Source organism: Pseudomonas sp. 8BK, from assembly GCF_902506475.1.
GTDB lineage: Bacteria > Pseudomonadota > Gammaproteobacteria > Pseudomonadales > Pseudomonadaceae > Aquipseudomonas > Aquipseudomonas anguilliseptica.
This window is the reverse complement of the sequence record NZ_LR733252.1, coordinates 3749953-3797704: the sequence shown is the minus strand read 5'-3', so window position 1 is coordinate 3797704 and position 47752 is coordinate 3749953. Positions and strand designations below refer to the sequence as shown.

General features: G+C 60.1%; 38 protein-coding genes and 1 pseudogene (1 of these 39 cut by a window edge). 32 read left to right on the top strand and 7 right to left on the bottom strand.

The annotated features are described in order from the left end of the window. Positions 1-1679: single-stranded-DNA-specific exonuclease RecJ (recJ, locus tag ACIN8IBEIGE_RS17695; protein WP_160015801.1), on the top strand; the 1679-nt coding region annotated here is incomplete at its 5' end. Positions 1680-1684: 5 nt separating this feature from the next. On the opposite strand, the gene ACIN8IBEIGE_RS17690 is transcribed toward recJ, so the two are convergent. Beyond that, on the bottom strand, positions 1685-2356 hold the full coding sequence (locus tag ACIN8IBEIGE_RS17690; RefSeq protein ID WP_160015800.1) for a transglutaminase-like cysteine peptidase: 672 nt from the start codon (positions 2354-2356) through the stop codon (positions 1685-1687). 351 nt (positions 2357-2707) lie between these two features. Here ACIN8IBEIGE_RS17690 and ACIN8IBEIGE_RS17685 point away from each other — a divergent pair, with 351 nt between their 5' ends. Both ACIN8IBEIGE_RS17685 and ACIN8IBEIGE_RS17680 read left to right on the top strand, forming a co-directional pair. Next, positions 2708-3445 (top strand): tellurite resistance TerB family protein, encoded by a 738-nt coding sequence (locus ACIN8IBEIGE_RS17685; protein ID WP_160016425.1) that lies wholly within the window; start codon positions 2708-2710, stop codon positions 3443-3445. Between the two features lie 91 nt (positions 3446-3536). Beyond that, a complete protein-coding gene (locus ACIN8IBEIGE_RS17680; protein ID WP_160015799.1) occupies positions 3537-4331 on the top strand; it encodes a hypothetical protein in 795 nt (264 codons plus the stop codon). Between the two features lie 3 nt (positions 4332-4334). Here the strand turns inward: ACIN8IBEIGE_RS17680 and ACIN8IBEIGE_RS17675 are convergent, their stop codons facing one another. Beyond that, on the bottom strand, positions 4335-5975 hold the full coding sequence (locus tag ACIN8IBEIGE_RS17675) for a diguanylate cyclase domain-containing protein (RefSeq protein ID WP_160015798.1): 1641 nt from the start codon (positions 5973-5975) through the stop codon (positions 4335-4337). 241 nt (positions 5976-6216) lie between these two features. On the opposite strand from ACIN8IBEIGE_RS17675, the gene ACIN8IBEIGE_RS17670 reads away from it, so the two are divergent. From ACIN8IBEIGE_RS17670 to ACIN8IBEIGE_RS17605, 14 genes are all read left to right on the top strand, one after another. Further along, positions 6217-7851: a methyl-accepting chemotaxis protein gene (locus ACIN8IBEIGE_RS17670; RefSeq protein WP_160015797.1), complete on the top strand. Its 1635-nt coding sequence runs from the start codon at positions 6217-6219 to the stop codon at positions 7849-7851. 2 nt (positions 7852-7853) lie between these two features. Then, positions 7854-8357 carry a chemotaxis protein CheW gene (locus tag ACIN8IBEIGE_RS17665; RefSeq protein ID WP_160015796.1) on the top strand — a complete coding sequence of 168 codons (504 nt, stop codon included), beginning with the start codon at positions 7854-7856 and terminating at the stop codon, positions 8355-8357. Continuing rightward, a complete protein-coding gene (locus tag ACIN8IBEIGE_RS17660; protein WP_160015795.1) occupies positions 8354-9607 on the top strand; it encodes a CheR family methyltransferase in 1254 nt (417 codons plus the stop codon). Before ACIN8IBEIGE_RS17665 ends, ACIN8IBEIGE_RS17660 begins: the two co-directional genes overlap by 4 nt. Beyond that, on the top strand, positions 9597-10265 hold the full coding sequence (locus ACIN8IBEIGE_RS17655; protein ID WP_160015794.1) for a chemotaxis protein CheW: 669 nt from the start codon (positions 9597-9599) through the stop codon (positions 10263-10265). Before ACIN8IBEIGE_RS17660 ends, ACIN8IBEIGE_RS17655 begins: the two co-directional genes overlap by 11 nt. Next, complete coding sequence (locus ACIN8IBEIGE_RS17650) at positions 10262-12517, top strand: hybrid sensor histidine kinase/response regulator (RefSeq protein ID WP_160015793.1); 2256 nt, start codon at positions 10262-10264, stop codon at positions 12515-12517. The genes ACIN8IBEIGE_RS17655 and ACIN8IBEIGE_RS17650 overlap by 4 nt, the downstream gene beginning before the upstream one ends. Continuing rightward, the gene (locus tag ACIN8IBEIGE_RS17645) at positions 12514-13518 is read left to right on the top strand and encodes a chemotaxis response regulator protein-glutamate methylesterase (protein WP_160015792.1); all 1005 of its coding nucleotides are present in this window, start codon (positions 12514-12516) and stop codon (positions 13516-13518) included. The genes ACIN8IBEIGE_RS17650 and ACIN8IBEIGE_RS17645 overlap by 4 nt, the downstream gene beginning before the upstream one ends. 76 nt (positions 13519-13594) lie before the next feature. Continuing rightward, positions 13595-14617, top strand: a complete 1023-nt coding sequence (locus ACIN8IBEIGE_RS17640) for a diguanylate cyclase (protein ID WP_256665219.1) — start codon at positions 13595-13597, stop codon at positions 14615-14617. Between the two features lie 209 nt (positions 14618-14826). After that, positions 14827-15922, top strand: a protein-coding gene (gene prfB / locus ACIN8IBEIGE_RS17635; RefSeq protein ID WP_108486710.1) for a peptide chain release factor 2 whose coding sequence is annotated in 2 segments (ribosomal slippage) — positions 14827-14898 and positions 14900-15922 — 1095 coding nt in all. Because the reading frame shifts where the segments join, the coding sequence is not laid out codon by codon here. A 77-nt stretch (positions 15923-15999) separates the two neighbouring features. Further along, complete coding sequence (gene lysS, locus ACIN8IBEIGE_RS17630; RefSeq protein WP_160015791.1) at positions 16000-17502, top strand: lysine--tRNA ligase; 1503 nt, start codon at positions 16000-16002, stop codon at positions 17500-17502. A 127-nt stretch (positions 17503-17629) separates the two neighbouring features. After that, a complete protein-coding gene (locus tag ACIN8IBEIGE_RS17625) occupies positions 17630-18343 on the top strand; it encodes a TetR/AcrR family transcriptional regulator (RefSeq protein ID WP_090387928.1) in 714 nt (237 codons plus the stop codon). Positions 18344-18373: 30 nt separating this feature from the next. Then, positions 18374-18925, top strand: coding sequence for a hypothetical protein (locus ACIN8IBEIGE_RS17620; RefSeq protein ID WP_160015790.1), 552 nt, complete (start codon positions 18374-18376; stop codon positions 18923-18925). A 17-nt stretch (positions 18926-18942) separates the two neighbouring features. Further along, positions 18943-20238, top strand: coding sequence for a flavohemoglobin expression-modulating QEGLA motif protein (locus ACIN8IBEIGE_RS17615; RefSeq protein ID WP_178124373.1), 1296 nt, complete (start codon positions 18943-18945; stop codon positions 20236-20238). Positions 20239-20442: 204 nt separating this feature from the next. Further along, positions 20443-21189: a TIGR00266 family protein gene (locus ACIN8IBEIGE_RS17610; protein WP_160015789.1), complete on the top strand. Its 747-nt coding sequence runs from the start codon at positions 20443-20445 to the stop codon at positions 21187-21189. Positions 21190-21281: 92 nt separating this feature from the next. Beyond that, positions 21282-21587 (top strand): hypothetical protein, encoded by a 306-nt coding sequence (locus ACIN8IBEIGE_RS17605; RefSeq protein WP_160015788.1) that lies wholly within the window; start codon positions 21282-21284, stop codon positions 21585-21587. Between the two features lie 2 nt (positions 21588-21589). Here the strand turns inward: ACIN8IBEIGE_RS17605 and ACIN8IBEIGE_RS17600 are convergent, their stop codons facing one another. Further along, positions 21590-21931: a pilin assembly protein gene (locus ACIN8IBEIGE_RS17600; RefSeq protein WP_160015787.1), complete on the bottom strand. Its 342-nt coding sequence runs from the start codon at positions 21929-21931 to the stop codon at positions 21590-21592. A 159-nt stretch (positions 21932-22090) separates the two neighbouring features. On the opposite strand from ACIN8IBEIGE_RS17600, the gene ppc reads away from it, so the two are divergent. The 6 genes from ppc to ACIN8IBEIGE_RS17570 all read left to right on the top strand — a co-directional run bounded on the left by ppc (position 22091) and on the right by ACIN8IBEIGE_RS17570 (position 28783). After that, positions 22091-24727: a phosphoenolpyruvate carboxylase gene (ppc, locus tag ACIN8IBEIGE_RS17595; RefSeq protein WP_160015786.1), complete on the top strand. Its 2637-nt coding sequence runs from the start codon at positions 22091-22093 to the stop codon at positions 24725-24727. Between the two features lie 245 nt (positions 24728-24972). After that, complete coding sequence (adk, locus tag ACIN8IBEIGE_RS17590; protein WP_160015785.1) at positions 24973-25620, top strand: adenylate kinase; 648 nt, start codon at positions 24973-24975, stop codon at positions 25618-25620. A 194-nt stretch (positions 25621-25814) separates the two neighbouring features. Next, positions 25815-26600: a 5'-nucleotidase, lipoprotein e(P4) family gene (locus ACIN8IBEIGE_RS17585; RefSeq protein WP_160015784.1), complete on the top strand. Its 786-nt coding sequence runs from the start codon at positions 25815-25817 to the stop codon at positions 26598-26600. Between the two features lie 162 nt (positions 26601-26762). Continuing rightward, positions 26763-27443: a tRNA (adenosine(37)-N6)-threonylcarbamoyltransferase complex dimerization subunit type 1 TsaB gene (tsaB, locus tag ACIN8IBEIGE_RS17580; RefSeq protein ID WP_160015783.1), complete on the top strand. Its 681-nt coding sequence runs from the start codon at positions 26763-26765 to the stop codon at positions 27441-27443. A gap of 134 nt (positions 27444-27577) precedes the next feature. Beyond that, positions 27578-27919, top strand: coding sequence for a hypothetical protein (locus ACIN8IBEIGE_RS17575; protein ID WP_090387935.1), 342 nt, complete (start codon positions 27578-27580; stop codon positions 27917-27919). Positions 27920-27922: 3 nt separating this feature from the next. Beyond that, on the top strand, positions 27923-28783 hold the full coding sequence (locus ACIN8IBEIGE_RS17570; RefSeq protein ID WP_160015782.1) for a DUF72 domain-containing protein: 861 nt from the start codon (positions 27923-27925) through the stop codon (positions 28781-28783). A 32-nt stretch (positions 28784-28815) separates the two neighbouring features. Here ACIN8IBEIGE_RS17570 and ACIN8IBEIGE_RS17565 read toward each other — a convergent pair whose 3' ends face one another. Continuing rightward, positions 28816-29580: a hypothetical protein gene (locus ACIN8IBEIGE_RS17565; protein WP_256665218.1), complete on the bottom strand. Its 765-nt coding sequence runs from the start codon at positions 29578-29580 to the stop codon at positions 28816-28818. A gap of 106 nt (positions 29581-29686) precedes the next feature. Between ACIN8IBEIGE_RS17565 and ACIN8IBEIGE_RS17560 the strand changes: the two genes are divergently transcribed. Beyond that, positions 29687-30475 (top strand): class I SAM-dependent methyltransferase, encoded by a 789-nt coding sequence (locus ACIN8IBEIGE_RS17560; protein ID WP_160015781.1) that lies wholly within the window; start codon positions 29687-29689, stop codon positions 30473-30475. A gap of 109 nt (positions 30476-30584) precedes the next feature. Here ACIN8IBEIGE_RS17560 and ACIN8IBEIGE_RS17555 read toward each other — a convergent pair whose 3' ends face one another. Further along, on the bottom strand, positions 30585-31232 hold the full coding sequence (locus ACIN8IBEIGE_RS17555) for a TetR/AcrR family transcriptional regulator (RefSeq protein ID WP_160015780.1): 648 nt from the start codon (positions 31230-31232) through the stop codon (positions 30585-30587). Positions 31233-31323: 91 nt separating this feature from the next. Here ACIN8IBEIGE_RS17555 and ACIN8IBEIGE_RS17550 point away from each other — a divergent pair, with 91 nt between their 5' ends. The 4 genes from ACIN8IBEIGE_RS17550 (at position 31324) to ACIN8IBEIGE_RS17535 (ending at position 39828) form a co-directional block, all read left to right on the top strand. Further along, on the top strand, positions 31324-32445 hold the full coding sequence (locus ACIN8IBEIGE_RS17550; RefSeq protein WP_160015779.1) for an efflux RND transporter periplasmic adaptor subunit: 1122 nt from the start codon (positions 31324-31326) through the stop codon (positions 32443-32445). A gap of 5 nt (positions 32446-32450) precedes the next feature. Further along, a complete protein-coding gene (locus ACIN8IBEIGE_RS17545; RefSeq protein ID WP_160015778.1) occupies positions 32451-35531 on the top strand; it encodes an efflux RND transporter permease subunit in 3081 nt (1026 codons plus the stop codon). 242 nt (positions 35532-35773) lie between these two features. Further along, positions 35774-37633 carry a DUF3857 domain-containing transglutaminase family protein gene (locus ACIN8IBEIGE_RS17540; RefSeq protein ID WP_160015777.1) on the top strand — a complete coding sequence of 620 codons (1860 nt, stop codon included), beginning with the start codon at positions 35774-35776 and terminating at the stop codon, positions 37631-37633. A gap of 755 nt (positions 37634-38388) precedes the next feature. After that, on the top strand, positions 38389-39828 hold the full coding sequence (locus tag ACIN8IBEIGE_RS17535) for a sodium:solute symporter family protein (protein WP_160015776.1): 1440 nt from the start codon (positions 38389-38391) through the stop codon (positions 39826-39828). A gap of 211 nt (positions 39829-40039) precedes the next feature. On the opposite strand, the gene ACIN8IBEIGE_RS17530 is transcribed toward ACIN8IBEIGE_RS17535, so the two are convergent. Together ACIN8IBEIGE_RS17530 and ACIN8IBEIGE_RS17525 are read right to left on the bottom strand one after the other, a co-directional pair. Further along, positions 40040-41181, bottom strand: a protein-coding gene (locus tag ACIN8IBEIGE_RS17530) for an IS3 family transposase (protein ID WP_160015775.1) whose coding sequence is annotated in 2 segments (ribosomal slippage) — positions 40040-40932 and positions 40932-41181 — 1143 coding nt in all. Because the reading frame shifts where the segments join, the coding sequence is not laid out codon by codon here. Between the two features lie 171 nt (positions 41182-41352). Continuing rightward, on the bottom strand, positions 41353-42030 hold the full coding sequence (locus ACIN8IBEIGE_RS17525; RefSeq protein ID WP_090387943.1) for a DUF4197 domain-containing protein: 678 nt from the start codon (positions 42028-42030) through the stop codon (positions 41353-41355). Positions 42031-42378: 348 nt separating this feature from the next. Here ACIN8IBEIGE_RS17525 and ACIN8IBEIGE_RS17520 point away from each other — a divergent pair, with 348 nt between their 5' ends. The 4 genes and pseudogenes from ACIN8IBEIGE_RS17520 to ACIN8IBEIGE_RS17510 form a co-directional block, all read left to right on the top strand. Then, entirely contained in the window at positions 42379-44952 is a 2574-nt protein-coding gene (locus tag ACIN8IBEIGE_RS17520) for an EAL domain-containing protein (RefSeq protein ID WP_160015774.1), read from the top strand. A 188-nt stretch (positions 44953-45140) separates the two neighbouring features. Further along, positions 45141-46028, top strand: a pseudogene (locus ACIN8IBEIGE_RS21275) (cache domain-containing protein); the annotation flags it as partial. Further along, positions 46017-47147: a methyl-accepting chemotaxis protein gene (locus tag ACIN8IBEIGE_RS21270; protein ID WP_372240024.1), complete on the top strand. Its 1131-nt coding sequence runs from the start codon at positions 46017-46019 to the stop codon at positions 47145-47147. The pseudogene ACIN8IBEIGE_RS21275 and the gene ACIN8IBEIGE_RS21270, both read left to right, overlap by 12 nt. A 262-nt stretch (positions 47148-47409) precedes the next feature. Then, a protein-coding gene (locus tag ACIN8IBEIGE_RS17510; RefSeq protein ID WP_160015772.1) for an HDOD domain-containing protein crosses the window boundary here: on the top strand, positions 47410-47752 show its 5' portion. The gene runs 782 nt beyond the window's last position; the window shows 343 of its 1125 coding nt (coding positions 1-343); its start codon is at positions 47410-47412; its stop codon lies beyond the right edge, outside the window.

Here is a 47752-nt window from a genome sequence, read left to right as displayed (position 1 = left end):
TGCCTGATCTAGGCGCTCTGCCACCGTTGCTGACCCGCCTGTACGCTGCCCGCGGCGTGCAGTCCGCTGCCGAGCTGGATAAGGGCCTGGCGCGGTTGATTCCGTATCAGCAGCTCAAGGGTATGGACGCGGCGGTCGATTTGCTGGTGTTGGGGTTGCAACAAGGTCAGCGCATGCTGATCGTCGGTGACTTTGATGCCGATGGTGCCACTGCCAGTACGGTCGGTGTGCTGGGGCTGCGCATGCTCGGCGCGGCCCATGTTGATTACCTGGTGCCCAATCGTTTCGAGTACGGCTATGGCCTGACTCCGGAAATCGTCGCGGTGGCGCTTGAACGCGAGCCTCAGCTGTTGATCACTGTGGATAACGGTATTTCCAGCGTTGAGGGTGTAGCGGCGGCCAAGGCCACTGGCTTGACCGTGCTGGTCACCGATCACCATTTACCCGGTGCCGAATTGCCGGCGGCGGATGCCATCGTCAATCCCAATCAGCCAGGTTGCGAGTTCCCCAGCAAAGCATTGGCCGGGGTTGGGGTGATGTTCTATGTGCTGCTGGCCCTACGTGCGCGGCTGCGGGAAATGGGCTGGTTTACTGTGCGGCGTCCGGAGCCGAACCTGGGTGAGCTGCTTGATCTGGTGGCCCTGGGCAGCGTGGCCGACGTGGTGCCGCTGGATGCCAACAACCGCATTCTGGTGCATCAGGGCCTGGCGCGGATTCGTGCGGGGCGGGCACGACCGGGGTTGCGCGCAATTCTTGAGGTGGCGGGGCGTGATCATCGGCGCATTACCTCCACCGACCTGGGTTTTATCCTTGGTCCACGGCTGAATGCGGCGGGGCGCCTGGATGATATGGCGTTGGGCATCGAATGCCTGCTCTGTGAAGACGAGGCGCTGGCCCGCGATATGGCGGTTCAGCTGGATCAGCTCAATCAGGACCGCAAGGCCATCGAACAGGGTATGCAGCGCGAGGCCCTGGCCCAGCTCAAGGATCTGCCGCTGGAAGATATGCCCTTTGGTCTGTGTCTATTCGAGCCAGACTGGCACCAGGGCGTAATCGGCATCCTCGCCTCGCGGATGAAAGAGCGTTATCACCGTCCGACCATTGCCTTTGCCGATGCTGGCGATGGCGTGCTGAAAGGATCGGCGCGTTCGGTGCCGGGTTTTCATATCCGTGATGCGTTGGATGCGGTCGCCGCCAAACACCCTGAGCTGATCAGCAAGTTTGGTGGACATGCCATGGCGGCGGGGCTGTCACTGCCACAGGCGAATTTTGCCGCCTTTGCCGCCGCCTTTGATGCTGAGGTGCGCCGCCAGCTGTGTGAGGACGATCTGACCGGCCGCTTGTTGTCTGATGGCGCCCTGTCCATTGAAGAGTTCCATCTGCCCTTGGCCAAGGAGCTGCGCAATGCCGGGCCCTGGGGGCAGCATTTCCCCGAGCCGCTGTTTCATGGCGTATTTCAGCTGGTGCAGCAGCGCGTGGTCGGCGAGCGGCATCTGAAAGTGGTGCTGAAAAGCGAATGTGGCAGCGTGCAGCTCGATGGCATCGCTTTTGGTGTGGACCGCGAAATCTGGCCGAACCCGACTGTGCGCTGGGTCGAGCTGGCCTACAAGCTGGACGTCAATGAGTACCGTGGGCAGGAAAGTGTGCAGCTGCTGATCGCCCATATCAGCCCGCGCTGATTGGGCTAGCCCTGCGGTGCGGCCGCGGCTGAGCCATCGGCCAGCGCTCGTTCGCTTAACTCATTCCAGCGCGCGAGAAACTGCGGTGGCTGGCTGACGTGCTGCGGTGACTTGGCCAGAAATACACCGTGGTTATTGAAGGAATACACCGGCAACAGATCATCACGCTCACTGGCTGGGCGGATGCGCGGGTCAAGGTTGTCGAGAATCAGCGGTTGCTCGCTGGTGCTGGGGTAATAGGCCAGCACCATATGCGCCTGATTCTGCTTGAGCGCCTTGACGAAGGTCAGGCGCAGCTTCTCACTCGGCACACCCATACGTACCAGGCTGAAGTATTTGGCGATGGCGAAATCTTCGCAGTCACCTTTGCCCAAGCTGAGTGTCTGTGCCGGTGTGGCCCAATAGTCATCGGAGCCCCAGGCCTGTTGGTCGCTGACAAAACTCACCGAACGGTTGATAAAGTGGTTGACCCGCTCCAGCTGGGCGCGCTCGTTATCGCTGGCTGAGTTGTCGAGCAGGTTGAGCCAGCTGGCCAGGCGTGTATCACTGAGCGCCGCCGCCAGGGCACTGTGCTGAGTGCTCGGTGCATCGGCCACCAGCACTGGGCTGAATAGCCAGCAACTGGCAAGCAGGCTGCGCAGCAAGCGGTGAACGTAGCGGTTGGCGCGTGGTGGCATGGCGCGAAGTCTCCGGCGTCGGCTCTTGATAGCCTTTTGCCGTTGTTGAGGTTTGTGTGCCCGCCATCCTTGGAGGGCACCCTGCGGGCCGTCGCTGCGCGACGTTAAAAATTGCGCCCGGTAATTTTTTGTAGCGCCATCCTATCGGCGTCAAATATAGAACGACTATTGTCAGAATGTGATGGTGACCACTCTTTGACATATTTGCAGGCGGATAACCGACGAATAGCCGGTTTCCCTGGCTTTCACGTCCGTTGGCAATCTTTCGAAGCACTCTGACGTTAGGTGGCGAGAAACCTCCGTCTCTAGAATCAGTCTGTGTTTGCACAACTTTTTTAGGGAGAGCGCTTGATGATTACCCGTGGCTTGCTTGATCAGTTGTTGAAATCCGGCCAGGACCTGATGCAGCAGAAGTCCGCAGGCGGCTCGACCGGTGGCTTAGGTGGGGCTCTGTTCGGTTTGCTTGGCGGCGCCGACAAGGGTGGCCATGGCGGTGATCTGGGTACGCTGCTCAAAGGGGCGGGTGGTGGCGCGCTGGCCGCCGGTGCGCTGGGCATGCTGCTGGGCAACAAGAGTGCACGCAAGATGGGTAGCAAGGCGCTGACCTATGGTGGCCTGGCCGCGCTCGGCGTGGTTGCCTACAAGGCTTACAACAACTGGCAGGCGCAGCAGGCCAATGCGCCGCAGGGTGAGCCACAAACCCTGGATCGTTTGCCGGCACCGCAGGCCGAGCTGCACAGTCAGGCAATTCTCAAGGCACTGGTCGGCGCGGCCAAAGCCGATGGCCATGTCGATGCCCGCGAGCGGCAGTTGATCGAAGGCGAGCTGGTCAAACTCACCAGTGACGCCGAATTGCAGCATTGGCTGCAGGCCGAATTGAACAAGCCGCTGGACCCCGCCGAAATTGCCCGCGCGGCCAGTACGCCGGAAATGGCCGCAGAAATGTACATCGCCAGCGTACTGATGGTCGATGAAGAGCACTTTATGGAGCGCGCCTATCTGGAAGAGCTGGCTCGCCAGCTCAAGCTCGATCCGGCGCTAAAGGCCGAGCTTGAGGCTCAGGTGCGTCAGGAGCTGGTGGCCGGCTAATACCGCGTAGCGGCCATTTGCCAAGGGTTGTGGCCGCTAACCGGCGGCCTCCCTATAATTGGCGCTTTTCCTCGCTATGGATGGATGTCCGATGCGCCGTACCTATACCAATTGTCTACTGAGTCTGGCGCTGGTTCTTTTCAGCGCAATCGCGCATTCCGCGCCTGATGTGGCGCTGACTCAAGTGCAGCTGGCGCAGGTACAGGTGTTTCGCGCCAGTACCGATCTGTTTATCCATCGCGGTGAAGGTGGACATGCCGAGCTGGCGGCCAAGGTGCAGGCCGACCTGAGCAAGCTGCGCGAAAGCCTGGCGACCTTGCAGGCGCAGCCGCTGACCGATTCGGCGCGCTTGGCGATGGAGCAGTTGCAGTCACCCTTGGCGACCTTTACCGCGTTGGTCGAGCAAACCCTGGCCTATAACCCCAGTGAGCCGGACCTGCCGTGGGAGTTCAACTTCCAGTACAGCAAGGCTCAGCGCGAGTTGGTGGCGGCTTTGGAGGCACTAGAGCAGCAACTGCTGAAAGGCCAGGCGCAGCCATTGTCTGCGGCGGATCTGCGTTTGCAAAGCCTGCCGGCCAAGGTGCAATACCTGGCGGCGCGCTATACCGCGCGGGCTTATGTTGGTGATATCGAGACCCTGCCCGAGCAACAGCAGCATTACCTGAATCAGGATATCGACGTGCTGGCCAAGCAGGTCGATGCCGAGCTCGCCACCCTGGCGACTGAGTTGACCGGCGAGCAGCAACAGCGTTTGCAGCGGGCGCAGACGCGCTGGAAATTTATCTACTCGCGCCTGGTCGGCTACAACGACAACCTGGTGCCGCTGGTGGTCGAGCGGCATGCGGCCGAAATGGCGGACCAGTTGCTGCGCCTACGGGCTAAATAAGCCTCATTGCTTATAGTAGGCTGAGTGGAACACTGCGCAGTTCTTGCCGGCATGCTTCGCCCGGTACAGGGCCTGGTCGGCCAGTTCCAGTGCTTCGGCCAGGTTGCTGCTGTCCAGCGGCCATAGTGCACCGCCGATGCTGCAGCCAACCACAACCTGATTGTTGCCCAGATCGACCGGCGCACTTAGCGCCGCAAGGGTGCGTTCGGCCACCAGTTGTGCCTGCCCCAGGGCTTCACCGCTGGGCACTTGGAGCACCATCAGGAACTCGTCACCACCCAGGCGTGCGACCAGATCGCCATCACGCAGGCAGCTGCGCAGGCGTACTGCGACTTCACGTAGCAGCTGATCGCCTGCTGCATGGCCGAACTGGTCGTTGATCGGCTTGAAGCCATCCAGATCCAGGTAGAACAACGCCAGGCAATTGCTATTGGTCTGGCTGCGTTGCTGCGCGCGTGGCAAGTAGCTTTCCAGGGCGACTCGATTGGGCAGGCCGGTGAGCGCGTCGTGGTGAGCAAGGTTTTCCATGACGCCGAGGGCGTTTTGCTGGTGAGTCAGGCTTTCCACCAGATGGCGAATCGAATTGCTGAGTATCTCGATCTCGCGGGTGCTTTTCAGCTCGGGAATCACGCTGATTTCACCCGCGCTAAGGCGATCCGCCGCTTCGGCAATCTGCCGCAAGGGGCGGGTGAAGTAGCCAGTTACCAGCCAGCCGAGCAGCGCGAACAATACTGCAAGGCCGCTACCCCACAGCAGGATATAGCGCGTTGTTTCGCGCGCCGGGGCGTAGGCTTCATCCAGTGGCTGGCGGGCGATCACCGTCCAGCCCAAGCCTTTGTAGTCCATATGGCCCTGGCTTAGCGCCAGGCCTGTCAGGTACTGCTTGCCGTCCGGCCATTCCTGCACGGCCCAGAGGTCCTGGCGTTGCGCCACTTCGTTGAGGGCAGGCAGGTGCAGGCGCTGGCCGATCATTTCCTTGGGGGCCAGAAGGATCGTGCGGTCCTGGCCAATCACGAAAAACTCGATATTACGGCGCTTCTGGATTGGTTCAAGGATGGCCAGGCGTACTTCATCGGCCCATGACCAGGACAGGTGCGAAGCCAGCACGCCCACCAGACTGCCATCCGCGGCAAACACCGGCAGGCTGATATCGACGAATTTCATCGCCTCACCGCTTGGGTTGGGCAGCAGCTTGGCCAGCAGCACGGCCTCATGTACGTCGCCGATAAACACGGTTTTCTGCGCTTCCATGAAAACCGGGCGCTGGGCGATGCTGGCACCTTCCAACACACCATCGCTGGAGGCCAGCACCGTGCCCTTGGCGTCGGTAAAGCCGATCCAGGCGATGCTGGGGAACTCGCTCTGCAGGCGGTCGAGCAATACGCGAACCTCGACGATATCGTCCGGCTGGCGCAGTGCGCGCAGTTTGCCGATTACCTGGAGCATGGCGGCGCGGCTCTGCATGTCGCGGTCCAGGCGATCAACCATCATAAAGGAGACTTCGGCGAGATCCCGGCCGACCTCTTCGCGGATGCGCTGGCTGGCATCATGGCCAATCAGGCTGCCGAGCAGCCAACTTAGGCCTGCGACCAGCACTGCAATCAGCAGGGCAAAACGGCTACGTAGGCTGTGCGGTCTACCCATACTGACGCAACTCCGCAGGCGGTTTAGGTGTATCAAGCTAATTGAGGGCTGGTGTAAATAAGGTTTGAGCGTTCAGCGGGCAGTCTAGCTCAGCTGTACTGGGCTTGGTCAGAGTAGGGATGGCTCTGTGGCCTATGGTATTTCAGAGCTTGCTGCTGGCTGACGCAAACTCTAGAGTCCGAATAACTGCGCGCAATCGCGGTCTGGTTGGCTGGGTGCGTTTAATCGAGTGGGGAATACTGTGAAGAACTGGACTGTCCGGCAACGCATCATCGCGAGCTTTTCTGTTGTGGTGATTATCCTTTTGCTGCTTTCCACAACCGCCTATTACCGTTTGGCAACGGTCGAACAGGCGGCGGTTAATGTGCGCAAGTCGGCGGCTCCTGGTATGCAATTGGCCGGGCAGATGCGCTTGGCCTGGGCGGATCACCTGATGGAAAGTCAGCGTTTATTGATGGTTGGTCAGGATGATGACGCTAGGCGCAACTTGAGTCCGGAGGAAAGTAAGGTTTTTGCCGAGTTGATTCAGCAGCTAGACACAACGTGGGCGGCCTACCAAGAGACCAACAGCTCCGAACGCAGTCGGTTGGAGTCGCAAGAGTTCTTAAGCAAGCGTGATCAGTACCTGGCGCTACATGGCCAACTGCTTGCACTGCTTGCGGATGGTCGCGATGTTGATGCCCGCCGCTTGGTGCGCGAAGAGTTACTACCAACTTGGCTAGAGGCGCGCAAAGTACTGACTCAGTTGTTCGAGTTAAATCAGCACACGGCTAATCAAGCTGTGGAGCAGATTGTCACAGATGCCGGGTTGACCAAGTTGAGCCTGGTGCTGGCTATTTTGATTGTTCTGGTGGTGGCGGCACTGAGCGCGGTGATTTTGCAGCGCACCATCAGTCAACCTATTGCTGTGATCGTGGAAACCTTCAAGGTACTTGGTTCAGGCGACCTTTCTGCGCGCCTTGCTATGGGGCGGCGCGATGAGTTCAACGCCATCGAAGAAGGCTTCAATAGTATGGCTGATGAGCTGAAGAGTCTGGTGGCTCAGGCGCAGCGTTCGGCCGTGCAGATGACCACCTCAATCACCGAAATCGCTGCAACCTCCCGTCAGCAGCAGGCTACTGCTACCGAAACGGCAGCCACTACTACGGAGATCGGCGCCACCTCGCGTGAAATTGCGGCCACCTCGCGCGATCTGGTACGCACCATGAACGAGGTTTCTGGCACTGCCGAGCAAACCTCGGTGTTGGCCGGTTCTGGTCAGTTGGGCTTGGCCCGCATGGAGGATGTGATGCGCCATGTGGTGGGTGCTGCCGACGTCGTAAATGCCAAGCTGGCGGTCCTCAATGAGAAAGCGGGCAATATCAATCATGTGGTGACCACCATCGTCAAAGTGGCGGATCAGACCAACTTGCTGTCCCTGAATGCGGCCATTGAAGCCGAGAAGGCAGGTGAGTATGGCCGTGGTTTTTCCGTGGTTGCTACTCAGGTGCGGCGCCTGGCCGATCAAACGGCTGTGGCCACCTATGACATCGAACAGATGGTGCGCGAGATTCAGTCTGCAGTGTCGGCGGGGGTCATGGGGATGGACAAGTTCTCCGAAGAGGTGCGCCGGGGTAATAGCGAGATGACCCAGGTGGGTGATCAGCTGTCGCAGATCATTCATCAGGTGCAGGCACTGGCGCCACGGGTGCAGATGATGGACGAGGGTATGCAAGCCCAGGCGACCGGTGCCGAACAGATCAATCAGGCGCTGGTGCAATTGAGTGAAGCTAGCGGCCAGACGGTTGATTCGCTGCGCCAAGCCGGTGCTGCCATTGACGAATTGAACCAGGTGGCCGGTAGCCTGCGCAGCGGCGTCAGCCGATTCAAGGTCTGAGTATGCACACCCCGAGTGCCGGCCAAACGTACGCCAAGCGTGAGGCGGGTGAGTTGTATTTGTTATTCAGTCTGGACCAGGACCGTTACGCATTAAGTGTGCACGAGGTGGTCGAGGTGTTGCCGTTGCGCCGTCTGAAGGCGTTCCCGCAGGCACCTTCTTGGGTCGCTGGCGGCTTTGAGTATCGTGGGGCACTGGTGCCGGTGATTGATCTGTTGGTCCGCGCCTGTGCTCGACCTGCAGCGACGTTGACCAGTACCCGGCTGGTGCTGGTGCAGTACCAGCCGGCCAATCGTGTGCTGGGTCTGATCCTGGAAAAGGCCACCGATACCTTGCGCCTGTCTAGCAGTGCCTTTGCTGACTCGGCGTTGCACGCCGGCGAGGCGCAGTACCTGGGAGGGGTGCAACGTAGTGCACAGGGGCTGGTGCAGCGCATCGAAGTTGCCGGTTTGCTGCCTGCGGACGTGCGTGCGCTGCTGTTTCCTGAACCGGGCGGGACGCCATGATTCGCCAGATAGAGCACCTGCTGAAGCAACTGATCGGCCTGGAGGCGGAGTCGGTTGGTCGACTGGTGATTGAGCGGGCCGTTCGTCAGCGCATGCAGGCACTAGAGCTTGCTGCTGAAGATGACTATTGGAAGCAGTTGGAGCGTTCGAGTGGCGAGCAACAGGCGTTGGTCGAGGCGGTAGTGGTGCCGGAAACCTGGTTTTTCCGCTACCCGGAGTCGTTTGTGACCTTGGTCGAGTTGGCGCTCAAGCGCAAGGCTGCGCTGGCTGGCAGTCGTGCGCTGCGCGTCCTCAGTTTGCCGTGCTCCAGTGGTGAGGAGCCTTATTCGATAGTGATGGCGCTGCTGGATGCGGGTTTTGCGCCTGCTGCATTCCAGGTTGATGCGTTGGATGTCAGTGCTCGGGTGGTGGAGTTGGCACGCTTGGGGCATTACGGACGCAATTCATTTCGTGGACAAGAGCTGGGCTTTCGCGAGCGCTATTTCGAGGTGACGGACAGCGGTTTCCAGCTACAGCAGCGGGTGCGCGACCGAGTCCAACTGCGTTGCGGCAACCTATTGGACAGTAATGTGCTGGGCGGTGAAGCGCCGTTTGATTTTGTCTTCTGCCGCAACCTGCTGATCTATTTTGATCGCCCAACGCAGAATGCGGTACTGGATGGGCTGCAACGCCTGCTGCACGCCGATGGCACCTTCTTCGTCGGTCCAGCCGAGGCAAGCTTGCTGACTCAGCGCGGCATGCAGGCGTTGGGTGCACCGCTGACGTTTGCTTTTAAGCGTGCGGTTGTGGCACCAGTGGTAACGGCACACGGGCGCGTGGTGGTGCCAGAGCCTGTTCGGTCGATGCGGCCAGAGCCACAGCCGCTGCGCGCGCTGCCGGCCGTGGCTCTGGCACCGCCGGCACCTGCAGTGCGGCTCGACGATGCGGCCAGTGCGCTGGCCAGAGTCGTTGAACTAGCCGATGCCGGGCGCAGTGAGGAGGCGCTACAGGAGTGTGAGCGTTATCTGCTTGAGCACGGCCCTAGTGCCGATGCCTTTTATTGGTTGGCCTTGCTCAATGACATGGCCGATCAGGGTGACAGTGCACAGGCTTACTACCGCAAGGCGCTTTACCTTGAACCCGAGCATGTTGAAAGCCTGGTGCATCTGGCGACGCTGCTGGCGGCGCGCGGTGACCATGAGGGTGCCAAGCGGTTGCAGCTGCGGGTAAGTCGCGCGAACCCTACTGGAATGAAACGCGATGAGCGATGAGCTGACGCTTGTGGGCGGCGGGGCCGCTATCGATGATTGCTGGAACCGTATCGGGGTGCAGGGCGATAAAAGCTGTGAGCGTCTGCGTGAGCATGTGCATTGTCGCAATTGTGAGGTGTATGCGGCGGCCGCGACACGCTTGCTTGAGCGTTATACGTCGTTACATGACGACGTCGAGTTGGTTGTCCAAGAGCAGGCCGTTGCGTGTTGCTCACTGTTGGTGTTCCGCATTGCTGAAGAGTGGCTGGCGATTGCTACGCGTAGCCTAGACGAGGTGGTGGCGCTGATGCCGATTCATTCATTGCCTCACCAGCGTTCTCGCAGCCTGTTAGGTGTGGCTAATGTGCGCGGCACCTTAGTGGCTTGTCTATCGCTTGGCGAACTCCTAGGTATTACTGTCGGTGGAGTACCGCCTACCCAGCAGCGGGTCATCCCGCGCATGCTGATTCTTACTGGGCAAGGCGGGCCTGTGGTCGTACCCGTGGATGAGGTGGACGGTATTCACGCCATTCCACTGCACAGTGTGCTGCCGGCGGTGCGTGATGGTGGCCTGGCGGTTAGTCAGTTTGCCAGTGGTGTCGTGCAATGGCAGGGGCGCAGCCTGACCCGGCTGGATGACGAGCTGTTGCGCCAGGCCATAGGTAGGAGTCTCGCATGACGCCTGATCAGATGAGGGATGCTTCGCTGCTAGAGCTCTACCGTCTGGAGGCGGATGCCCAGGCGCAGCTACTGGATGCCGGCTTGCTGATCTTGGAGCGTGAGCCTTGCCATGCCGGGCAGTTGGAGGCCTGTATGCGGGCGGCGCATTCGCTCAAGGGCGCTGCGCGTATTGTCGGATTGGATGACGGGGTGAAAGTCGCGCATGCCATGGAGGACTTGCTGGTTGCCGCCCAGGAAGGCTTGCTGCGCTTAGTGCCCGAACAGATTGACGGGTTGCTGCAGGGCACCGATCTATTGCGCCGGGTTGGCGCACCAGTGGTGGCCGATGCACCCTCGGTCGAGCGGGTTGAACAGCTGGTGAGCTTGTTGCAGTCCCAGTTGGCAGCTGCTGTGCCGACTTTGGGTCGTGCGACTGCAGCAGAAGAACCTGCTGTACCGGCTGAGGTTGTGCCTGAGTTCGTATCTGCGGATGAGCCGCTTGAAGAACCGCATGATGATGGTCGCAACCGGGTATTACGCGTTTCGGCCGAGCATCTTGATCACTTGCTGGATATGTCGGGCAAAGCACTAGTTGAGTTTCAGCGTATCCAGCCGTTGGCCGACGCTCTGCAGCGACTTAAACGTCAACAGACATCGGTGCGTCGCACTCTGGATGGCTTGCGCGATATCACCTTGAACAGCTCGTTGGAGCCACAGGCGTTGGCGCTGCTGGAGGAATCCAGGGCGCAGATGACTGAGTGCCAGCAGCTGTTGCAAGAGCACTTTGAGGCCTTTGATGAGTTTGCCTGGGAGGGGGGGCTGCGCAGCCGCTCGCTTTACGATGCGGCACTGTCCTCGCGTATGCGTCCGCTGGCAGATGTTCTGGTGGGTCGCGCACGGATGGTGCGCGACTTGGGGCGCACGCTCGGTAAGCAAGTACGTCTGGATATCGAAGGGGAGGCCACCCAAGTCGACCGTGATGTGCTTGAACGTCTCGATGCACCCTTGACCCACCTTCTGCGTAATGCGATCGACCATGGCATCGAACCGCCTGAGCTACGTGCCCGCAAGGGTAAGACGCCGGAAGGGCGTTTGTTGCTGCGTGCGCGACATCGTGCCGGCATGTTGCTGCTGGAATTAAGTGATGACGGTGCCGGCGTGGATGTCGAGCGCCTGCGCGAAGTGGTGGTAGCACGCAAGTTTGCCAGTACTGAGACGGCTGCCAAGCTGGCGGAGGAAGAGCTGCTGGCGTTTCTGTTTTTGCCGGGCTTCAGTCTGCGTGAACAGGTAACCGAGACCTCGGGGCGCGGTGTGGGCCTCGATGCGGTGCAGCATGAGCTACGGCAGTTGCGCGGCAGCGTGCGCCTGGAACATCGGCGTGGCGAAGGCAGCACCTTTATCCTGCAAGTGCCGCTGACGCTGTCCGTGGTGCGCAGCCTAGTGGTGGAAGTGGCTGGCGAGGCCTATGCCTTCCCCTTGGCGCATATCGAGCACATGGTGCGAGTCAGTCCGGAGGATGTCGTGCAGCTGGAAGGGCGCCAGCACTTTTGGCACGGTGACCGCCATGTCAGCTTGATCTCCGCCAGTCAATTGTTGCAACGCCCTGAGGGCCGTACCGAAGACGCTGGCATCCCGCTGGTGTTGATTCGCGAGCGCGACAACCTCTACGGCGTTGCCGTGGAGCGTTTTATCGGCGAGCGAACGCTGGTGGTTATGCCGCTGGACCCGCGCTTGGGCAAAATTCGTGACGTGGCCGCCGGCGCCTTGCTGGATGACGGCACACCGGTGCTGATTCTAGATGTTGAGGATTTGTTCAGCTCGATTGCCAAACTCTTGGGCAGTGGTCACCTCGACCGAGTTGATCGACGCCGTCAGGGCGCTCGTGAGGCCGCTCGCAAGCGGGTGTTGGTAGTCGATGACTCGCTGACGGTGCGTGAGCTTGAGCGCAAGTTGCTGCTCACTCGTGGTTATGACGTAGTGGTCGCAGTGGATGGCATGGACGGATGGAATGCGCTGCGTGCAGAACACTTCGATTTGCTGATTACCGATATCGACATGCCGCGAATGGACGGTATTGAGCTGGTCACGCTGGTACGGCGTGACAGTCGTCTGCGCAGCTTGCCGGTGATGGTGGTGTCTTACAAAGACCGGGAAGAAGATCGCCGGCGAGGCTTGGATGCTGGTGCGGATTATTACCTGGCCAAGGCCAGCTTCCATGACGAAGCCCTGCTTGATGCGGTGCTGGTACTGATAGGTGAGGCGCAGGGATGAGAATCGGTATCGTCAACGATATGCCGTTGGCCGTGGAGGCGCTGCGTCGTGCGCTGGCGCGGGCCCCCGAGCACCAAGTGGTCTGGGTCGCGGGCAGTGGCACAGAGGCCGTAAAGCTCTGTCGAGTGGACACTCCGGATCTACTTTTGATGGATCTTCTGATGCCGGAAATGGATGGCGTTGAGGCCACCCGGCAGATCATGGCCAGCACGCCCTGCGCGATCCTGATCGTCACTTCGGACGTTGACCGCCATGTCAGCCGTGTGTTCGAAGCCATGGGGCATGGTGCCCTGGATGTCGTTGCCACCCCCGTGCTAGGCGCAGCAGCGCTGCCGGATGCGGCAGCGCTGCTGCGCAAGATCCGTAACCTGGGCTTGCTGTTCGAGCAGAACACCACGCGTAAAACGCGTGAGCCTATCCAGCGCGCCACTAACAGCTGTCGCCAGCCGTTGGTGGCGATAGGTGCGTCGGCGGGCGGTCCGGCTGCTTTGGTTGAGCTACTCAAGCAACTACCCTCTGGTTTTCCGGCTGCCATCGTATTGGTGCAACATGTGGATGAGGCATTCGCCACTGGCATGGCGCAATGGTTGACAGGTGAGTCGCACCTGCCGGTGCGCTTGGCGCGCCCGGGTGATGTGCCGCAGTCTGGAAGTGTGTTGTTGGCGGGTAGTAATGATCATTTGATTCTGCAGCGTAATGGTGAGCTGGCCTATAGCTCTGAGCCCAGTGCACATATTTACCGGCCGTCGATTGATGTGTTTTTTGACAGTGTGGCGGCCAATTGGGCGGGGGACTCCATCGGCGTGCTACTGACGGGCATGGGGCGCGATGGTGCCCAGGGGCTCCTCAGTATGCGTCGGCGTGGTTTTATGACCATCGCCCAGGATCAGGCCAGCTGCGCGGTGTATGGCATGCCCAAGGCGGCAGCACAGCTTGGTGCTGCATCAGAAATATTACCCCTAGCCGATATCGGTCGGCGCTTGGTGGCGTTGTTTGACTAATGACGGAGATGGCTAAGTGCTATTGGATGTTGCAGGGGCTATAACTATAGAGGGCGCTAAGCCTGGAGTAATTGGTATGCAGAGTTTTCCTCATCTCAACGATGCTCATGAGGATGCATCGACATCTGCACCATTGATGGTTTTGTTGGTCGACGATCAGGCGATGATCGGTGAAGCTGTGCGTCGGGCTTTGGCGCCTGAGGTGAACATAAGCTTTCATTTTTGCTCGGACCCTTTGCAGGCGGTGAGTCTGGCTGAGCAGATAAAACCCACGGTTATTTTGCAAGATCTGGTTATGCCAGGCGTGGATGGGCTTGAATTGTTGACTCAGTATCGAGCGCGCCACGCGTTGCAGGACGTGCCGATTATCGTGCTGTCGACCAAGGAAGACCCCAAGGTCAAAAGCGCGGCGTTCACCCTGGGTGCCAACGATTACCTGGTTAAACTCCCCGATGTTATTGAGCTGGTAGCGCGTATTCGTTATCACTCACGTTCTTATATGGCCCTGCAGCAGCGCGATGATGCCTTTCGCGCGTTGCGTGAAAGTCAGCAGCAACTGCTGGAGGCCAATCTAGTACTGCAGCGCTTGATGAGATCAGACGGGCTAACGGGGCTGGCCAATCGAAGACACTTTGATGATTGTCTGAACAGTGAGTGGGCACGTGCGCTACGTGAACAGAGCGAACTGTCGCTGCTGATGATCGATGTTGATCACTTCAAGGCCTTTAATGATCGTTTTGGCCATGTGGAAGGGGACGAAACCTTGCGCAAGGTCGCGGCGTGCATGAATGAAATGTGCAGTCGATCTTCGGATTTGGCAGCGCGTTATGGCGGTGAGGAGTTCGCCATGATCCTGCCGGGCACCACACGCGGCGGGGCACGCTTGTTTGCGGAGAAGGTCCGGCTCTCTGTGCAAGCCTTGGCAATTCCCCATGAGAAGCCCGTGCAGGGGTCCATCGTCAGTATCAGCATGGGCGTTGCCACGCTCACTCCGCGGGTAGACATGGCGCCGACCGACCTGGTCGAGCTGGCTGATCGGGGCTTATACCTGGCCAAGCAGAATGGGCGTAACCAAGTGTGTCTTGTTGCTCCGGATTGAGGCGCGGCGCAGCGTTTTAACTGATTGTTGGCCGTCTGGAGGTGTTCGCCATGGGCTGCCAGCAGGGTATCGACTGGGGTATACTCGCCGGCTTTTCTGAAACTTCGGGGCCAGGGTCAGGTTGCCGAGCTCGATCATATGCCGTGAGGTTGCTGATCGGGCTGCACTGGGCCGCTGTACACCTCAATCGCCTGCGAGTGCTGAACACCATGGAAATCAACCCGATCCTTAATAGCATCAAGGACCTGTCCGAGCGCACCCAGACTATTCGGGGGTATCTTTGACTACGATCACAAGCATGATCGCCTGGTCGAAGTAAACCGCGAACTCGAAGACCCGAACGTCTGGAACAAGCCCGAATACGCCCAGAGCCTGGGCCGTGAGCGCGCCACGCTGGCGCAGATAGTCGAAACCATCGACGATCTGACCGGCAGCCTGGCCGATTCGCGCGACCTGCTCGATATGGCCGTCGAAGAAGACGATCAGGGTGCGGTCGACGACGTCGCTGCTGAAATCGAACGCCTGCGCGAAATTCTCGAGAAGTTGGAATTCCGCCGCATGTTCAGCCACGAGATGGATCCGAACAACTGCTACCTGGACATCCAGGCCGGCTCCGGCGGTACAGAAGCGCAAGATTGGGCCAATATCCTGCTGCGCATGTACCTGCGCTGGGCTGACAAGCGCGGTTTCAGCGCCGAGATCGTCGAGTTGTCCGAAGGTGAAGTCGCCGGCATCAAGGGCGCCACTGTGCATATAAAAGGCGAATACGCCTTTGGTTGGCTGCGTACCGAAATCGGCGTGCACCGCCTGGTGCGCAAGAGCCCGTTCGACTCAGGCGCCCGTCGCCACACCTCGTTCTCGGCGGTGTTCGTGTCGCCCGAGATCGACGACAAGGTCGAGATCGAGATCAACCCGTCCGACTTGCGTATCGACACCTACCGCTCCTCCGGCGCCGGTGGTCAGCACGTCAACACCACCGACTCGGCTGTACGTATCACCCACGTACCGACCAACACCGTGGTGGCGTGCCAGAACGAGCGCTCGCAGCACGCCAACAAGGACACCGCCATGAAAATGCTGCGGGCCAAGTTGTACGAGCTGGAAATGATGAAGCGCAACGCTGCGTCTCAGGCCCTGGAAGACTCCAAGTCGGATATCGGCTGGGGTCATCAGATTCGCTCCTACGTGCTTGATGACTCGCGCATCAAGGATCTGCGTACTGGCGTCGAACGCAGCGATTGCCAGAAGGTGCTCGATGGCGACCTCGACCAGTACCTCGAGGCCAGCCTGAAGCAGGGCCTTTGATCCGTTCCCGCCGGAGTGAGCTCGGCTCGCTCCGGCCAGTAACCCCTTTGACTTAGATGCCAGGCAGATAGACGACCATGAGCGACCAACAACTCGACCAGAACGAACTGCAACAGGACGAAAACAAGCTGATTGCCCAGCGCAAGGAAAAGCTTGCTGCCATCCGTGAGCAGGGCAATGCCTTCCCCAACGACTTCCGCCGCGACAACTACTGCGCCGACCTGCAGAAACAGTACGCCGAGAAGACCAAGGAAGAGCTGGCCGAGGCTGCCATTCCGGTCAAGGTGGCCGGGCGCATCATGCTCAACCGTGGCTCGTTCATGGTGATTCAGGACATGACCGGACGCATCCAGGTCTACGTCAACCGCAAGACCCTGTCCGAAGAAACCCTGGCCGCGGTGAAAACCTGGGACATGGGCGACATCATCTCCGCCGAAGGCACCCTGGCTCGTTCCGGCAAGGGCGACCTGTACGTGGAAATGACCGAAGTGCGCCTGCTGACCAAATCGCTGCGCCCGCTGCCGGACAAGCACCACGGCCTGAGCGACACCGAGCAGCGCTACCGCCAGCGCTATGTCGACCTGATCGTCAACGAAGATGTGCGCCAGACTTTCCGCGTGCGTTCCCAGGTGATCGCGCACATCCGCAGCTTCCTGATGAAGCGCGACTTCCTCGAAGTCGAAACGCCGATGCTGCAGACCATTCCTGGCGGCGCCGCAGCCAAGCCGTTCGAGACCCACCACAACGCCCTGGATATGCAGATGTTCCTGCGTATCGCCCCGGAGCTGTACCTCAAGCGGCTTGTTGTTGGCGGGTTTGAAAAAGTGTTCGAGATCAACCGCAACTTCCGTAACGAAGGTGTTTCGACTCGGCACAATCCCGAGTTCACCATGCTCGAGTTCTACCAGGCCTACGCCGACTACGAAGACAACATGGACCTGACCGAGGAGCTGTTCCGCGAGTTGGCCCAGCTGATTCTGGGGACTACCGACGTGCCCTATGGCGACAAGGTGTTCCACTTCGGCGAGCCGTTCGTGCGCCTGTCGGTGTTCGACTCGATCCTCAAGTACAACCCGGAAATCACCGCTGCTGATCTCAACGACATCGAGCGAGCTCGTGAGATCGCCAAGAAGGCCGGCGCCAAGGTGCTCGGCTTCGAAGGCCTGGGCAAGCTGCAGGTGATGATTTTCGAGGAGCTGGTCGAGCACAAGCTGGAGCAGCCGCACTTTATTACCCGCTACCCGTTCGAAGTCTCGCCGCTGGCCCGTCGTAGCGACGACGATCCGAGCGTCACCGACCGCTTCGAACTGTTTATCGGCGGCCGCGAAATCGCCAACGCCTACTCCGAGCTCAACGACGCCGAAGACCAGGCCGCGCGCTTTATGCAGCAGGTGGCCGACAAGGACGCTGGCGACGACGAGGCCATGCACTTCGACGCCGACTTCGTCCGCGCCCTGGAATACGGCATGCCGCCGACCGCCGGTGAGGGTATTGGTATCGACCGTCTGGTGATGCTGCTGACCAATTCACCGTCGATTCGCGACGTGATCCTGTTCCCGCACATGCGCCCGCAGGCCTGATGTTGCTAAGCCGCCTCCGGGCGGCTTTTTATTACCTGACTTTTTATTGCCTGCAGATGGATTATTTTTGCGATTTACTGACTAAGTCATTAGTAATCTTGAATAAACGACAGAGGATCGTCCTGCTGTGACAGCCAAGCCCGCCCAAGAAAGCGCCACCCTGGTGGCCAACGCCGTCGCTGAGAGCGTGCAGTACCACGGCCGCAAAGCCAGCCGACAGGGCAGTGAACAGCGCCGCCAGGCCATTCTCGATGCCGCCATGCGCATTATCGTGCGTGAAGGCGTGCGTGCCGTCCGCCATCGTGCGGTGGCTGCAGAAGCCGAAGTACCTCTCTCGGCGACTACTTATTACTTCAAAGACATCAACGACCTGATCACCGATACCTTCGCTCAGTTCGTTGAGCGCAGCGCGGCGCACATGGGCCAGTTCTGGAGCAGTACCGAAGGACTGCTGCGTGAGCAGGTTAGCCGCCTGGATGGCAGCGCCGAGGCGCGTCGGCGTCTGGCCAATGAGATTGCCCGGTTAGCCGTGGAATATGTGCGCCAGCAGTTGCTGACTCGTCGTGAACACCTGCTGGCCGAGCAGGCCTTTCAGCAGGAGGCTTTGCTTAACCCGCGCCTGCACGGGCTGTTGCGCGCCCATCGGCAGATTCTGCTGCAAGGCGTGACGCACTTCTTCGAGGTGCTGGGTTCGCAGCAGGCGGAGCAGGATGCCAAGCTCTTGACGGCGATTATTGTGCGCATGGAGTATCAGGGCCTGCTCGATGGTGTCGATCATCTGGACAGTGAAGAGATGTTGGCCATGCTTAAACGTTATATGCATCTGGTGCTGGGGCTATAGCCCACTAAATCCGTTCACAAGGAGAGCTGAATGAAAGCCTGGCGCGCGCTGCTTGCCGTGTCCTTCCTGCTGCTTGGTGGCTGTCTGGTGACCTTCAAGGACCCGATTCCCGCCAATGAAGCTGCCCCGATTCCCTTGCTCGGCGAGTGGTCGCGCAAGAACGAGTGGGGCGAGCAGCTGTATCTGCAGATCACCCGTGCCGGCTCCAACGTCTATAAGGCGCGGGCTTATGTCGACAGCCTGGATAACCTCGACAGCGTTGAAGAATACGGCTTTACCGTGGCCCACCATGGCCGTCGCTGGTACCTTTCGGCCGGCCTGCCGAAAAGCCTGGGGGCAAACTTCGCCATCGCTGGCTTCGAGCTGACCACCAACAATGAATTGGTGATCTACAACCTGGATGTCGACCGGGTCCTTCAGGAGCTGGAGCAGGGCGCGTTGCAGGGTGAGGTGATTGATGGCGCTGAAGGCGATGGCGTGCTGATCAGCAGTCCGCTGGAGCAGGTGTTCAGCTACCTCGACGATCAGGCCAATTCGGATGTATTTATCGAGGTCGCGCGTTATCAGCGGGCGGGCGACTAGTGAGTGATGGGGAACGCATGAACAGTCACACCGGGTTGGACGATTATCAGTTGATCGTGCGCGCGCTGTCCGACCGTCTGGTCGAGGCGCAGACGCCGATTCGCGTGCTGGACGCGGTGAAATGGGATGACTCGATCCGCAGCGAGTTTCTCAAGCATAAAGGCAAGAAGCTGCCCGCCGTCGACCATGCCTACTACGCCAACCGGCCGCTGCCCTTTGATGCGTCGGCAAAGAAGCTGGAGTTCCAGAATATCGAGCGTGACATCACCCGCCAGCTCGGCCAGTTCAACCCGGTGGGCAAGATCATGCGGCGCATGTGCCGCGAGTACCGCATGGTCATTCGCATGCTTGAGGCACGTGGCACCGAGGACTTTGGTCTGATCAGCCAGGAACTCTATGGCGCGGCTTCCGACGCCTTCCATGCCGGCGACCCGACTCTGGCCGACCTGGGCCTGATGTTTTCCGACTTCCTCAATAACATCGACAAGCGCGGTGACCTCAAGGACGAAGCCAAGACCCTGACCGCCAAAGAGGCCGTCAACCTGCTGCAGCACCGTCTGAACAAGGTGTTTGGTGAGGAGGAGAGTACCATTCGGGTGTTTGAGTCCGACGGTATTCTCGCCGATGCGGCCGCTGGTGCCGATTACATCAAGATCCGCGCCGATGCGATGTTCAATGAGCGCGATGTAAAAGCCCTGGAAGTGCATGAAGGCCTGGTGCATGTGGCCACCACCCTGAATGGCTTAAGTCAGCCGGTCTGCACCTTTCTGGCCAAGGGCCCGCCCTCGTCCACGGTGACCCAGGAAGGCTTGGCGATTTTGATGGAAGTGATCACCTTCGCCTCTTACCCAACCCGTCTACGCAAGCTGACCAATCGCACCCGTGCCATCCATATGGCCGAAGAGGGTGCGGATTTCCTGCAGGTCTTCGATTTCTACCGTGAACAAGGCTTCAGTCAGGAAGACAGCTACAGCAACGCCAACCGCGTGTTCCGGGGCTCTACCCCCAACGGCCTGCCTTTCACCAAGGATCTGTCCTATTTGAAAGGCTTCATCATGATTTACAACTACATCCAGCTGGCCGTGCGCAAAGGCAAGCTGGAGCAGATTCCGCTGTTGTTCTGCGGCAAGACCACCCTGGAAGACATGCGCACCCTACGCCAGTTGGTGGATGAAGGGCAGGTTGTTGCACCCAAGTACCTGCCGCCGCAGTTCAGTGACCTCAATTCGCTGTCGGCCTGGATGTGCTTCTCCAATTTTTTGAACCACCTAAGCCTTGATCGGATCGAAGCCGACTACGCCAATATCCTCTGAAAGCTGCTGCGCTCGATCATGCGGCGTTGAGGATGAGGCCGGAAATGCTCATTTACAGCAGTAAGCTCCGCTTTCCGGCCTCATCTTCGCCTTGCCTGCTCTTCGCTCGCGACACTTTCATCCAGTGCGGTCAGGTCGTTTTGCAGCTCGGATGACATCCGGGGAGCCTTCACCGAATCCTTGTCTAATTGCCAGGAACCCTGCATGCCCAGCCATCAACTCGACTACGAAATCCTTGGCGCCTCTGCGCAGAGCGTGGAGGTCATTCTCGATCCGGGCGAAACGGTGATCGCCGAAGCCGGTGTAATGAATTACATGACCGACGGCATTCGCTTTGAAACACGCCTGGGCGATGGTGCGGCCACGGGCGTGCTGGGCAAACTGTGGGGCATGGGCAAGCGCATGCTCACGGGTGAGTCGCTGTTTATGACGCACTTCTCAAATGCCGGTAAAGCTCCGGCGCGCGTGGCCTTTGCTGCGCCGTACCCCGGCACCGTGGTGCCGATTCAGCTGGCCGAGCATGGCGGCACGCTGATCTGCCAGAAAGACGCCTTTCTCTGCGCTGCCTACGGCACGGCTGTCGGTATCAGCTTTAACAAACGTCTGGGGGCCGGGTTCTTCGGCGGCGAGGGTTTTATTCTGCAGAAGCTCGAAGGTGACGGCCTGGCCTTTGTGCATGCTGGCGGCACGGTGATTCGCAAGGAGTTGAACAACGAAACTCTGCGCCTGGACACCGGCTGCCTGGTGGCCTTTACCAGCGGTATCGACTACGACATCGCCTTGGCCGGCGGCCTGAAAAGCATGCTGTTTGGCGGCGAGGGCATCCTCCTCGCGACCCTCAAGGGCACTGGTACGGTGTGGGTGCAGAGTCTGCCGTTCTCGCGCCTGGCCGAGCGCATCTATGAAGCGACCTTCAAGGCCCGCGAGGAAGTGCGCGCGGGCGGTAAATGATGCGGCAATCTGGGCCTTTGCAGGCGTGAATGTTTGCTGCAAGCTGCGCCGCCTGTGCTTAGCCCGCTAACTGAAAAAACCGAGAGCCTGTTATGAGTGAAGTAAACCCCATCCCGCTGATCCTTACCGGTATTGGCAGCATCTGCGCCACGGTGGCTGTGCTCGGTTATTACGGCTATCTGCATATCGCCAAGCCGGAAGATGCCTTGCTGCTGTCCGAGTTCACCATGCTCAAGACGGTGCCGGGTGAGGACTATAAGGTCTCGCTCAAACCTGCCAGCCAGGTCGCCCAGTGCATCGATGGCGTGCTGGTGCTGTTTGATCTGGAGCAGAAGGGCCTGAGTGGCGTACTGGTCGACCAACGCAAGCAGGCCGTGCGTTGCAGCGCAGGTCAGTAAGCTCAGCCCGCCTGCTTCTGCTGTTCACTAAGACGCTGCAAATGCCGGCGTGACAGGGCAAGGAAGCGCGGCGTCAGGCCGACGTCTTCATATAGCGGGTCGCCCTGTTCATCGCTGGCCACCACCTTGCTGCCTTGGACGTAAGGCAGGCTGGCCTCCAGCTCATCAAGTGCCGCGCCGAGCAATTCCCCGATCAGCTCTTCAATGTGGTGCTTGGGGTACATTTCCTGCAAGGCTGCCAGGCGCGCTTCGGCTTCCAGGTCGAGTCGTATCTGATAAGGCGTTGCGCTCAGCCGCCCCTGGGCATTTTCCTGCCAGTGCTGAACAAGCTCGCGAATCTTCATGATTGCCTCGTGTCTGTTCTATGCCCGCCGCTTCAATCTGGGTGGGCTTGCTTAGCTAAGACTAGTGCCTGCCCCGATAAGTGCGGCTAAGGCGTCGCGCACTTGTAAGAAGTTGGCGCGCTGGGCACTCTGGAGACAGGATCAGCGGAGGCAACACTCATGGCAGAAATCGACGCGCGTCTGCGCGAGGACGTCCACCAGCTCGGCGAACTATTGGGTAACACCATCAGCGTGCAGCATGGCGCCGCTTTTCTCGACAAGATCGAGCGCATTCGCAAGGGGGCCAAGGCCTCGCGCCGTGGTTCGCAGGAGGGCGCGGAACAACTCAGTGCAACCCTCAACCAACTGGAAGATGACGAGCTGCTGCCGGTGGCGCGGGCGTTCAACCAGTTTCTCAACCTGGCCAATATCGCCGAGCAGTACCACCGCGTGCGCCGTCGCGCGCCGGGTGAAGCGCAGCCGTTTGAAGACAATATCCTCGCTGATCTGCTGCAGCGGCTATCCAGCAACGGCCACAAGGGCGAGGCCCTGGCCCGCCAGTTCGGCCGCCTGGATATCGAGCTGGTACTGACCGCGCACCCCACCGAAGTGGCGCGGCGCACGCTGATTCAGAAATACGACGCGATGGCCGAGCAGCTGGCAGCCGGCGACCATAGCGACCTCTCGGCGGTCGAGCGTGAGCAGGTCAAGCAGCGCCTGCAGCGGTTGATTGCTGAAGCCTGGCACACCGAAGAAATCCGCCGCAGCCGGCCGAGCCCGGTGGATGAAGCCAAATGGGGTTTTGCGGTGATCGAACATTCGCTCTGGCACGCCATCCCCAATGTGCTGCGCAAGGCCGATCAGGTGCTGCATAGAGCCACCGGGTTGCACCTGCCGCTGGATGCTGCGCCGATTCGCTTCGCGTCCTGGATGGGCGGCGACCGTGATGGCAACCCGAATGTCACGGCCACGATTACCCGCGAAGTGCTGTTGCTGGCGCGCTGGATGGCAGCAGACCTGTACCTGCGTGATGTCGATAACCTGGCGGCCGAATTGTCCATGCAGCAGGCCAGCCAGGCGCTGCTGGCGCGAGTGGGGGCGAGTGCCGAACCCTATCGCAGTCTGCTCAAACAGCTGCGTGAGCGTTTGCGTGCTACCCGCAGCTGGGCCCAGGCTGCGTTGCATGAGTCGATCCCGGCGCCCGCAGGCGTGCTGCAGGACAACCGCGAGCTGCTGGAGCCGCTGACGCTGTGCTACCAGTCGCTGCATGAATGCGGCATGGGTGTGATTGCCGATGGCCCGCTGCTCGATTGCCTGCGCCGCGCGGCAACCTTCGGTCTGTTTCTGGTGCGTCTGGATGTGCGTCAGGACTCCAGTCGCCACGCCGCCGCCATGAGTGAAATCACCGATTACCTCGGTCTGGGCCGTTACGCCGAGTGGGATGAAGAGGCGCGCCTGGCGTTTCTGCTGAAAGAGCTGGAGAACCGCCGGCCGCTGTTGCCCGGCCACTTCAAACCCAGCGGCGAAACCGAAGAGGTGCTGGCCACTTGCCGTGAAGTAGCTGGCGCGCCTGCTGCATCGCTGGGCTCCTACGTGATCTCCATGGCCGGTGCGGCCTCCGATGTGCTGGCGGTGCAGTTGCTGCTCAAGGAAGCCGGGTTGCAACGGCCGATGCGCGTGGTGCCATTGTTCGAAACGCTCGCTGACCTGGACAACGCCGGCCCGGTAATCAGCCGGCTGCTGGCACTGCATGGCTACCGCGCGCGCTTGCACGGGCCGCAGGAGGTGATGATCGGCTATTCCGACTCCGCCAAGGACGCCGGCACCACTGCGGCGGCCTGGGCGCAGTACCGTGCCCAAGAAACCCTGGTGCAGGTCTGCCTCGAACAGGATGTCGAACTGCTGCTGTTCCACGGTCGTGGTGGCACCGTGGGGCGTGGCGGCGGCCCGGCGCATGCGGCAATTCTGTCGCAGCCGCCTGGCTCGGTAGCGGGGCGTTTCCGCACCACTGAACAGGGTGAAATGATTCGTTTCAAATTCGGCCTGCCGGATATCGCCGAGCAGAACCTCAATCTGTATCTCGCCGCCGTGCTGGAGGCTACCTTGTTGCCGCCACCCAGCCCGGAGCCGGCCTGGCGCGAGCTGATGGATAGACTGGCCAGTGATGGCGTCAGTGCCTATCGCGCGGTGGTGCGTGAACACCCGCAATTCGTCGACTATTTCCGTCAGGCCACGCCGGAGCAGGAGCTGGGTCGCTTGCCCCTGGGCAGCCGCCCGGCCAAGCGCCGCGAGGGTGGCGTCGAGAGCCTACGGGCGATTCCCTGGATTTTCGCCTGGACGCAAACGCGCCTGATGCTGCCAGCCTGGCTGGGCTGGGAAGCGGCACTGGACAACGCCTTTCAACGCGGCGAAGGCGAGCTGCTCGGGCAGATGCGCGAACACTGGCCGTTCTTTCGCACCCGCATCGACATGCTGGAAATGGTGCTGGCCAAGGCCGACGAGTCCATCGCCCAGTTGTATGACGAGCGTTTGGTCGAGCCAGCCCTGCGTCCGCTGGGTGCGCATCTACGCGGCCTATTGTCGCAGGCGGTCGTCGCAGTGCTGGGTTTGACCGGTCAGTCGCAGCTGTTGGCGCACAGCCCGGAAACCCTGGAGTCGATCAGTGTGCGCAACACCTACCTGGACCCGTTGCACCTACTCCAGGCCGAGCTGCTGGCGCGCTCGCGGCTGCGCGGCAATCAGGCTGACAGCCCTCTGGAACAGGCGTTACTGGTCAGTGTGGCGGGTATAGCGGCCGGGTTGCGTAATACCGGCTAAGTGGATTGATAAAGGCAGTCGTGCTTCCGGTCGTGCAGATGTAGTGCGCGGCAGAAAGCACTACCTGCTAGAAGTGGTCGCAGGTGTATCCGACTTTCGGTGGCTTGTGCGCTATGGGTGCGCTGTGTATCTTGAGCGGCCTTTCGGCACTCTGGCCCAGTTTGGCAGCGCTGCTTGAACAATTCTGAGATTGGCCCCACGAGGCGAGTCCGACGATTTTTACTTAAATCTTGAGGAGCACATCGATGCGTGTGATTTTGCTGGGGGCGCCCGGTGCCGGTAAAGGTACCCAAGCTGGTTTCATCACCAAGAAATTTGGTATTCCGCAAATCTCCACCGGTGACATGCTGCGTGCTGCGGTCAAGGCCGGCACTGAACTGGGCCTGGTTGCCAAAAGCGTGATGGACAGCGGCGGTCTGGTTTCCGATGACCTGATCATCAATCTGGTCAAGGAGCGCATCGCCCAGGCCGATTGCGCCAATGGTTTCCTCTTCGATGGCTTCCCGCGCACCATTCCTCAGGCCGAAGCCCTGAAAGAAGCTGGTGTGACTATCGACAACGTGGTCGAAATCGCCGTTGATGACGAAGAAATCGTCGGCCGTATCGCTGGCCGTCGCGTGCACCCTGCTTCGGGTCGCGTTTATCACACCGAGCACAATCCGCCGAAAGTCACCGGTATTGACGACGAAACCGGTGAAGCGCTGATCCAGCGTGACGACGATAAAGAAGAAACCGTGCGTCATCGTCTGTCGGTCTATCACTCGCAGACCAAACCGCTGGTGGACTTCTATCAGAAGCTCGCCGCCGCTGACGGTACGCCTAAGTACAGCGCTATCGCCGGCGTTGGCTCGGTCGACGAGATCACAGCCAAGGTGCTCGCTGCGCTCAGCTAAGCCTTGTTGCAGTCAGCCAACGGCCCGCTTTTGCGGGCCGTTGTCGTTTCTGCGGTTGGCGCGCTGGGTTCGCTGAGCGTCGTTCATAGAACAGTAACCTTGCTCGCCTAAGTTAGCATCGGTTTGGTCTATACCAGGATGCGATGGTCATAGACGTCAAGCCTTAACCCACACTAAGGAAGAGAGCGCGTTCAATGACCGAGAAAACAGCAAAGAGTGCTATCTGGTTGGGCCTTGCATTAGTGCTGGCGGGGAGCCCGGCAGCGTTTGCCGAAACCCCGGCGCAGCCCAAGACTGATTGCAGCGTTGCCGAGTTCACCATGGGCCTGCGTTTTCAGCAGCAATCGGCGGAAGTTCAGGCCCTGCAGCTGCAGGCCTATAACATCGCCACCCTGAAGCTGGATGCGGCTGTGGCAGCGGCGAAAGATCCGTCCAAGCTGGCCATCGTCACCGACCTGGACGAAACCGTCATTGATAACAGCGCGCTGCTGGCGCGTGACCTGGCCAACTGTCACACCTATGACGCCTGGGACACCTGGCTGCCCTGGGAGCGCGACGGCACTCCGGCGCTGATCCCCGGCGCCAAGCAGTTCCTGCAGCATGCCGACAAGCTCGGGGTGACCATTCGCTATATCTCCGACCGTGCCGATGAGCAGAAGAAGTACACCTTGGCCACCCTGAGCAAGCTGGGGTTGCCGCAGATCTCTGAAGACAGCGTGCTGCTGCTGGGCCCGCCCAAGGTCGAGCGTCGCGCCATTGTCAGTGCCGATCATCAGATCGTGCTGCTGCTGGGTGACACCCTGCATGACTTCGATGGGCGTTTCCGTAAGACGCCACTGGCCGATCAGCGTACCACTGTGGCTGCTGAGGCGAGCAAATGGGGCACCGAGTGGATTGTCTTCCCCAACGCGAGCTACGGCACCTGGTCCAAGGCGCCTTTGCAAGGCTGGGATGCCCAAACCGTTATCGAGCCCTGGTAAGCCGTTGTTTACATAGTTCGCACTGGGTCCGTTCGGGCCCGGTGCGTGCCAACTATCTGGCGAGTTCGTTCGCGTGGCAGGCGCGAGCGGCAGTGATTGCGCTGGAAAAAAATGCCTCAAGCCGGTCTAATGCCCGTCCATTTCGTCACCTGTCCGAATGCAATGACCACTCTACTGGCCCTGGATACCGCCACCGAAGCCTGCTCCGTTGCCCTGCTGCATAACGGCCAGGTGCTCAGCCACTATGAAGTGATTCCGCGTCTGCATGCCCAACGTCTGCTGCCGATGATCAAGCAGCTGCTGGCCGATGCCGAAGTGCCGTTGTCGGCGCTTGATGCGATTGCCTTTGGTCGTGGCCCAGGCGCTTTTACCGGTGTGCGGATTGCCATCGGCGTGGTGCAGGGGCTGGCGTTTGCCCTGGAACGCCCGGTGTTGCCGGTGTCCAATCTGGCCGTATTGGCGCAGCGCAGCCTGCGTGAGCATGGTGCGCAGCAGGTGGCTGCAGCCATTGATGCGCGTATGGATGAGGTCTATTGGGGCTGCTACCGCGCCGAGCAGGGTGAGATGCGCCTGGCCGGCGTCGAGGCTGTATTGCCTCCTGAACACGCCAGCTTGCCTGTTGATGCTAGCGGTGACTGGTTTGCCGCCGGTACTGGCTGGGGCACCTTTGCCGCACGTATTCCAGTTGCTGTTACTGGGCAGGATGTCGCCATGCTGCCGCATGCCGAAGACCTGCTCAACCTGGCGCGTTTTGCCTGGGCTCGCGGTGAAGCGCTGGATGCTGACCTGGCGCAGCCGGTTTACCTGCGTGATCAGGTGGCCACGCCCAAAGCCTCGGTTTAAACCGCTAGGCATCGGCGCACCTTCTGTCGCGCATAATGCCGTGTTGCGCCGCGCTTGATTGCCAAGCCGGTCTACGGGGGCTAAATTGCCATCACTTGTGTCCATCGTTGGCTAAGCAAGCCGAGCAGTAACTGATGCGTATCGACGGTTTTACTTCCTCTTATTCGCCAGACCGCAGTGCCCGCCCAGGCTCTGCGGTTACGCCATTTCGCGAAGCGCAACGCGAGATTGAGGAGCGTCGTGAGCAGCCCGCATCACCCGCCAGCACCCAGGGCTTTGAGCAGGTCGCCCAGGCGCGCAAGGTTGAAGCCAGTAATGCCAGCAGCGACAGCCTGCCATCGCGTCTGCAAGACCAGCTGTACCAGCCGCCGCTGAACAACCGTGCCGCCCAGGCCTTGGCCAGCTATAGCTCAACTGCCAGTTTCGCCAGCGAGACAGATGCCCAGCAGGTGCTAGGCCTCGATCTTTACGCCTAATTGATGCTGCCTTACTACCTCGGTTGCCCGTCATGGAGCGAGCCCACCTGGCGCGGTTCCTTGTATCCAGGCGGCAGTCGCAGCGCCGACTTTCTGCCGTTGTATGCCCAGGTGTTCAACGCCGTTGAGGGCAACACCACCTTCTATGCAAAGCCCTCCGTCGATACCGTGGCCCGTTGGGCCGAGCGCATGCCGGGGCATCTGCGCTTTTGTGCCAAGTTGCCGCGCGACATTAGCCATAACGGCGACCTGCGTGACCAGCTAGGCGCCACCGAGGATTTCCGTCGCTTGCTGGCGCCGCTGGGTAAGCGGGTGGCGCCGTTCTGGCTGCAACTGCCCGCAAGCTTCGGCCCGCAGCGTCTGGCGGAACTGAGTTCCTTTATCGAGCCCTGGCAGGCCGAGGAGCTGGCCGTCGAGGTGCGTCATCCGGCGTTCTTTGCCAAAGGCGAGGAGGAACGCAGCCTCAACCGTCTGCTGCATGGCCGGGGTATTGAACGTATCTGTCTGGATTCTCGGGCGCTGTTCAGCTGTGTATCTACAGCCCCGGCCGTATTGCATGCGCAGGCCAAGAAGCCGCGCCTGCCGCTGCGGCCCACAGCCTTTAGCCAGGCGCCGCAGCTGCGCTTTATTGGCCATCCCGAGTTATTGGCCAATGATCCCTTTATGGCGCCCTGGCTGGACAAGGTGGCGAGCTGGATAGAAGAAGACCGCACGCCCTATGTCTTTCTACACACCTCGGACAACCGTCTGGCGCCGCAGCTGGCGCAGCGCTTTCATCAGCAGTTGATGCGGCGCCTGCCGGGTTTGCCGGCGTTGCCACACGTACAGCTAGAGGATGAGGTCGAGCAGTTGGGCCTGCTTTGAGCCTGCCCAAATACCTAGAAACAGGTGGTTGGTCAGCGTTGTGCAAGCAGCAGGTCAGCTGCCTGACCATTGCGCCCGTCGGCGAATTCGAAGCGGCCGAGTTGGGCGATTTCGTCGTAGGCGCCCAGGGTAATCTTCACGTCGCGTGCCTGAAGGTCGATGGCGCTGACGCCAGCCTCACTCAGCGACTGGCTGGACTGTCGGCCCTGAGCATCGAAGCGCAGCAGGCTCAGGCGCTCGTAGATTGAATCCTGGCTGTCGATACGGCCATCACCGTTGTCATCGTATTTGCGCAGTTCGGCAAAGCCGTTGGCCGCGCCATTCTGGTCGCCGAACAGCTCGCGGCCATCGTCGATGCGACCGTTGCCGTTGCGGTCATGGGCGAGCAGGGCGTCGTCACCGGTGGGCACGCTGATCTGGTCGAGCTTGCCGTCGGCATCCAGATCGAAGCGTACCGAGCGGTTGAGGCCGCTGGTGCTGAAGCCGTTACCGGCCAGATCGAGTACCAGAGGATCGGTTTTCTTGGGTTCGGCGTTGATGTTGACGTTCAGCTCCAGCTCGCGTTGGGCCACCATTTCCTGAAAGTCGCTGGCCTGGGCAGTGACGGCAGGTGGATCGCTGGGCGTTTCCGGCGCCTTGGCAGGTGCTTCGGCTGCCACCTCATCGGGCATCAGGGTGCGCCGCAGAATCTGGTAATCCAGGGAGGCGCGCTTGCCATCCTCCAGCGTCTCGCTGATCGAGTTGGTGTTGGCGGCCGATGGCGCGGCGCTGCGTGGGGCGGAAATCACATCAAACATGGCGAACTCGGTGCGGCTGGAAGCTGCCGGGTCTGGCAAAATGCCGCTCAGGCAGGTTATCGGCCGCTACGACGGTCAATTGAGTGATTTTTGAGCACAATTTCTGATGAGTGATGAGCGGCTAATAGCCAGAATTCGTATGCAAGCCCTGGCTCCCCATCTGCAGGCGGCAGCAGGAACCTGGGCCGCGCGCCTGGGTTTACCGCTGGACGGCGACAGCGAGTTTGCCTTGCAGCTGGGCGAGGGTGGCTTGCAGCTGGTTGAACTGGGCCCGCAGGCGCCAGGGCCGGTGAAAGTGGATTTTGTCGAAGGCGCGGTGGCGCATCGCCGGCTGTTCGGTGGTGGCAGTGGGCAGATGATCGCCAAGGCGGTAGGGGTGCAGTCCGGGGTGCGCCCGACGGTGCTGGATGCTACGGCGGGCCTGGGCCGCGATGCCTTTGTGCTGGCCAGTCTGGGTTGCCATATGACCTTGATCGAGCGTCAGCCACTGATTGCCGCGCTGCTGGAAGATGGCCTGGCGCGCGCCGCGTTGGATCGTGATGTGGCGCCGATTGCCGCGCAGATGCAGCTGCGGGGTGGCAATGCCATCGAGCTGATGCGCGCCTGGCAGGGGGAGCCCCCGCAGGTAATCTACCTCGACCCGATGTTCCCGCACCGTGACAAGAGCGCGCTGGTGAAGAAAGAGATGCGCCTGTTCCGTCCGTTTGTCGGCGATGACCTGGATGCGCCTGCGTTGCTGGAAGCGGCGCTGAACCTGGCCAGTCATCGGGTCGTGGTCAAGCGCCCGCGCAAGGCTCCGCTGATTGAAGGCGCCAAGCCGGGGTATGCCCTGGAAGGTAAATCTAGCCGCTACGACATCTACCCGAAGAAGAAACTGCAAGCCACCAGCGAGTAGGTTTGCAGCTTGTTCACGGGTTAGGCGCCGCATTGCGTAGGTTGGGTTGAGGCACGAAGCCCAACACATTCAGCGGCCTGGCGTTGGGCTTCGCAGGCTCAGTGCCAGCCTACGAGGCTTGCTCGGCGCGGAACGCGCGCAGAAACACGTCTACTGCATCGCGCACATGCGCTTCGGCCTCGGCGCCCTGCAGGGCCTCGCCACAACCGATCAGCAGGCGGAAGTTGGCGCCGCCCTTGATCAGGCAGAAAAACTGATCCGCCGCGCTCAGCGGATCCGGTACGCGCAGCTTGCCGCTCTGGTCGGCGCTGCGCAGCAGTTCCTCCATACCGTGCAACACGCGCTGCGGGCCGGCCTCGTAGAACATCCGCGAGAGCTTGGAGTCCTGCGCCGCCAGGCTCACCATCACCCGGTGCAGTTCCACCGACTCACGGCTGTTGATCAGTTCATTGAAGCCTCGGCCGATATTCAGCAGCAGCTGTGCCACCGGCACTTCGTCGTTCAGCTCGAACAGCAGCTCAGGCAGTTGCTCCTCGCATTTGGACTGCACCGCCGCGGCAAACAGCTTCTCCTTGTCGGTGAAGTGGCTGTACACCGTGAGCTTGGAAACCCCGGCTTCCGCAGCAATCGCATCCATACTGCTACCGTCATAACCATTGCTGAGGAATAGGGTTTTCGCCGCTTCCAGAATGGCTTTGCGCTTGGCCAGGTCTTTGGGGCGGCCGGGGCCGCTGGTTGGTAACACTTTGTTTGGCATTGGTCGTTTTTAATACTGGACTAGTGAGTTTGCTATTTTTACTATACCTGCCAGTTTAATTATTCAAAAGCCTCCATAAAGGTTGGTCATCATGTTTCGTCATGCACTGTCTGTTGCGTTGCCTGTCAGTCTTATCCTGTTGCTTGCTGCCTGCGGCAATGGCGAGCCCGCCAAGGTTGCCGTGCGCCCGGCCATGGTGGTGCAGCCGCAACTGGCGGGCGATCTGATGGATGCCTACCCCGGTGAGGTGCGCGCGCGCCTGGAGCCGGAGCTGGCGTTCCGTATCGGTGGCAAGGTGGCCAAGCGTCTGGTCGATGTCGGCGCGCGAGTGAAGAAGGATCAGCCCCTGGCCGAGCTGGACCCGCAGGACGTGCGCCTGCAGCTGGAAGCCATCCGCGCCCAGGTGGCAGCGGCCGAGGCCAACCTGCAGCTGGTGCGTGCCGAGCGTGATCGCTACAAGGCGCTGCTGGCACGCAACCTGGTCAGCCGTTCGCAATACGACAATGCCGAGAACACCTATCGCTCCGGTGAGGCGCGGGTGAAGCAGGTGCGCGCTGAATTCAACGTGGCCAACAACCAGGCCGGTTACGCCGTGCTGCGTGCCTCCCAGGACGGCGTAGTGGCGCAGCGCATGGTTGAGGTTGGTCAGGTGGTCGCCGCTGGGCAAACCGTGTTCACCCTGGCCGCTGACGGCGAGCGTGAAGTGCTGATCAATCTGCCGGAGCAAGCCTTCGAGCGTTTCAAGGTCGGCCAGGATGTCGCGGTTGAACTGTGGTCGCAGCCGGATCAGCGCTTCCCCGGGCGTATCCGCGAGATGTCGCCGTCGGCCGATCCACAGTCGCGCACCTTTGCTGCCCGTGTGGCTTTTGTCGAAGGCAAGGTGCCGGCCGAACTGGGCCAGAGCGCCCGCGTATTTATCGCCCATGACGGTGAAGTGCCGCTGGCCGTGCCGCTGTCGGCGCTGACGGCGGAGAAGGGGCAGCCCTACGTCTGGGTGGTCGATCCGCAGAACTCCACCCTCAAGCGCACCGACGTGCGCATCGGCGCTTATGGCGAAAAGACCGTGCCGGTGCTTGAAGGCCTGAGCGCCTCCGACTGGGTAGTGGCCGCCGGTGGCCAGGTGCTGCGTGAAGGCCAGCAGGTGCGTCCGGTAGACCGCGATAACCGTGCGGTACAGCTGACGGCCAAGGCCGATCTGACGGTCGAGGAGTAAGCCCGATGGATTTCAACCTATCCGCCTGGGCGCTGCGTAATCGCCAGATCGTGCTGTATCTCATGCTGCTGCTGGCTGTGGTCGGGGCTATTTCCTACACCAAGCTGGGCCAGAGCGAAGACCCGCCCTTTACCTTCAAGGCCATGGTGGTGCGCACCAACTGGCCGGGGGCGAGCGCCGAGGAAGTCTCGCGCCAGGTCACCGAACGCATCGAAAAGAAGCTGATGGAGACCGGCGATTACGACAAGATCGTCTCGTTTTCGCGTCCGGGTGAATCCCAGGTCACCTTTATCGCCCGCGATTCGATGCACTCTGCCGACATTCCCGATCTGTTCTATCAGGTGCGCAAGAAGGTCAGCGACATTCGCCACACCTTGCCCCAGGGCATTCAGGGGCCGTTCTACAACGACGAATTCGGCACCACCTTCGGCAATATCTACGCCCTGACCGGCGAAGGCTTCGACTACGCCGTGCTCAAGGATTACGCCGACCGCGTCCAGCTGCAGCTGCAGCGCGTCAAGGACGTCGGCAAGGTCGACCTGCTTGGCCTGCAGGACGAAAAGGTGTGGATCGAACTGTCCAACACCAAGCTGGCCACCCTCGGCCTGCCGTTGGCGGCTGTGCAGCAGGCGCTGGAAGAGCAGAACGCCGTGGCCGCCGCCGGCTTCTTTGAGACCGCTTCTGACCGCGTGCAATTGCGCGTTACCGGGCGCTTCGAAACGGTCGATGAAATCCGCAATTTCCCGATTCGCGTGGCCGACCGTACCTTCCGCATCGCCGATGTGGCCGAGGTCAAACGCGGCTTCAATGATCCACCCGCACCGCGTATGCGCTATATGGGCGAAGACGCCATTGGCCTGGCGGTATCGATGAAAGCCGGTGGCGACATTCTGGTACTGGGTGAGGCGCTGGAAGGCGAGTTCGCCCGTCTGCAGGAAACCCTGCCGGCCGGCATGCAGCTGAACAAGGTGTCGGATCAGCCAGCAGCGGTGAAAACCGGCGTCGGCGAGTTCGTTCGGGTGCTTACCGAAGCGGTAATTATCGTGCTGCTGGTGAGCTTCTTCTCCCTCGGTTTGCGTACCGGCCTGGTGGTGGCGTTGTCGATTCCGCTGGTGTTGGCGATGACCTTTGCCGCCATGTACTACCTCGGCATCGGCCTGCACAAGATTTCCCTCGGCGCGCTGGTGCTGGCGCTGGGTCTGATGGTGGATGACGCGATCATTGCCGTGGAGATGATGGCGATCAAGATGGAGCAGGGCTATGACCGCATCAAGGCGGCCAGTTATGCCTGGACCAGTACCGCCTTCCCCATGCTCACCGGTACCCTGATTACCGCCGCCGGCTTCCTGCCGATTGCTACTGCGCAGTCCGGCACCGGCGAATACACCCGCTCGATCTTCCAGGTGGTGGCGATTGCCCTGCTGGTGTCGTGGATCGCCGCCGTGGTGTTTGTGCCGTACCTCGGCGCCAAGCTGCTGCCCGATCTGGCCAAGTTGCACGCGGCCAAGCACGGCGGCAGCGCCGACGGTCACGACCCCTATGGCACGCCGTTCTATCGGCGCGTACGCGCGGCGGTGGAGTGGTGCGTACGTCGGCGTAAAACCGTGATCGTGCTGACTATTGCGCTGTTTGTCGGCTCCATTCTGCTGTTCCGCTTCGTGCCGCAGCAGTTCTTCCCGGCCTCCGGCCGTCTGGAGCTGATGGTCGACCTCAAGCTCAGCGAAGGCGCGTCCTTGGCCGCCACCGAGGAGCAGGCCAAGCGTCTGGAGCAGCTGCTCAGCGGCCATGAAGGCATCGACAACTTCGTCGCCTACGTGGGTACCGGCTCGCCGCGCTTCTACCTGCCGCTGGACCAACAACTGCCGGCCGCCAGCTTTGCCCAGTTTGTGGTGCTGGCGAAAAGCATCGAAGACCGCGAGAAGATCCGCACCTGGCTGATCGAGGTGCTCAACGACGAGTTTCCGACCCTGCGCACGCGTATCTCGCGTCTGGAAAACGGCCCGCCCGTGGGGTACCCGGTGCAGTTCCGCGTTTCCGGCGAACATATCGACGAGGTGCGTCAGCTGGCCCGTCAGGTTGCCGACAAGGTGCGTGAGAACAGCCATGTGAGCAACGTGCATCTGGACTGGGAAGAGCCGAGCAAGGTGGTGCGCCTGAACATTGATCAGGAGCGCGCCCGCGCCCTGGGCGTGAGCACCGCCGATCTGTCGCGCTTCCTGCAAAGCTCGCTGACCGGCTCGCCGGTCAGCCAGTACCGCGAAGGCAACGAGCTGATCGAAATTCTCCTGCGCGGCACGCTGAGTGAGCGTCAGGAACTTGGCCTGCTGCCGAGCCTGGCGGTGCCGACCGACAATGGTCGCAGCGTGCCGCTGTCGCAGATCGCCACCCTGGAGTACGGCTTTGAGGAAGGCATCATCTGGCACCGCAACCGTCTGCCGACCGTCACCGTGCGGGCCGACGTGTATGGCGCTGAGCAGCCGGCCAGCCTGGTCAAGCAGATCCTGCCGACCCTTGAACCGGTGCGTGCGCAACTGCCGGACGGCTACCAGCTGGATGTCGGTGGCACCGTGGAAGACTCCAGCCGTGGGCAGAAGTCAGTCAACGCCGGTGTCCCGCTGTTTATCGTGGTGGTGCTGACTCTGCTGATGTTGCAGCTGAAAAGCTTCTCGCGCTCGGCCATGGTGTTCCTCACCGCGCCGTTGGGGCTGATCGGTGTGACCCTGTTCCTGCTGATCTTCCGCCAGCCGTTCGGCTTCGTCGCCATGCTCGGCACCATTGCCCTGTCTGGGATGATCATGCGTAACTCGGTGATTCTGGTGGATCAGATCGAGCAGGACATCGAAGCCGGGATGGACCGCTGGCACGCGATCATCGAAGCCACCGTGCGGCGCTTCCGGCCTATCGTGCTGACTGCCCTGGCGGCGGTACTGGCGATGATTCCGCTGTCGCGCAGCGTGTTCTTCGGGCCGATGGCGGTGGCGATCATGGGTGGCCTGATCGTCGCCACCGCGCTGACTCTGCTGTTCCTGCCGGCGCTGTATGCCGCCTGGTTCCGGGTCAAGGAAGTGGAAGCGAAACCTGCCTGAAACGGTGGTTGCTGATGTGAGAAAGCCAGGCCCAGCGGGTCTGGCTTTTTTATTGCGACGGTAAAAAACAGCTGCATCTGAGCGTCGCTAACGGCACAAGCAGTTGCGTTGAGGCGTCTATCTCGGGCGTTATAGGCGTTCGTGCGATAACAAAAAATTACATTTCTTGTTGCGATTGATTTTCATTGGGGCGATCATTCCTGGCCTTTCGGTGCCCGTGGCGCCGTTTTACAGAGGCGTTTATGCAGGTTTTTTCGTTCTACCGACCGCTGATTGGTATCAGTCTGATTGCGCTTGCGCACAGCGTATCGGCTGCGCTCCAACCCTTGGCCGAAGCACCGCTGGCCAGTGATATTGATATGCACTGCCACTTCAGTCGTGATGTCAGCACCGACTGCACGACTACCTATCGCTACACCATTCTCAAGCCGCTGGGCCGTGAAATGCTCTCGCGAATCGATTTCAGCTATGTCGAAACTGACGAGTTTGAGGTGATCAACGCCGAGTATGTGCAACCCGGCGGTCAGCCGACGCCTCTGCATGAAACGCAGATCGATACACGTACGGCGCCCAATCCTGAGCAGGGTTTCTCCCGCGAGAAGCAGACATCGCTGGCTTTTCCGGCGCTGCGCGTCGGGACTCAAGTTCGCTATACGGTGCGTGAGCGCAGTGCTGCGCAACCTCTGCTCAGCGAGTTCCACTACAGTCTGCGATTTGCCCCCAACGCCGTTCGCCGGGATCGGTTCAAGGCGCGCTTCACCGCCGAGCAGCCAATCCAGTGGCGCAGTGAGTTGATGGACGACTTCACCATCTCCGCTTCGGCCGACGGCAAGGCACTGGATATCGAACAAAGAGCGCCGGTGTTTAGCAGCTACATCAATGAGTCGAGTAATGCCTACATACGCCGTATTCCGCGGATAGAGCTTGGCAGTACTGTGCAATTGCAGCGTTACTTCGGCGCTTTAGCCCAGCGCTACAGCCAAATAATCAGCGCTGATCTACCACCTGAGAGCGCCCTAGCAGTCGCTGCGGTGAAGGGGCTTGAGCCCGCCCAGCAAGTAGCCGAACTGATGCAGCATTTAAATGCGCATTACCGCTACCTGGGCGACTGGCGGGCTTCCGAGCGCGGCTATGTGCCATTCAACCTGCAGGAAATCGAGCAGCGCGGTTATGGCGACTGTAAGGACCTTGCCACGCTGCTGACCGCCATGCTCAGGGCGAGCGGTATTAGCGCCGAAATCGCCTGGGTCAGCCGGGGCGAAGTGGTGGAGTCACTGCTGCTCCCAGGCACCAGTGCACCAAACCATGCAATCGTTCGCGCCCAGGTGGCCGACCAGGTCTGGTGGTTGGACCCCACCAATCCGGTGTTTGCCCCTGGCCAGACAATGTCTGACATCCAGGATCGCTGGGCTTTGGTCAGCGACGTGCAAGGGCAGGTGCGTGAAGAGCACATTGCACTGGCGCGTCCTGAAGTCAGCATTCGCCTCGATAAGCAGGCACACTTTGACAAGGCCGGGGGCGCTGTCACGCAGGCCACGCTCGCATTCGCTCGTCAGCCGTTGATGCAGTTGAGCCTGGCAGATAGCTATCAAGGCGCCACCGCTTCGGATCAGAATCTCTGCGACAACTTCGGGATGGCAATCAGCGACTGTAAAGTCCACCGCGACAGCTTGGGGTTTTTAGTGCCCGAGCGTTACAGCATCAAGGTCTCCATGAGTAACCAGCGGGCACTTGAGAAGCTCGACGGTGGTTACTTCTACAGCGATGCCTATCTCCACGATAAATGGAGCGATCTGCTCAACTATCGGCGTAACGATCAACGTGCCGACCTCTACGTGGGCGATCCGGATACGGTCGATTACACCGTCACCTTGTCCGGTGCGCAGATGGACAAGCCGATCCAGCGCTGCGAGGTTCGCTCGCCTTGGTACGACCTCGACCTGGATGGGGAAAAGATCAGCGATGGTATTCGCTATCACTACCGCCTGACTCAGAAAGTGAGCTGGCTGGGCCACGATGAGCTGGTGAGTGCAGCGTTTGGCACGATGCTCAGCCAAGCCCGCAGCTGCGCAGAGCAGTTGGAGCAAATGGTAAAGCTCTAAACGGTTGTGTACGGCGCAGGGAGGCGGCAGCGCTCTTTCGGCAATCGGCGCGGAACACGGCCCCACGTAGCACCCATGCGGCTCGTGGCTTCTCGTAATAATGCCGCTACTTGCTGCGTTCGCCCTGCGGGCGTTACTGCACTGGGCTACACGGCGCCTGCTGATGGGGCGTTTGGCGCTGTTTGCGACATTGCGGATTGGAAGACCAGCACCTGTGATGGCGGGTAACGGAGGATTTGAGCATACCGGTGGACAAGCTTCGCGTTGTCCACCCTACGGGTCGGCCCATTGGTGATCCTTGCGTAGGGTGGATGACGCTTTTTTCATCCACAGTTGCCCGGGCTACTTCGCTGGTTCCGGGTCAAGGAAGTGGAGGCGAAGCCAGCCTGAATCGGCGCTTGATGATGTGAAAAAGCCAGGCCCAGTGGGCCTGGCTTTTTTATGCCTTTTGCATAAGCCGTTTGCCGGGCTTCTGTCAAAAATATGCAACTACCTGTGCTGGCTTATATACGGCTTTTACAGCGATTACAGTCTGTTACAGAGGCGTGCAGAGCAGTTTGATGAATTATCTGCTTACGTTTCGTCGTTTTTGTTTGACATATTTTACGTATTTGCCAGACTGCGCGACCTTGAACGGACGCGTGCAGCTACCCGTCAAAAGTGGTCATAACAAAAACCTGTAGCCCATCGTTCCGCCCTGCGCAGCCTGCGCCGGTCATGCATGCGGTGGGCTGACGTCTGTGGAACGGGAAAGCATGCTGATCTGGTTCGTTGCGCTCTACCTGCTGGTGACTGTCGCCATCGGTTTCTACGCCTCCACCCGGGTGCACAACACCCGCGATTTCGCCTCCGGTGGTCGCAGCATGGGCTTCCCCATCGTCGCCGCCATGGTGTTTGCCACCTGGTTTGGCTCCGAGGCCGTGCTGGGGATCCCCGCCACCTTCCTCGAAGAAGGCTTTGCCGGCATTGTCGAAGACCCGTTCGGCTCCTTCGGTTGTCTGTTTCTGGTCGGTCTGATCATCGCCCGGCCGCTGTACCGGATGAACCTGCTGACCATCGGTGACTACTTCAAAAAGCGCTTTGGCCCGCAGGTCGAGCTGATCATCAGCCTGGTCATCGTCATGTCTTACCTGGGCTGGATCGCCGCGCAGCTGATCGCGCTGGGCCTGGTGTTCAACGTCATCTCCGACGGCAGCATCAGCACCACCCAGGGCATGTTCCTCGGCACCTTTATCGTGCTGCTGTACACCCTGTTCGGCGGCATGTGGTCGATTGCCCTGACTGACTTCTTCCAGATGATCATCATCGTCGTCGGCCTGGTGTACCTGGTCTGGCTGTTCAGCGATATGGCCGGCGGCGCTGACCTGGTGATCAGCAAGGCGGCCAGCGAAGGCAAGTTCACCTTTATGCACGCCTTCGAGCCCAAGGATATCGTCGCCTTTATCGGCGCGGCGGTGACCATGATGCTCGGCTCCATCCCGCAGCAGGACGTGTACCAGCGCGTGATGTCGGCCAAGAGCGAGAACATCGCTGCCCGCGCTTCGATGACAGGTGCGGTGTTCTACCTCGGCTTCTGCATGCTGCCGGTATTCCTGGTGTACGCCGCCTCGATGATCGACCCGGCGCTGGTCGAGAAGTGGCTGGCCGAGGATTCGCAGATGATTCTGCCGCTGATGATCCTGGAAAAGACCCCGCTGTTCGCCCAGATCATGTTCTTTGGTGCGCTGCTCTCGGCGATCATGTCCACCGCTTCGGGCACTTTGCTGGCACCGTCGGTGACCCTGACCGAGAACGTGCTCAAGCGCTTTTTGCCGGTGCTTAACGACAAGCAGTTCCTGTTGCTGATGCGCGTCACCATCGTGGTCTGCGCCGTAGCCACCCTGAGCTTTGCCCTGTATTCGGATGCGAGCATCTACGAGATGGTCGGCAATGCCTACAAGGTGACCCTGGTCGCGGCGGTGGTGCCGCTGTTCGCCGGGCTGTTCTGGAAGCGCGCGACCACCCAGGGCGCGCTGGTTGCCATCGCCTTTGGTCTGGTGTCGTGGATCTACCTGGAATACACCTGGAGCGAAGCCGCCTTCTGGCCGCCACAGCTGGCGGGTCTGCTGTTCAGCATGGCCGGTATGTTGATTGGTACGCTGCTGCCGCAGTGGAGCCGTAACCACAACGGTACGCTGGTGGCGCAGGCGGAATAAGCCTGGCGCTTGGCCAACTAAACCCCCGCTGATTGGCGGGGGTTTGTTTTTGCGCCTTGTGAGGCGGGGAGTGCATTCATCCCGTGGGAGGGGCTTTAGTCGCGAGCTTTTTATCTTTGTTTACACCGCTTTTGCAGTGTTCCCGCTACCGGTTGACTCGCTTCGCTCGCCCTACTGTTGTGGTCAACGAATTCTGGACACTGGTTTAGGTTTATCCGACCAGTGATTCGGCTTCCACTGGCGTTTTGTATCCGTTGTAGCTGTGTGGCCGTTGATGGTTGTAGTAGTCCGTCAGGTAGCGCAGCACATCCGCCTCAGCCTGGGCTTGGCTGGTATAGCCATGCTCAGGCATCCACTCCGTTTTCAGACTTCTGAAGAAACGTTCCATTGGGGCGTTATCCCAGCAATTTCCCCGGCGGCTCATGCTCTGCTTGATCCGGTAGCGCCACAGCATCTGGCGGAACTCGATGCTGGTGTAATGGCTGCCTTGGTCAGAGTGAAACGTCAGTTGCTGCGGGCAACCACGGGACTCAAAAGCCACGCGCAAAGCGCGCGTCGTAAGTTGTGAGTCCGGTCGATTGGACAACGCCCAGCCCACGATGCGGCGTGCATACAGATCCATCACCGCCGCCAGGTAGATCCAGCGATTGCCCGCCCAGATGTAGGTCACGTCGCCGCACCACACTTGGTTGGGGCCGCTCACTGTGAACTGCCGATCCAGCTCATTCGCCGCGATAGCATTTTCACCATCAGCTCGCCGATAACGATGCTTGCGCGATTGCGAACTGAACAGCCGAGCCTCTTTCATCAGGCGTCCGGCCAGAAAACGCCCCACCGCGAAACCCTGTATTCGCAGCGCCGCTGACAATGTTCTCGCCCCAGCTGAACCTCGACTTTGCAGGTGAAGCTCAGTGGCCAGCTGACGCAGAGCTGCCCGCCGATGATCTATCCGACGGCGTCGCATGCAGGCGTCGTAAACACTGCTGCGATTTACGCCAAATACGCGGCACAGCTCGGCTCGTGGATACCGCTCGCCCAATGCCTCGATCAGGCTTACTGATCGAGGGAGTCCGACATTAAGAGAGCGGTAGCCTTTTTTAAGATCTCTTTCTCCCGCTCTAAACGCCGAATCTGTGCCTCAAGGTCTTGTATGCGTTTCTGCTCGGGAGTCATGGCCTTACTGCGCGCGGGTGTTGTGCCGCCACGCTCACTGCGCAGTTGCTCCACCCATCGGCGTAGCGCGGTCGGGCCTACCCCCATCGACTTGCAGGCTTCGGGAATTGAATAGCCTTGATCCAAAACCAGGCCTGCTGCTTCGAGCTTGAAATCTGTACTGAATGATCTTCTAGTCACGTAAACACCTCATTGCTGGGCGAAGCTTAACGCCCTATCGGGGTGTCCAGAATCATTGAGCCACAACATACGGGCCAGCCTCGAGCAGTAGAAGGTTTTGAAAACCTGATTGTTTATGTTCACAAAAAAGCCAGACATCAAGGCCTGGCTTTTTCATATATCCAACCCTTCTTACAACGCCCCAAACACCTTCTTCGCCAAACTGGTCGCCGCCCCAGCCGGATTCTCGCGGATGCTCGCTTCCTGCTCAGCGATCATCGCAAACAGACCGTCCAGCGCCTGCTCGGTTACATAGTTCTCGATATTCGCGCTTTTCGCGTCGATCACGCCGAAGCTCGCGGCTTGGCCGGCGAAGCTGTTGTATTGCTTGGCCAGGCCGACCTGGTCGGTGGCTTGTTTGACGATGGGCAGGAACTTGGCGCGGATCTGTTCGCGGCTGGTCTTGTTCAGGTACTGGGTGGCTGAGTCTTGCGGGCCGCTGAGGATGCTCTTGGCATCCTGCACGGTCATCTTTTTCACCGAGTCCACCAGCAGCGCCTGGGCTTGCGGTACGGCGGCTTCGGCGGCTTTGTTCATGCTCGCTTCAAGCTGATCAACCTGCGCGCCCATGCCCATCATCTTCATGGTTTTCGCGGCTTTGCCGAGGTTGCCCGGCAGTTCGATGCGCACGTCCGGGTTGTTGCTGAAACCGCCGGGTTTGCCCAGTTGCTGCACGGCTACTTTGGCGCCTTGGGTGAGGGCGTCCTTGAGGCCGCCGCTGGCGTCGCTCTGAGAGAGGTCGGCAAGGGAAAACGCGAGAGCGCTGGCGGAGAGGGCCAAGCTTGCAGTGAAGACGAGGGTACGCAACATGGGGGATTCTTCCGGCTGTTAAGTAGTAAATGAGCTTAGCTGGGCTGGACGGATAAACCTATCCTATGGCGCCTGATGGGTGCTTGAGTGAACGTTCAGCCATGTCTATGTACTCGGGTGTTTTGCAGCTGTGTTGGCGGCTGCTTAAGCCGCGCAGGCTTCTGCTCATGTGTTGTGCCCGATTTGTCATGGGTTTTGGCGCGCACTGTCGAACTCTGGGCTGCACCATTGAGGTATTTGAGCCGCTGCATACTGCAAGGTTCATGCTGGTCTTTTGCAGCTAGACTGGTATCAACCGAGGGCGTTTGCCTATTCCGAATAGCACCTCCGACTGGTTGAGGGCCGAAGATGGCGCCAGTAGTTGAGTCGTTCCGTGCTTTAGATGCTCAGTCCAACTCCTCTGCAACACGCAAGACGCTGCTATTCATTTCAGCGTTGTTGGTGATCCTGTTTGTAGTGGCGAGCGTAGCGTTGGTACAAATCGCTTCACAGCAAAATAAGCAGGCGATCAAGCAAGGCTTGTTTTATGTGGAAAAAGCTACCCAAGCCCGGCAGAAGTCTATTCTCGCGACTGTCGGCGATTATGCCTTTTGGGGTGAGGCATATCGCCATCTGCACGTGCAGGTCGACACCGATTGGGCCTATAAAAGGCAGAACCTAGGGCCCAGTCTGTTTCCCGATTTCGCCTATGAAGGTGTGTTTGTGGTCGACGCCGGTGGTCACACCACCTATGCGGTCGTGGAAGGTCAGCAGAGCTCGGTCGGGGCCCAGCAGTGGCTTATGCAGGATATCCAGCCACTGATCGAGCAGGCCCGCAAACAAGCGGAGGATGAAGAGCCAGTTGTTGGCTTTTTATTGGTAGGCGGGCAGCCGGCACTGGTGGCCCTGGCCGCGTTGACGCCTGGCAGTGATCCGCAAATCGAAGCGGTGGAGGGCCCGCCCTCGGTGCTGTTGTTCGTCGACCTGCTCGGCCCGCAGAAGCTGCAGATGCTTGGTCAGGACTTTGGCATCGATGAGCTGCATGTGGGTGAGCGGTTAGCTACGGCGCAAGTCCGATCCAGCTTGGTCTTGCCAACCTTGAATGGTGATCCGTTTTTGCTGCGTTGGCATCCCGCTCAGCCAGGCGATCAACTGCTCTATTTCATTTTGCCGCTGCTAGGACTGGCGGGTGTGATTGTTGCTCTTATCACTTGGCTGATGCTGCGCCGTGCGATCACCGCAGCGCGTGAAATGGATGCTAGCTATTCGTCTTTATATGCCAGCCAGTCTGCGCTGGCTGCCAGTGAGGCTCGGTTTCGTGATGTGGCTGAAGCCGCCTCTGACTGGATTTGGGAAACCGATGCACAGTTACGTTTAACTTACCTGTCTGCGCGGTTTCAGGTAGTGACCGGTCACGCTGAAAGCGCTTGGCTCGGTCGCCCGCTTGACGAGCTAGTGAGCTGCCCGGGAGGCTTGCAGGCCTGGCTGAGTAAACGCAGCCTGCATTCATCGTCTAAGGACAGCCTGCAAGGCCAGTATCTTGCTAGCGACGGCAGGCTGCGTATTTGTATGTTCGCCCTGCGGCATGTGGAGGGTGTCAGCGGTATTACGGGGTATCGCGGCATCGTCAGTGACATCACCCAGGAGGTGGAGGCACGGGCACGAATTGAGCACCTGTCTCTGCACGATACACTCACTGGATTGCCCAATCGCAATCGCCTGCAGACGTTTCTTGAAGACAAACTGAGTGCACTGCCTATGACTGGCGAGCCGTTAGTCATGCTGAGTGTCGACCTCGATCGGTTTAAATCAGTGAATGACTCTTTCGGTCATGAAACAGGCGACTTGGTACTCGGAGAGGTGTCGCAGCGTCTGCGTGTGATATTGCGCGACGGCGACCTAGTCGCGCGTATGGGCGGCGATGAATTTATTTTGATTGTCAGTGGTATCTCCACTCAGGCGGAGGTAAAGCGCTTGTGTGAAAGGTTGATCGCCGGCATTGAACAGCCGTTCGAAGTTGATAATCAAAGCATTTTTATTGGCGCCAGTATCGGTGTGGCTATGGCGCCGGCTGATACATGCCTTGCTGAGGAGTTATTGCGCTACGCCGATATCGCTCTGTATGAGGCCAAGGGAGCCGGGCGTAGCACGTGGTGCTTCTACGCCCGCGATATGAAGGAGCGGGTGACTGAACGGCAGCAACTCGAAAACGATCTACGCCAAGCGTTGAGCAATAACGAGTTACGCCTGTGTCTGCAGCCTCGATACAGCGTTAACAGCCAATGCATGGTGGCGGCGGAGGCGCTGGTGCGTTGGCAGCATCCCCAGCGGGGGTTGTTGGGGCCGGACAGCTTTATTGCTATTGCCGAAACGACAGGTCTGATAGTGCCTCTGAGTTCTTGGGTTCTGCACACTGCCTGTATGGAAGCAATGACCTGGCACGAGGCGTTGATTGTTTCGGTAAACCTCTCACCGGTTGAATTTCAGCATGGCCGTCTGCTGGCAAGGGTTAAAAGTGCTCTGAACGACAGTGGCTTGCCGCCTTCGCGGTTGGAACTCGAACTCACCGAGAGCGTGATGCTTGGAGATGCAGAGGGCGCTCTGGTACTGATGCAGGACTTAAAAGAACTGGGCGTGCGATTGTCGATGGATGACTTCGGCACAGGCTATTCATCGCTGAGCTATTTGCGCAAATTCCCCTTCGATGGACTGAAGATCGACCGTAGTTTTATGGCCGACTTGCATGACTCTCCCGATAGTCAGGCGATCATCAAGGCAATTGTTGGGCTCGGTCGGGCGCTGTCGTTGACGGTTACTGCCGAGGGTGTCGAGACCGAGCAGCAACTTGAGGTCTTGCGCCAGTGTGACTGTGATGAAGTACAGGGCTATTTCTTGGCACGCCCGATGGATCCAGACGCCTTGCGCCTCTTGCTCCAGCAATAAGCTTAAAGAGGGGCTGGCGGCACGGCTCGTTGATATTTCATCTATACCCTAAAGGTGCTTTGTAACGTCTCCCTCTGCATTTGAGTTGGGGGCCCCTGAATCTTGTGAGCCGATCACATAAATCCTCGGCGGGAAGTGCGGTGGCGTTTGCCATGAGTGCAGTCTTTCAGTGAACAGGAGTAGTCAGTATGTTTTTGGTTCCCGTTAGACTGTCGCAGCGTTTGACCCTCGGTTGCATCGTCCTTCTGATTCTGACCGCGCTGGCGGTGTTTGCGGTGATGGCCCTGCGTGGTCAGCCGCGTGTGGTGGCGGCCAGTGGTGAGCTGATCGAGCAGACCGGCAGCGCCATCGTGCGCCAGTTAGCCTTGCAGCTGGCTGGAATTGAGGGCGTGACCGCCAGCCTGGCGCATCTCTCCGAAGTGCTGCCGTTAGATGAAGCGCTGTATCTCAACACGCTGCCTAATCTGATCGACAGCCAGGGTGATAAAGCGATTGCCGGCGGCGGTGTGTGGCCGGAGCCGAATGCGTTTACCGATGGTGTGGCGCGCCGTAGTTTCTTCTGGGCGCGTGGTGGTGACGGGCAGTTGGCCTATTCCGACGATTACAACGCCGCCGATGGCCCTGGGTACCACAACGATGCCTGGTACAGCGGCGCGCGCAGCAGCAAGCCCGGCCAGTGCCTGTGGTCAGAGGCTTATCAGGATGCGGTGACCGGCGTGCCGATGGTCACCTGCAGCGTGCCTTACCAGCTTGAAGGGCGCTTTGCCGGGGTCGCCACCCTGGATTTGCTGCTGGATGATCTGGCGCGTTTTCTCACCGAGCAGGGCAAGGTCACCGATGGCTACGCCTTTGCCCTCGATCAGGCCGGTAACGTGCTGCACTTTCCCGGCATGACCGGAACTAAGGGTGGCGCGATGCTCAAGTTTGCCGACCTGGCGCAGCAGCATCGCTGGCTTGAGCCGGTGCAGGAGGTGCTGAACCGCAGCAGTTCAGGGGCGATTCGAAACCTGGACCTAGATAACGATGAACAGCTCAAGCAGGCCAGTCGCGTCAGCCTGTTTGTGATGCCCGATACTGGCTGGGTAATCGGCCTGGCGACCCCGCAGGAGCGGGTTACCGGCCTGGCCAGGGCGCTGACCTGGGAGATTCTGCTGTTCCTCCTGCCGCTTTTGGCGGTGTTGCTGGCGCTGGCCTGGTTTGCTGGTCGTAAGCTGATCGGCCAACTGGAAGAGACCACCGCGCAGATCGACTCCCTGGGCCGGGGTTCGGCCAGCCGCGATGTCGAGCTGAGTGTGGAACGCGAGGATGAAATCGGTGCGCTGCGCCACGCGGTCAATCGCTATGCCGGGCAGTTACGCACCATGCTCCAGCGCATCGCCGAGGAGGCCGATCATCTGCAGGCCGAAGCCGCACAACTGGGCGGTTTGAGCAGTACCCTGGCCGGGCGCGCCGAACAGCAACGCCAGGAGAACACCCAGCTGGCGGCGGCGATTACCGAAATGTCGTCGAGCGCCCAGGAAGTGGCGCAGAACACCAACGACTGCGCTAGTACCGCGCAGAGTTCATTGCTGGTGGTGCAGCAGGGGCAGCAGAAGGTTGCGTCCAATAGCTCGTCGATACAGGCGCTATCGGCGGAAATGGCCGGCGCGGCCATGGTGATCAGTCAGCTTGAGAAGGACAGCCAGCAGGTCGGGGCGGTGCTGGATGTGATCAAGGCGATTTCCGAGCAGACCAATCTGCTGGCACTGAATGCTGCCATTGAAGCTGCGCGGGCCGGTGAACAGGGCCGTGGCTTTGCCGTGGTGGCCGATGAGGTGCGCACCCTGGCGGGCAGAACTCAGGCTTCGGCCAATGAGATCAGCACCATGATCAGTGCTTTGCAGCAGGCTTCACGTCAGGCCGTGCAGGCCATGCAAGCGGGCGAGGCACGTACCGAACATGCGGTAGGGGAGGCCGAGGGCGCAGCGGGAGCGCTTGCCAGCTCGGTGCAGAGCTTCGATGACATCTCTCAACGTGCTCAGCAGATCGCCGTGGCGGCGCAGCAGCAAAGCCACGTGACTCAGGAGATCAACGAGCTGGCGGTGCGCATTCACAGCCTCAGCGAAGAAAACGCCCGCGATGCTCAGGCCCTGGATGAAGTCAGCAGTGCCATGCAAGCGCTGTCGTCGCGGTTGACGGGGCTGAGCCGAGGCTAGGCGCAGTTAAGGTAGGGCGTACAGTCTGCGTATCGGTGGTGGGTTTTAGAGCGTATAGCTCTGCTACCACCCTATTGAATCGCCCTGTTCAATAGCACATCGGCGGTCTGCTGTAGTGCTGCCCTGTAATGTCTATTGCTTAGTCTTTAATAAATAGCGGAGAAACAAGCGGGGAGCGCAAAGTAGCAGTCATAGGGCCTTGCACGAGCCTTTCGCTAGATTGCGCACCACGTATGGAAAGACAACGCCGAGGGGGCAGTGCATGCAGGTGATGATTGTTGACGATGATCCATGGATCGCTGATTTGTTAAAGCAGATCGTCTTAAACGTCCGCCCAGGCGTCCAGGTTAACTGTTTTGCAGATGTGCAAAGTGCTTTTGCTTCTTGGCGCGAGACGCGCTACGCCTTGGTTCTTGCTGATTGGAATTTGCCCGATGGTTCGGGTGTGAATTTGCTGCAGAAAATTCGTGTGCAGGACCGTGAAACGCCACTGGTGATGATTACCGGCCGCTCGGACCGGCAGAGTGTGTTGGAGGTCAGGCGGCTAGGTATTAGTGCTTTTATTACCAAGCCGTTTGATGTGCCACGTGTTGTCGCGTGTATCG

Bases quoted from the DNA above. Each gene is read 5' to 3' on its own strand.
- ACIN8IBEIGE_RS17650 (WP_160015793.1), top strand. From the start codon at position 10,262: ATGACGCCTGATCAGATGAGGGATGCTTCGCTGCTAGAGCTCTACCGT.
- ACIN8IBEIGE_RS17555 (WP_160015780.1), bottom strand. From the start codon at position 31,232: ATGCCAAACAAAGTGTTACCAACCAGCGGCCCCGGCCGCCCCAAAGAC.
- ACIN8IBEIGE_RS17535 (WP_160015776.1), top strand. From the start codon at position 38,389: ATGCTGATCTGGTTCGTTGCGCTCTACCTGCTGGTGACTGTCGCCATC.
- ACIN8IBEIGE_RS17520 (WP_160015774.1), top strand. From the start codon at position 42,379: ATGGCGCCAGTAGTTGAGTCGTTCCGTGCTTTAGATGCTCAGTCCAAC.
- adk (WP_160015785.1), top strand. From the start codon at position 24,973: ATGCGTGTGATTTTGCTGGGGGCGCCCGGTGCCGGTAAAGGTACCCAA.
- ACIN8IBEIGE_RS17680 (WP_160015799.1), top strand. From the start codon at position 3,537: ATGCGCCGTACCTATACCAATTGTCTACTGAGTCTGGCGCTGGTTCTT.
- ACIN8IBEIGE_RS17645 (WP_160015792.1), top strand. From the start codon at position 12,514: ATGAGAATCGGTATCGTCAACGATATGCCGTTGGCCGTGGAGGCGCTG.
- ACIN8IBEIGE_RS17525 (WP_090387943.1), bottom strand. From the start codon at position 42,030: ATGTTGCGTACCCTCGTCTTCACTGCAAGCTTGGCCCTCTCCGCCAGC.
- ACIN8IBEIGE_RS17640 (WP_256665219.1), top strand. From the start codon at position 13,595: ATGCAGAGTTTTCCTCATCTCAACGATGCTCATGAGGATGCATCGACA.
- ACIN8IBEIGE_RS17540 (WP_160015777.1), top strand. From the start codon at position 35,774: ATGCAGGTTTTTTCGTTCTACCGACCGCTGATTGGTATCAGTCTGATT.
- ACIN8IBEIGE_RS17660 (WP_160015795.1), top strand. From the start codon at position 8,354: ATGATTCGCCAGATAGAGCACCTGCTGAAGCAACTGATCGGCCTGGAG.
- tsaB (WP_160015783.1), top strand. From the start codon at position 26,763: ATGACCACTCTACTGGCCCTGGATACCGCCACCGAAGCCTGCTCCGTT.
- ACIN8IBEIGE_RS17685 (WP_160016425.1), top strand. From the start codon at position 2,708: ATGATTACCCGTGGCTTGCTTGATCAGTTGTTGAAATCCGGCCAGGAC.
- ACIN8IBEIGE_RS17665 (WP_160015796.1), top strand. From the start codon at position 7,854: ATGCACACCCCGAGTGCCGGCCAAACGTACGCCAAGCGTGAGGCGGGT.
- lysS (WP_160015791.1), top strand. From the start codon at position 16,000: ATGAGCGACCAACAACTCGACCAGAACGAACTGCAACAGGACGAAAAC.
- ACIN8IBEIGE_RS17600 (WP_160015787.1), bottom strand. From the start codon at position 21,931: ATGAAGATTCGCGAGCTTGTTCAGCACTGGCAGGAAAATGCCCAGGGG.
- ppc (WP_160015786.1), top strand. From the start codon at position 22,091: ATGGCAGAAATCGACGCGCGTCTGCGCGAGGACGTCCACCAGCTCGGC.
- ACIN8IBEIGE_RS17690 (WP_160015800.1), bottom strand. From the start codon at position 2,356: ATGCCACCACGCGCCAACCGCTACGTTCACCGCTTGCTGCGCAGCCTG.
- ACIN8IBEIGE_RS17610 (WP_160015789.1), top strand. From the start codon at position 20,443: ATGCCCAGCCATCAACTCGACTACGAAATCCTTGGCGCCTCTGCGCAG.
- ACIN8IBEIGE_RS17560 (WP_160015781.1), top strand. From the start codon at position 29,687: ATGAGTGATGAGCGGCTAATAGCCAGAATTCGTATGCAAGCCCTGGCT.
- ACIN8IBEIGE_RS17565 (WP_256665218.1), bottom strand. From the start codon at position 29,580: ATGTTTGATGTGATTTCCGCCCCACGCAGCGCCGCGCCATCGGCCGCC.
- ACIN8IBEIGE_RS17585 (WP_160015784.1), top strand. From the start codon at position 25,815: ATGACCGAGAAAACAGCAAAGAGTGCTATCTGGTTGGGCCTTGCATTA.
- ACIN8IBEIGE_RS17620 (WP_160015790.1), top strand. From the start codon at position 18,374: ATGAAAGCCTGGCGCGCGCTGCTTGCCGTGTCCTTCCTGCTGCTTGGT.
- ACIN8IBEIGE_RS17545 (WP_160015778.1), top strand. From the start codon at position 32,451: ATGGATTTCAACCTATCCGCCTGGGCGCTGCGTAATCGCCAGATCGTG.
- ACIN8IBEIGE_RS17605 (WP_160015788.1), top strand. From the start codon at position 21,282: ATGAGTGAAGTAAACCCCATCCCGCTGATCCTTACCGGTATTGGCAGC.
- ACIN8IBEIGE_RS17655 (WP_160015794.1), top strand. From the start codon at position 9,597: ATGAGCGATGAGCTGACGCTTGTGGGCGGCGGGGCCGCTATCGATGAT.
- ACIN8IBEIGE_RS17615 (WP_178124373.1), top strand. From the start codon at position 18,943: ATGAACAGTCACACCGGGTTGGACGATTATCAGTTGATCGTGCGCGCG.
- ACIN8IBEIGE_RS21270 (WP_372240024.1), top strand. From the start codon at position 46,017: ATGCCCGATACTGGCTGGGTAATCGGCCTGGCGACCCCGCAGGAGCGG.
- ACIN8IBEIGE_RS17575 (WP_090387935.1), top strand. From the start codon at position 27,578: ATGCGTATCGACGGTTTTACTTCCTCTTATTCGCCAGACCGCAGTGCC.
- ACIN8IBEIGE_RS17675 (WP_160015798.1), bottom strand. From the start codon at position 5,975: ATGGGTAGACCGCACAGCCTACGTAGCCGTTTTGCCCTGCTGATTGCA.
- ACIN8IBEIGE_RS17550 (WP_160015779.1), top strand. From the start codon at position 31,324: ATGTTTCGTCATGCACTGTCTGTTGCGTTGCCTGTCAGTCTTATCCTG.
- ACIN8IBEIGE_RS17570 (WP_160015782.1), top strand. From the start codon at position 27,923: ATGCTGCCTTACTACCTCGGTTGCCCGTCATGGAGCGAGCCCACCTGG.